Here is a 55,033-nt window from a genome sequence, read left to right as displayed (position 1 = left end):
GAGCATGACCGTGTCGGGCAGCCGCGTCGACCGCGCGCTGCCGGCCGGCCCGGTCGACGAGGTGGTGGACGGCGATCCCACGGTGATCCGCGTCGACGGGGTGGAGCTGGCCCTGGTCCGCCGGCCCGCCCCGGCCGACACGCAGGCGGCGGGCCGGCTCACCGGCGCGTGGCCGGGCCGGGACGCGCCGGTGCTGCTGGCCTACGCCCGCTGACTCCCGGCCGTTGCGGGCCCGCGGTTCGCGGCCGGGCGCCGAGTGCCGGCGTTCCGGCCCGCTTCGACGTGCGGTGCTCGACGGTGTGGCGCTCGACGATCGATCGCTCCGGAGTGATATGACGAGGAGTCATAACTATGACTCTGCGGTATGTCGGTTACTCGGCGACGCTTCCCCCGCTGGCGTCACGGAGTGTGACGAAATTCCGGTACACCCGGTGACGAACGGGCCCGCCCGTGCCGGGAAGGTGACAGGATTCGGCGATGGCAGTCAGCACGCGGCCGCTCGGCCGTAGCGGCATCGAGGTGAGCGCGCTCGGCATGGGGTGCTGGGCGATCGGCGGCCCGTGGGCCGAGGGCGCCCGCCCGTTGGGCTGGGGAGCGGTCGACGACGACGAGTCGGTCCGGGCCGTCCGCCGTGCGCTCGACCTCGGGGTGACGCTCTTCGACACCGCCGACACGTACGGGGCCGGGCACGGCGAGCGGGTCCTCGGGCGGGCCCTCGCCGGCCGGCGCGACGAGGCGGTGATCGCCACCAAGTGGGGCTACACGTTCGACGAGCGCACCCGGCAGGCCACCGGCGAGAACGCCTCGCCGCAGTACCTGCGCCGGGCGGTGGTCGACTCGCTGCGCCGGCTGGACACCGACCGGATCGACCTCTACCAGCTCCACCTCGGCGACCTGCCACTGCCCCGGGCCGAGGCGCTGGTCGGCACGCTGGACGAGCTGGTCGCCGCCGGCCTGATCCGGGCGTACGGCTGGAGCACCGACCGGGCCGACCGGGCCGGCGCCTTCGCCCAGGTGGCGCACGGTGCCGCCGCCGTGCAGCACGCGCTGTCGGTGCTGCGGGACGCCCCCGCCATGCTGGCCGCCTGCGACAAGCACGACCTGGCCAGCCTGGCCCGGGGGCCGCTCGGGATGGGACTGCTCACCGGCAAGTACACGCCGGAGTCCACGCTGCCCCGCGACGACGTGCGCGGCCTCGGGCCGACCTGGCTGGAGTGGTTCCGCAGCGGCCGGCCGGCCCCGGAGTGGCTGCGCCGGGTGGCCGCGGTCCGGGACGCGCTCACCGCCGACGGCCGCACCCTGGCCCAGGGCGCGCTCGGCTGGATCTGGGCGCGCAGCGACCGGGCGGTGCCGATCCCCGGCGCCCGTACGGTCGCCCAGGTGGAGGAGAACGCCGCCGCGCTGGCCCGGGGCCCGCTCGCCCCGGACCAGTTCGCCGAGGTCGAGCGCCGACTCGCGGCGGTCAGGTCGGCCGCCCGCCGCGACGCCGACCGCCCGCACTGGCCGATGCCCCCCGTCCCCACCGTCCGCCCCTGACACCTTCCCCCGCTGACCACCCCGGGAGGGGGGTGGGGGATTTAGGGGTGGGGGGTGGACTCCTTGACGGCCTGGTCGGCCAGGTGTGGGGGCATGGGGTCGTGGCGGGCGAACTCGCGGCGGAACGTGCCGGTGCCGGCGGTCATCGCGCGCAGCTCGACCGCGTACCGCAGCAGTTCGGTGGCGGGCACCTCGGCGCGCACCAGCGTCCGGCCCTCGGCGTCCGGGTCGGGCTCGGTGCCCAGCACCCGGCCGCGCCGGCCGGACAGGTCGCCCATGACCGCGCCGACCGAGGAGTCGGGCACCCGGACGACGACCTCGTCGACCGGTTCGAGCAGCGTCGGCCGGCCCTTCTCGGCGGCGTCGCGCAGCGCCAGCGCGCCCGCGGTCTGGAACGCGGCGTCGGACGAGTCGACGCTGTGCGCCTTGCCGTCGACGAGCGTCACCCGCAGGTCCACCACCGGGAAGCCGGCGACCAGGCCGCGTTCCATCTGCGCCCGGACGCCCTTCTCCACCGACGGGATGTAGTTGTGCGGGACCGCGCCGCCGACCACCCGGTCGACGAACTCGAAGCCGGCGCCCCGGGGCAGCGGCTCCACCTCGAGGTCGCAGACCGCGTACTGGCCGTGGCCGCCGGACTGCTTGACGTGCCGGCCGTGCCCCCGGGAGGCCGCGGTGAACGTCTCCCGCAGCGACACCCGGACCGGCTCGGTGTCCAGCTCGACGCCACCGCCGCGCAGCCGGTCGAGCACCACGTCGGCGTGCGCCTCGCCCATGCACCAGAGCACCAACTGGTGGGTCTCCGGGTTGCGCTCCAGACGCAGCGTCGGGTCACCGGCGACCAGCCGGGACAGGTTGCGGGCCAGCGCGTCCTCGTCGGCCCGGCTGCGCGCCACGATCGCCACCGGCAGCAGCGGCTCGGGCATCTCCCAGGGCGCGATCAGCAGCGGCTCGTCCTTGGCGGACACCGTGTCGCCGGTCTCCGCGCTGCCCGACTTGGTGATCGCGCAGAGGTCACCGGCGACGCACACCGGCACCTCGCGCAGCGTCGCGCCGAGCGGGCTGTAGACGTGCCCGACCCGCTCGTCGGCGTCGTGGTCCGGGTGGCCGCGCTCGGCCAGGCCGTGCCCGGACACGTGGACCACCTGGTCGGGGCGGAGCGTGCCGGAGAAGACCCGGACCAGCGAGACGCGCCCGACGTGCCGGTCCACCGTCGTCTTGACCACCTCGGCGACCAGCGGGCCGTCCGGGTCGCAGGTCAGCGGCGGGCGGGGCGAGCCGTCCAGCCCGGTGACCGCCGGCAGGTCGTGCTCCAGCGGCGACGGGAACGCCGAGACCAGGCCGTCGAGCAGCGCGTCCAGCCCGACGCCGGTCTCCGCGCAGACCGGCACCACCGGGTAGAAGTGGCCGCGGGCGACCGCCGTCTCCAGGTCGGCGATGAGCACCTCGGGGTCGATCTGCTCGCCGCCGAGGTAGCGGTCCATCAGGGTCTCGTCCTCGCTCTCCGCGATGATCCCCTCGATCAGCTCGTCGCGGGCCTCCTGGATGGCCGGCAGGTGCTCCGGGTCCGGCTCGCGCACCGCCGGCGGCAGCCCGCCGGAGTAGTCGAACACCCGGCGGGTGATCAGGCCCATCAGCCCGGCCACCGACTCGCCGTCGTCGCCCAGCATCGGCAGGTAGAGCGGGAGCACGTTGTCGCCGAAGACGCGCTGGCAGAGCGCCACCGCCTCGTCGAAGTCGGCACGCGGGTGGTCCAGCCGGGAGACCGCCACCGCGCGCGGCATGTCCACCGCGGCGCACTCCTCCCAGAGCGCGGCGGTGGCGGCGTCCATCCCGTCGACCGCGGAGACCACGAACAGCGCCGCGTCGGCGGCGCGCAGCCCGGCGCGCAGCTCGCCGACGAAGTCGCCGTAGCCGGGCGTGTCCAGCAGGTTGACCTTGACGTCGCGGTGGACCAGCGGGGCGCAGGCCAGGCTCACCGAGCGTTGCTGGCGGACCGCGGCCGGGTCGTGGTCGCAGACCGTGGTGCCCTCGGTGACGGCGCCGGCCCGGCCGATCGTGCCGCTGGCCGCGAGCAGCGCCTCGACCAGCGTGGTCTTGCCCGCGCCGGAGTGCCCGACGAGCACCACGTTGCGAACCCCGCCGGGCTCGGTCACCACCGGCGCGCCGCCGGTGACACCCTTCTCGTGACTCTTCTGCGCCATCGCGGCGCACCTCCCTCAACCGGTGGTGGTGGCGACCGCCGCGGGCGACGGGAGCGGACCCCCGGGGTGGGCGCCGCGGCGATATCTTCCGGTGGACTCCTGCGGGACGGGAACGCCGACCGTGATCCGGTGAACTGGCTCACCTCCCACGCTCGATCTCACACCCGCGCCGGTGCCGGCACAAGGTCCGCCGGGCGGGTCGTCCGCCCGGCTGTGTCCCCGGTCCCGGCCGGCCGTTATCGTGGGACCGCCATGGCGAAGATCTTCCAAGTGACGGCCCGAGCGGGCATGACCCGCGTCGTGGAGCCGATCGCGCGCGGACTGCTCCGCGCGGGCGTGTCCCCCAACGCGGTCACCGTGACCGGCACCGTCGGCGTGCTCGTCGGCGCGCTCGGCTTCGGCGCGCGCGGCCACCTGGTCGCCGGCGCGCTGATCGTCACGGTCTTCGCCCTCACCGACCTGCTCGACGGCACGATGGCGCGGATGAGCGGCGGCTCCACCCGGTTCGGGGCGTTCCTCGACTCGAGCATGGACCGGGTCGCCGACAGCGCGGTGTTCGGCGCGGTCGCCTACTGGCTGGCCACCCAGCAGCAGTATTCCGGCGTGGCCGCCGCGCTGGTCTGCCTGGCCGCCGGCGGCCTGGTCTCCTACGTCAAGGCCCGCGCCGAAGGGCTCGGCATGACCTGCAACGTGGGCATCGCCGAGCGCACCGAACGGCTGCTCATCGTGGGCGTCGGCGGCGTGCTCACCGGCGTCGGGCTGGACCGGGCCCTGGAGGTCGCGCTCTGGCTGCTCGCCGCCGTCTCGATCTTCACGGTGGGGCAGCGGATGGCGCACGTGTACCGGCAGGCCCAGCGGGTCGGCGCCGAGTGAACCTCACCGAGGCGGGCTACATCGCGGGCTGGCGCCTGGTCCGCGCGCTGCCCCGGCCCGTCGCGGCCGCGGCCTTCCGGGCGGGCGCCGACCGCGCCCACCGCGGCAACGGCGGCGGTACGCGTCGACTGCGCGCCAACCTGCGCCGGGTGGTCGGCCCGGAGCTGCCCGACGCCGAGCTGGACGCGCTGGTCCGCGCCGGCCTGCGCTCGTACGCCCGCTACTGGCTGGAGGCGTTCCGGCTGCCCGGCCTGAGCCGGGCGGAGATCCTCGCCGGGTTCCGCCTCGACGGCGCGGAGAAGCTCGCCGTGGACGTGGCGGCCGGGCGGGGCGCGGTGGTGGCGCTGCCGCACGCCGGCAACTGGGACGCGGCCGGCGCCTGGGTGGCGGCCACCGGCTGGCCGATGACCACGGTGGCCGAGCGGCTCAAGCCGGAGGGCGTCTACGAGCGGTTCGTCGCGTTCCGGGAAGGGCTGGGGATGGAGATCCTGCCCACCCACGGCGGCCCGCGTCCGCCGTTCGACATCCTGGCCGACCGGCTGCGGGCCGGCGCGGTGGTGCCGCTGCTCGCCGACCGGGACCTCTCCGCCCGGGGCGTCGAGGTGGACTTCTTCGGCGGCCGGACCCGGATGCCGGCCGGCCCGGCGCTGCTGGCGCTGCGCACCGGCGCGCCGCTCTACGTCGCCTCGATGTGGTACGAGCCGGACGCCGCCTGCGCCTCGATCGAGGGCCCGCTGGCGCTGCCGGAGCCGGACAGCGCCCCGCTGGACGCCCGGGTCAAGCTGGTGACCCAGCGGATAGCCGACGGTCTGGCGGCGGGCATCGCCCGGCATCCGCAAGACTGGCACATGTTGCAACGGATGTGGCTGGACCAGGGACCGGCCGGGGCGCCGACGTCGGCGCAGCCGCCGGCCACCACCGGGACGGTCTAGGGGGACGCCATGCGGATCGGCATCGTCTGCCCGTACTCCTTCGACGTTCCGGGCGGCGTGCAGAACCACGTCATGGACCTGGCCGAGGCGCTGCTCGGGCTGGGCCACGAGGTGAGCGTGCTGGCCCCGGCCGACGAGGACGCGACGCTGCCGCCGTACGTGGTGTCGGCGGGGCGGGCGGTGCCGCTGCCGTACAACGGGTCGGTGGCCCGGATCGCGTTCGGCCCGGTCTCCACCGCCCGGGTACGCCGCTGGATCAATCGCGGCGACTTCGACGTGCTGCACGTGCACGAGCCGCTCACGCCGAGCCTGTCGATGCTGGCGGTGCTCTGCGCCCGGGGCCCGGTGGTGGCCACGTTCCACACCGCGATGACCCGGTCCCGGGTGCTCTCCGCGGCGCAGGGCGTGCTCCAGATCCTCCTCGAACGGATCACCGCCCGGATCGCGGTCAGCGCGCTCGCCCGCAAGGTGCAGGTCGAGCACATGGACGGCGGCGCGGTGGAGATCCCGAACGGCGTGGCGGTGGCGAAGTTCGCCGGCGTCGAGCCGCTGCCCGGCTGGCCGGGGGAGTGCGCGCCGGGCGCCGGCGGCACGCTCGGCTTCCTGGGCCGGTTCACCGAGCCGCGCAAGGGTTTCCCGATCCTGCGGGACGCGTTCGTGGCGCTCGCCCCGGACCGTCCGGGGCTGCGCCTGCTGGTGGCCGGCCCGGGTGACGCCGACGAGCTGTACGGCCGGTTCCCGGCCGAGCTGCGTGACCGGGTCACGTTCCTCGGTCTGGTCTCCGAGGCGGACAAGGCGCGCATGCTGCGCAGCGTGCACCTCTACGTCGCACCGAACACCGGCGGGGAGTCATTCGGGATGATCCTCACCGAGGCGCTCGCCGCCGGGACCACGGTGGTCGCCAGCGACCTGGACGCGTTCCGCCGGGTGCTGGACGGCGGGCGGGCCGGGCGGCTCTTCCCGACCGGGGACGCGGCCGGCCTGCGGGCCGCGCTGACCGAGCTGCTCGACGACGCCGGTGGGCGCGCCGCGCTGACCGGCCGGGGCGACCTGGTGGTGGCGAATTTCGACTGGCCCGTGGTTGCCCGCCGCGTTCTGGAGGTATACGCAGCGGCGATCGAGGCCACCGACGGTCGGGTCATGGACCAGGAGTGGGCGGGGCTGGGCTGACCAGGGTGGCCGGTGGGGCCGCTGTGACGAGCGCGTCGACCGGTGCCCACGCCGGCCGGCCGGGATGAGGGGCAGCACTACGATGCCGGGCATGTGGTGGGTGGTGGGCACGGCACTGGTGCTCGGGCTGGTCTCGGCGTACCTGATCTGGACCGCCGGCCGGGTGCAGCGGCTCCAGGTCCGCGCGGAGTCGGCGGCCCGCGCGCTGGACGCGCACCTGCTGCGCCGCGCGGCTGCCGCCGCGGTCCTGGCCGAGCAGCGGTACGGCGTGGAGCTGTACGCCGCCGCCCGGATCGCGCTGGACGCGCTCCCGGAGGAGCGTGAGGCCGCCGAGAACGACCTGACCCGGCAGTTGCGCGCGGTGCGGCTGGACCCGGACGACCCGGCCTGCGGCGCGGTGATCGCGGCGAGCCGGCGGCTGGCGCTGGCCCGGCAGGTGCACACCGACCTGGTCCGGGACGCCCGCTCGGCGCGGGGCCGTCCGGTGGTGCGCCTGTTCCGGATGGGGCGGGGGCGCGAGTGGCCCCGCTACTTCGACATCGACGACCCGACGCTGGTCCCGCGCGCGGACGTCACCACCGGCTGAGGCGGTGCCGGGCGAGGCCGTGACGGCGACCACAGGGCAGGCCACCAGGGGTGCGATTGGCTGTCGGAGCGGCGTCGTGGCGGCCGTAGCATTTCCGCGCAGCCACCCCGACCGCCTGCCGAGGAGCGATGACGTGTCCGAACCCACCGCACCGACCACCGACCCCACCGTCGGCACCGCCCGCGTGAAGCGGGGCATGGCCGAGATGCTCAAGGGCGGCGTGATCATGGACGTGGTCACCCCCGAGCAGGCGAAGATCGCCGAGGACGCCGGCGCGGTGGCCGTGATGGCGCTGGAGCGGGTGCCGGCGGACATCCGCGCCCAGGGCGGCGTGTCCCGGATGAGCGACCCGGACATGATCGACGGCATCATCTCCGCCGTCTCGATTCCGGTGATGGCCAAGGCCCGGATCGGCCACTTCGTCGAGGCGCAGGTCCTCCAGGCGCTCGGCGTGGACTACGTCGACGAGTCCGAGGTGCTGACCCCGGCCGACTACGCCAACCACATCGACAAGTGGGCGTTCACGGTGCCGTTCGTGTGCGGCGCGACCAACCTGGGTGAGGCGTTGCGCCGGATCACCGAGGGCGCCGCCATGATCCGCTCGAAGGGTGAGGCGGGCACCGGGGACGTCTCCAACGCCACCACCCACATGCGGAAGATCCGGCAGGAGATCCGCCGGCTCCAGAACCTGCCGGCCGACGAGCTGTTCGTCGCGGCGAAGGAGCTCCAGGCCCCGTACGAGCTGGTCAAGGAGGTCGCCGAGCGCGGCAAGCTGCCGGTCGTGCTGTTCACCGCCGGCGGCATCGCCACTCCGGCGGACGCGGCCATGATGATGCAGCTCGGCGCCGAGGGCGTCTTCGTCGGCTCGGGCATCTTCAAGTCGGGCAACCCGGCCCAGCGGGCCGCCGCCATCGTCAAGGCGACCACGTTCCACGACGACCCGGACGTGCTGGCGAAGGTGTCCCGGGGCCTGGGCGAGGCGATGGTCGGCATCAACGTCGACGACATCCCCGTCCCGCACCGCCTCGCCGACCGCGGCTGGTGAGCTCGTAAGGAGGGGCCCCTTCTTAACGCATGCGGTAGAGAAGGGGACCCCTTCAACGCCTGTGAGAGGAGCGACCGGGTGCGCGTACCCGTGATCGGGGTGCTGGCCCTCCAGGGCGACGTGCGTGAGCATGTCGCGGCGCTGGCCGGCGCGGGCGCCGACGCCCGGCCGGTCCGCCGGCCGGGCGAGCTGGACGCGGTCGACGGCCTGGTGGTGCCCGGCGGCGAGTCCACCACGATCAGCAAGCTGGTGGACATCTTCGAGATGCGCGAGCCGATCGACAAGCGGATCGCCGGCGGCATGCCGGTCTACGGCTCCTGCGCCGGCATGATCATGCTGGCTGCCGAGGTGCTGGACGGCCGCCCCGACCAGCGCGGCTTCGCCGGTATCGAGATGACCGTGCGGCGCAACGCGTTCGGCCGCCAGGTCGACTCGTTCGAGGCCCCGGTGACGATCACCGGGGTCGACGGCGAGCCGTTCCACGCGGTGTTCATCCGCGCGCCCTGGGTGGAGCGGGTCGGCGCGGGCGTGGAGGTGCTCGGCCGGGTCACCGACGGCCCGGCCGCCGACCGGATCGTCGCGGTCCGGCAGGGAAACCTGCTGGCCACCTCGTTCCATCCCGAGCTGACCGGCGACCTGCGCCTGCACCGCCTCTTCGTGGACCTCGTCCGGGCGGCGTCCTGACGCGTCCACCCGACGTCGGTCAGTGGTGTCGCGGATTGGGTGCGGCCCACTCCCGGAGCACCGGGTCGGTGAGGTGGTTGAAGCGTTGAATCCGGGTCGGCTGCTCGCTCTTGAAGGCGACCACCTGCTCACCGGGGGACAACTGCAACAGCTCGCCCACGTTGACGCCGAGCCGTCGGGACAGCTCGGCGGCGGCGCCGAAGTTCGCCGGGCTGAACACCTGGAGCACGCCGGAGTTGTTGATCATCGTTTCGCCGACACCCCGGTAGATGCTGGTGAGCTGCGCCAGGTCCTGCCAGAACGTCCAGGTGCGCAGCCCGTATCCGCGCAACAGGGTGATCGCGTCCTGGAGCAGGGAGAACCGGCCCAGTTGCGCCGCCTCGTCGATGAGGAACAGCAGGCGCGACTGGTTGATCGTCCGGCTGTTCATGACGTAGTAGAGCAGGCAACCGATCCAGGCCCGGAGCAGGCGCTGGTGGGTACGGAGCTTGTGCGGCGGTACGACCACGTAGATCGAGATCCGGCGGTCCGGGTCCACCAGGTGGGCGAGCGGAAAGCTCGTGCGGTCGGTGGCCTCCACCGTCCGCCGCGAGCTGAACGGCGCGAGCTGCTGGGCCGCCGTGACCACGATGCTGGGGAAGGTCTTCTGCTGATCGACACCGAGCAGCATCTGGAACTCCTGCCGGGTGCCGGCCGGCATCCGCCCGTCCCGGTCGTTGTCCAACGCCTCGGCCAGATACATCACCAGGTCACTCTGGAACAGCCGACTGCGCAGCTTCTGGAGGGTCAGCGAGGAGGAGCCCGTCGGTTCGGCCCCCGCCTCCGCGGTGATCAGGTGGGTGGTCAGGCCCGCGATCAGGAGCTGGGCCATCTCGTCCCAGAACGGCTCGACCGTCGACTTCTCGCCCCCCATCAGCAGGTCGGACAGGAGCCGCCCGAAGTCCTCCGGCTCCTCGGCGTCCTCGTTGTCCCGACCCAGTTCGGCGAACACGTCGAAGGGGTTCAGGGCACCGCGGTCGGCTCGGCTGCCGTTGCTGGCCCCGAACGGGTCGAGCAGCACGATCTCGTGACCCAGCGCGTCGCGCCGGTGGGCGTGGGTGACGTCGTAGTTCTCCCCCTTCGGATCGAGCACCACCACCGAGCCCTCGTAGCTGAGCAGGTTCGGGATGATCACGTCGCGGCCCTTGCCGGCGCCGGTGGGCGCGATGGTCATGAGATGGCTGTCGTCGTCCGAGGCGACGACCGGGCCCAGCGCGTCGTCCGCGATGATGTGTTCCTCGCGCAGGCCGAGCCGGATCCGGGCGTCGGTGACGCTCGCTCGACGCGGCGCGAACTGGCTCCTCGACTTCGACTCCGGATCGAGGTGGCGGGCCAGGAAGCGTCCGATGATCAGCTTGGACACCGGGATCCCCTCACGCTCGACGACGGGTGATGTGGGCGGGCGTGAAACCGGTCATCGTGCCGCTGCCGGACCCGGCTGAGATGCGGAGGTTGAGGGGCTTGTCGTGTTCGTTGCCGAGCACGTCGAAGTAGCGGATCCGGAGCACCAGCGAGCCCAGCTCGGGGATGTGCGGCGGGTCGCTGAACCGCAGCCGCTGTTCGATGTCCGTCATGGGTTGCACCGCGTCCGCCTTCGGCTCGCCCAACGGCACGAACTCCAGCGCCGACTGGTCCAGCGTGATCTGTTCGATCCGCAGGCCGAGCAGCGGGCCGGCGCCGACGTTGCGCAGCCGGACGGAGAGCACCACCAGCTCCTGCCCGCGCCAGGTGAGCCGGGAGTCCTGAATCATGGCGACCGGCACCACCGACGCCTCCAACTGTTCGCCGGCGATCCGCGCCTCCCGGGCCGTGGCGCGGTTGTTCTGCCAGGACAGGATCAGGGCGATGACACTCAGGGTGAGCGTGACGGCCAACCCGACGACCTGGAGCGTGTTGAGCGATTCCTGACTCATGGCATCGTGCCGACGGCGCAGGAGAAGTTCCACTCCCGGAAGAAATCCGCCATGAAACCCTTCACCACCCGGTCGCGGAAGAAGTCGCGGTACGGCACCTCGTAGTTCTCCAGCAGGAAATCCGGACGGGGCGCGATGCGGGCACCCGGCTCCGCATTGTCCGAGCCGATCGTCTCGGCGATGGAGTGGAAGTCCAGCCAGATGCCCCGGTAACCCTGATTGGCGGGCGCCTGGATGTCGTAGACCTCGCGCAGGTGCACGCCGGGGGCGGCCTCCCGGAAATTGGAGATCTTGATGTCGAGCCGACCGGTGCGCAGTGAGCTGGCCGCGTCCTGACCGGTCGGCACCGGCCGGAACCGGCCGTCCTCGTCGGGCCGACGGGACAGCAGCGGTCCGATCAGTTCATGGCTGCTGACCGGTTTCTGCCGGTGCACCGGAATGAAGTCGTAGACGATCATCGAGAAGCGGTAGGCGGCGCGCAGCGGTTGCAGATCGAAGTCCGAGTGCAGCACCTCGGACAGGTCGATCGCGATTCGGGAGACGAGCCCCCGGAGGTACGGCATCAGAAGCCGGTACCAGTTGTGGAACAACCGCAGCGACGAGCCCGAACGGCTCAGGGTGATCCGCAGGTCCCGCCGGATGTCGATGCGGAAACCGAACGAGGGCTCCTTGTAGACCACGCCGACGTCCCCGTCGCTCCAGTCCAGCCGCAGCGTGTCCACCTCGTGCAGCTCGCTGGCCTCCAGCACCTCCGCCACCGCCCGGTAGAGTCGCGCGCCCAGTTCGCGCCGCAACGCGTCCAGTCCTTGGAGGTCCCGCGCCGCGGGCAGTTCGACGATGAGGGAGAAACCATTCAGGGCGTCCACACCCTGCGGCCCCAGCATGTCGATTCCGGCGGAGAATTCGTCGAACGTCTCGAGCACGCTTCCTCCGCTCATCGCTTTCGGGGATTTGCAGGCTAGCCGGGATGCCAATCAGCTCCGTAGGACCGGACAAGGCAGGAGAGACTGACCCGTCGTTGGGCCCGGATGGCTGTTCGGTTGAGCGTGTGCCGTAGGTCGACCCAAAGACGCAGGTCGACGCGAATACGCGAGCCGACCGCCATCCGGCGCGGGGCGTGACGCCGGTCGGGCGCGGCGGCCCGAGGCGTACCCGAATGATTGTCGGATCTCCGTCATCAGCCCGGCGCGGCGGCCACTCCGGCCCGGTTGCCGCGTCCGGCCGGCGGGTGTGCGACGCCCGGGGTGCGACCTCGGTAGGATTGCCGACGGTTCGGCAGGGCCGTCACCGCCCCAGCCCGTCACGCGGAGCCGTCGGGGGTGCTGCGGCTCGCGGCGCCCGGGCGGTGGGGTGCCGGCGCGAGCAGTCGACGCAGGCGTGGGTCAACAGACGGAGGTATCAGATGTCCGGCCACTCAAAGTGGGCGACCACCAAGCACAAGAAGGCCGTGATCGACGCCAAGCGCGGCAAGATGTTCGCCAAGCTGATCAAGAACGTCGAGGTGGCGGCCCGCACCGGCGGCGGCGACCCGGCCGGCAACCCGACGCTCTTCGACGCCATCCAGAAGGCCAAGAAGAACTCCGTCCCGAACGACAACATCGACCGCGCGGTCAAGCGGGGCTCCGGCCTGGAGGCCGGCGGCGCCGACTGGCAGACGATCATGTACGAGGGGTACGGCCCGAACGGCGTGGCGATGCTGATCGAGTGCCTGACCGACAACCGCAACCGCGCCGCCACCGAGGTCCGCACCGCGCTGACCCGCAACGGCGGCTCGCTGGCCGACGCCGGCTCGGTGTCCTACATGTTCTCCCGCAAGGGCGTGGTGATCGTGCCGAAGACCGGCACCTCCGAGGACGACGTGATGATGGCGGTCCTCGACGCCGGCGCCGAGGAGGTCAACGACCTCGACGAGGCGTTCGAGGTGATCTCCGAGCCGGGTGACCTGATCGCGGTCCGGACCGCGTTGCAGGACGCCGGCATCGAGTACGAGTCGGCCGAGTCCTCCCTGATCCCCAGCGTGAACGTGCCGCTGGACGAGGACGGCGCCCGCAAGATCTTCAAGCTGATCGACGTGCTGGAGGACTGCGACGACGTGCAGAACGTCTACGCCAACTTCGACGTCTCCGACGAGGTCATGGCCGCGGTCGGCTGACCCCCTTCCAAATCGACACCGGCTCGGCGTAGTGGCGGTATCCCAGACCCGGGATGCCGCCACTACGCCGTACCGGTGCGTCGCCGCGTCGGTGGGTGCGCTGGTGGGTGTGCCGGCGACAGCCGTCGCAGGCCCGCCGGCTGGACGAAGACGGTCCGGCGGGCGACGGCGTCGCCGGCGGCGTCCAGTTCGTAACCCTCCAGCCAGGCCCACCCGTCGTACGTGGTCCAGTCCAGCGTCCTGATGACGCGGAACATGATGGGCCGGACGAACTGGACCGAGGCCGCCCGGCTGATCTCCAGCAGCTCCCCGGCGCGCGGCGTCACCCGCGCTTCCGGTCCCGCCACGCCCGCAGCGTCTCCCCGGCTCGGGCGAGCCGTTCACAGCCGCCGTCCGGCCGGCATCGGGAGCATGCGTCCCGATGGTGCAGGTCGACGACGTAGCCGGCCAGGACGACGGCGAACGGCGGCTCGGGCAGCCGCTGCTCCGCCCCCGTCACGACGCGCTCCGGGTATGCCCGGTGCCGTGGCCGGCTCGTCCGTCCCCGGGCCGGTCCGTCGGCCGGTCGTTGGTCGACGCCTGCGGACCGTGCGTGCCGTAGGCGCCGCCCCGGTGCGCGTACGCCGGGCGCTGCACCACGTCGACCGGCTCGTCCTGCCGCTGGAACCACTTCCACCGAACCATGTCCACCTCTTGTCTCGTTGCCGCTCCAGAGCGTCACGATCGGGGACTGTCGGTGCCTCCTGCAACACTCTCCGTGAGATGGTCACCGCAGGGCGCGACTGACAGTTGTTGATGCGGAGGGCGTCTCGCGGCAGGCCGGATGAGGCGTCAGGGTGAGACAGCGAGGACGGGTCGATGAACGAAGCGGGATCGACGGTGCCGAGGCGGGAGTTGGGCCGTCTGCTGCGGCAGACCCGGGAGGAGGCGGGCATCGGGCTTGAGGCTGCCGCCGCCGAGCTTGAGTGGTCGCGCGCCAAGATGTACCGCATCGAGGCCGGGCAGACGCCCATGCGGGCCTTGGACGTGGACCAGATGTGCCGGCTCTACCAGGCACCTCCGGACATGACGGAGGTTCTCGTCAGTCTCGCCCGGGAGTCCAAGAGCAAGGGGTGGTACCACGCCTACGGGGATGTGATCCCCCGCTGGTTCGAGCTGTACGTCGGCCTGGAGTCGGCGGCCAGCCGGCTACGCACCTACGAACACGCGCTGGTGCCGGGACTGCTGCAAACGCCGGAGTACGCGGCTCAGGTGGCCAGAACGCGGCCGAACGTCTCCGACGACGAGGCGGCGAAAGTGGTGGATTTGCGCATCGAGCGTCAGCGGCTGCTTACCCGGAAGCGACCGGTAGCGCCCGTGCTGGACGCGATCATCGAGGAGGCGCTTCTCCACAAGAACGTGCCGGGAATGCGGGCCCAGATCGACAAACTCGTGCAGGCCAGCGACGCGCCAAACGTGTCCGTCCGCGTGCTCCCGCTCGGCGGCGCGATCACCTATATAGTGGTTTCCGGCGGTTTTGTCATCCTCGATTTCCCGACGAAGGGCGCGAGGTCGGCCGAGCCGACGACGGTCTACAACGAAGGTCTCTCGGGTGCGCTCTACCTCGACCGGACCGACGAGGTGAGGACGTACGCGGAAGTCTGGAAGGCGCTCGCCGCTCAGGCGTTGGGCGTGGCGGAATCCCGGAAGCTGATGCAGGAGATCAAGGAGAGACACCGTGATTGATCTGACGGGAGCGACCTGGCGCACGAGCGCCAGGAGCAGTGCCCAGGGCAATTGCGTCGAGGTCGCCGACAACCTCCCCGGTGTGGTCGCCGTTCGGGACAGCAAGGATCGGCAGGGCCCGGTTCTGGTCTTCTCACCGATGGCATGGTCGGCGTTCCTCGCCTTCACAGAAGGGCAGTAACCCTCTGAATGCCACAGAACCGAAGAGGATGCATGGTTCCCCGAAGCTTTCATCCTGCGACGATGCAGGACACTCCGCCCTCGGGCGCCTCGACAACCAGGGGCTTCTCATGGCACCGATGACGGAAGCGGCACTGACATGGACCTGACCAACGCCCGGTGGCGTACGTCGACGAAGTCCGGGACGAACGGCGGGAACTGCGTCGAGGTCGCCGACAACCTCCCCGGTGTGGTCGCCGTTCGGGACAGCAAGGATCAGCAGGGCCCGGTCCTGGCCTTCACGCCACGCTCCTGGCAGGCGTTCGTCTCCCACACGAAGTCGGTCGCCTGACCCGCCCGGGGGGACGCCCGCCGAAACCGGGCTGACCGGGTCGCTGGCAGCCCGTAGCCTGCCGGGGTGCTCGTACCCGATCTGCCGTTGCGCACCGCGCGCCTGGTGCTGCGTGCCTTCACCGCCGACGACCTCGCCGTGGTCCGGGACTACCGGGGCCGCCCGGAGGTCACCCGCTTCCTCTACCACCAGCCGTACGACGACGCAGCCGCCCGGGCGGCGATCGACCGGCTGGTCCGGCGCACCGCGTTGCGCGCGCCGGGCGACGTGCTCAACCTGGCCGTGACGGTGGCGGACACCGGCGTGTTCGTCGGTGACGTGCTGCTGACCTGGACCAGCGCGGAGCACCGGCAGGGCGAGATCGGGTACGTGGCCCATCCCGACCACACCGGGCACGGCTACGTGACGGAGGCGGCCCGGGAGTTGCTGCGGCTGGGCTTCGAGGGCTTGGGCCTGCACCGGATCGTCGGCCGGCTGGACGCCCGCAACACCGCCTCGGCCCGGGTGCTGGAACGGTTGGGCATGCGCCGCGAGGCGCACCTGCGGGAGAACGAGTTCGTCAAGGGGGAGTGGACCGACGAGGCGGTCTACGCCCTGCTGGCGCGGGAGTGGCGGGCGGCGGGCTGACGGCCGGCGTACCCGATGGCCCGGCGCGCCCTCGACGGGCGGCGCCGGGCCGGCGGAGGTCTCAGCGGGCGGCGCGCCGGGCCTTGACCATGCTGTCGATCACGTCCCACAATGCGATGACCACGGTGACCACGGCGGCGACGCGGGCCACGTCGTCCGCCCCGCCTTCGCGCAGCCAGGTGAACCGGTCGACCAGCTCCGGGTTGAGCAGCCGGTCGGTGAGCAGCAGCCAGACCACCGGACCCGCGAACGCCAGGTTGAGCAGCGCGTTGACCGCCACCAGCGGCCAGGTCCAGCGCCCGGCCCGGTACTTCGCGACCTCCAGGCCGACGGTGGCCAGCAGCACCACGATCAGGGCGGGGAGCCAGAAGGTCCACAGTGCCGGGTCGAGCACCGGCAACCGGGAGCCGTCGTCGCTGGTCCACCGCTGGAAGTGCTGCCCGACCAGGACCGCGACGGTGCCGAGCAGGAAGACGACCGAGGCCACGCTGTCCGGCTGGCTGATCTGCCGGTCGCGGGTGTCCTCCGGGAGCTGGTCGACGGTCCACTCGGGCAGGCCGAGCGGAGCCCGGGTGCGCTCCAGGACGGCGAAGCTCAGCGTCACCCAGAACGCGACCTGCACCGCGGTCTGGAACGCGACCGAGATCGCCGCGCCGATGGCCCGGCCCGGCTCGTCGCCGACGGTGGCCGTGACGAGACCGGTGATCACGCCGACCGCCGCCGGGATCCAGGTGAGCAGGGTGCGCAGCACCCGCCACCAGAGCAGGTAGTAGCGCGGGCCGATGAGCTGGAGCGTCCGGTCGCTGTAGCGGGCGGCGAGCTGCTCGGGGCGGCCCATCTCGGTGAGCACCTCGCGCTCGGCGGCGGCGTTGTCCTGGCCGCCGGCGATCCGGTCGTCGATCATGTCGGCGATGGAGGCGCGCAGCTCCTCGGCCAGCTCGGCCCGGCGGGGGGCGGGCACGGTCCGCAGGGTCGCCGCCACGTAACGGTCGGTCAGGGAACTCATCGTCCCGCTCCTTCGATCAACTGGGTTACGGACGTCCGCACCGCGGTCAGGTCGTCGAGCAGGCGCTCCAGCACCGCCTGGCCGTCGTCGCTGGTGCGATAGAACTTGCGTGGCCGGCTTTCCTCGGTGTTCCACTCGCTGGTCAGCAGGCCCTGTTCCTCGAGCCGGCGCAGCAGCGGGTAGAGCGTGTTGGCGTCGACCGCGAAGCCGTGCGCGGCCAACCGTTGCAGCAGGGCGTAGCCGTAGTCGGGGCGGCGCAGGGCGACCAGGCTGGCCACCACGACCGTGCCGCGTCGCAGCTCCTGGAGATGGGTCCGGAGGACCTCGTCGCTGACCATGCTTCACACCATAGTGTGTGGCACACACTATTGCAACGCACTGACATACCGTGTGGGGGACAACAATGGGCGAGGTGCCGGGCTCCCCGGCGCCCCGCCCATCGCGTACCCCGGTTCAGCTCGTCGCGTCGGTCTCCGGAGCCGGGTCCACCTGGAATGCCTGGTCGTCCGAGTCCGCGCACGGCTCGGCCAGCGCGGCCTCGCCCGGGCCGGTGGTGTCGTCGCGGATGCCGAGGCACAACGATCCCCGGGCCGAGCGGATCCGGTACGCCCCGTCCGCCCGCGCCTCGAACCGGAACACCTGCTCCAGTCGCTGGGCCTGGCAGTCCTCCCACGGCTCCAGCAGGAAGCGCCCCGGGTCGTCGCCGCGGATGGTCAGGCAACCGTCGCCTTTGACCGGATGCCGCCACATGATGAAGGCGCCGTCGCCCACCGGCTCCAGGTCGGTCTCCGGCGGGGTGGCGCCCGCGCAGGCCCGCTGGACGAGGATCTCGTGGCGGTAGCCCCCCGGGCGGTCCCAGCCCTCGCCGAGACAGAGCCCGGGGGTTCGCGCCGGCCGGATCCGGACCCGGCCGGCCGGCGCCGTGGATGTCGCGCCCGTCGCGGTTCGCGCGGCCGGAAGGTTGTCGCCGACCTCCGTCATCGACGTGTCCCGCTGCTGCTCCCCGGCGAGCCGGACGCCGGCTCCCACGGCGGCGGCCAGGGCCGTGGCGGCGAGCGCCAGCAGGGCCAGGAGGCGCTTGCGCTGCCCCGTGCCCGGCGTGGCGGCTACCGGAGCGCCGGAAACCACCCCGTCAGCCGGGTCGGTCCCGGTGGGCGCCTCCCCGCGATCGTCAGCGCCGGCCGCCGCCGGACCGGGGTCGCCGGCGGGAGCGGGCCCGGTGGCCTCCGGCGCCGGGACGAGCGCCGCGAGCGCGAGTCGCTCACGGGCCCGTAGCCACGCGGCGACGAGGTCACCCTGCCCGCAGGCGCGCACGAAGGCGGCCAGCACCTCCGGGCGGGGCAGCGCGTCGCGGCTCAGGACGTCGGCGAGGGTGCTGCGGGCCAGGACGTCCCCGTTGTCGGCGGCTCGCTGCGCCAACTGTCGGAAGGTCAGGCCGGATCGTTCCTTGAGCGCGCGCAGCGCCACCAGGAATCCGGCCCGATCGGTGATCTGGTCGATCTGGTGCTCCCCGTGGTCCATCCCCTGATTCTGCGGCAGTCGCCGGCCGGCCGGCGCATCCCGCTGTCCGACGATCCGGACAGAAACCCGGACACACGGGGCTGACCTGCGTGGACGGGCGTGCCTGCCGGACGGGGCATTGCCGGTCGCCGCCGGCCTACCTAACGTGATGGCCCCGCAGGCCGCGACGCCGGCCGCGGACGGGTCAGTATCACGGGGAGGTACCTATGACCGAGGTCGTTCCGGCGTGCCCGCCCGGCGCGGCGACGCCGGCAGAGTACGTGGCGGTGCTGCGCCGGCTGCGGGAGCGTTCCGGGCTCACCTACCGGGAGACGGCCCGGCGCGCCACCGCGGCCGGGCACTGGTTGCCGCCCAGCACCCTGGCCGCCGCGCTGGCCCGCGTCACGCTGCCCCAGGAACGCGTGGTGCTGGCGCTGCTCGCGGCCTGCGGGACACCGGACGCGGAGGTGCGGAGCTGGCTGGCGGCGCGCAACGAGATCGAGATGCGCCTGGCCGAGGCGGTCCGGCCGCACGGGCCGCCGCCGGCGTCACACCGACCCGAAGGGCCGGTGGCGGCACGGCGCGCCGGGAGTCGGCCGCTCGGTGGGACCGCCGGTGTCCTGGTGGCCTGCGCGGTCGGCGCGTTGGCCGGCGCGGCGGGCGCGCTGGCCCTGCGGCGGCGCGGCGGACCCGGTGGACCGGCCTGCGTCGCCGGCTGCCACGGCCACGGGTGAGACGCGGGGACGCCCCGCCCGGTGGTGCGGCCGAGCGGGGCGTCGTTCCTGGCCCGCGCTCAGGGGCGCAGCCGGTTGGCGAAGCCGTCGAACCCGAGCCGGTAGCGCTGCCCGGCGGTCACCCCGAACTCGAAGTGCCCGACGAGGTCGTCCCAGGTGTGCGGGGCCACCGTCGGCCCGGCGGTGCGGATGGTGAGCCGGCCCGCTCGACCGTGGTGCGGGTCGCGGCCAACCGGGTCCACCACGGCTCGGTGCTGCCGTTGTCGAACGTACCGTTGATGATCAGGTCGCCGGTCGCGGCGGCCGTCGGGACCGGCCGGAGCGCGGCGGGGAGGGTGAGGGCGAGCGCGGCGGCGAGCGCGGCGGCGAGCACCGCGCCGGACAGCCGGCGCAGCCATCGGCGGCGTCCGCCACGGGGTGCGCCCGGGGGTGAGCTCATGGAGACCCTTCCGGCTGGTGGGTGACCCGGGCAGGCCGTCCGGGACCGGCTGACCGTAGGGGTGTCCGCCCTGTTCGCCGCCGTGGAACAGGCGTGCGGAACGGTGCCGGACGCGTCCGTTCCAGGGAGATCCACACCACCTGCGGCGGGTCGCCGCGCGCGGCTGCTGGAGGTCGCCTCACGGGCGGCGCTAGGGTGGGTCGACCGACCCATGACCATGACCGGGGGGCCCCACGCATGGGCGATTCGTTCGCGCATCTGCACGTACACACCGAGTACTCGATGCTCGACGGTGCGGCCCGCCTCAAGGACCTGTTCGCCGAGGCGGCGCGGCTCGGCATGCCGGCCGTGGCGATCACCGACCACGGCAACATGCACGGCGCGAACGACTTCTACAAGCAGGCCATGGCCGCCGGCGTCAAGCCCATCCTCGGCGTCGAGGCGTACGTGGCGCCGGAGTCGCGCTTCCACAAGGCGCGGGTCAAGTGGGGGCGTCCCGAGCAGAAGAGCGACGACGTCTCCGGCAACGGTGCCATCACCCACATGACCATGTGGGCGGCGAACCGCACCGGCCTGCACAACATGTTCCGACTCAACTCTCGCGCCTCGATGGAGGGCCACTACGTCAAGTGGCCCCGGATGGACATGGAGCTGATCGCCGAGCACGCCGAGGGCATCATGGCCACCACCGGCTGCCCCTCCGGCGCGGTGCAGACCCGGCTGCGGCTCGGCCAGTTCGACGAGGCGCTCAAGGTCGCCGCCGCGTACCAGGACATCTTCGGCAAGGAGAACTACTTCCTGGAGATCATGGACCACGGCCTCGACATCGAGCGCCGGGTCCGCGACGGGCTCACCGAGATCGCGCACAAGCTCGACATCCCGCCGGTGGTCACCAACGACTCGCACTACACCCACGAGGCGCAGGCCGAGGCGCACGACGTGCTGCTCTGCGTGCAGACCGGCAGCAACGTCGCCGACCCCAACCGGTTCCGCTTCGAGGGCGGCGGCTACTTCGTCAAGTCCGCCGACCAGATGCGCGCGGTCGACTCGTCCGAGCTGTGGCAGCAGGGCTGCCGCAACACGCTGCTGGTGGCCGAGAAGGTCGACCCGACCGGCATGTTCACGTTCCACAACCTGATGCCGCGGTTCCCGATCCCGGACGGCGAGACCGAGGAGTCCTGGTTCCGCAAGGAGACGTTCGCCGGGCTCAAGCGCCGCTTCCCGAACGGCATCCCGGAGGGCCACGTCGTCCAGGCCGAGTACGAGCTGGGCGTCATCATCCAGATGGGCTTCCCGTCCTACTTCCTCGTGGTCGCCGACTTCATCCAGTGGGCGAAGAGCCAGGGCATCGCGGTCGGCCCCGGCCGTGGCTCGGCGGCCGGCTCACTCGTCGCGTACGCGCTGGGCATCACCGACCTGGACCCGATCCCGCACGGCCTGATCTTCGAGCGGTTCCTCAACCCCGAGCGCGTCTCGATGCCGGATGTCGACATCGACTTCGACGAGCGTCGGCGCGGCGAGGTGATCAAGTACGTGACCGACAAGTGGGGCGAGGACAAGGTCGCGCAGATCGCCACGTTCGGCACGATCAAGGCGAAGGCCGCGATCAAGGACTCGGCCCGGGTCCTCGGCTTCCCGTACGCGGTCGGCGACCGGATCACCAAGGCGATGCCCCCGGCGGTGATGGGCAAGGACATCCCGCTCTCCGGCATCTTCGACCCGAAGCACCCGCGCTACGCCGAGGCCGGCGAGATCCGCGGCCTCTACGAGACCGACCCGGACGTCAAGAAGGTCATCGAGACCGCGAAGGGCATCGAGGGCCTGATCCGGCAGACCGGTGTGCACGCGGCCGGCGTCATCATGTCCGCCGAGCCGATCATCGAGCACATCCCGCTGATGCGGCGCGACGCCGACGGCGTCATCATCACGCAGTTCGACTACCCGACCTGCGAGTCGCTCGGGCTGCTGAAGATGGACTTCCTCGGCCTGCGCAACCTGACCATCATCGACGACGCGGTGAAGAACATCCAGCTCAACCACGGCAAGGAGCTGGACCTGCTCGGCCTGCCGCTGGACGACAAGCCGGCGTACGAGCTGCTCGCGCGCGGCGACACGCTGGGCGTGTTCCAGCTCGACGGCGGGCCGATGCGCTCGCTGCTGCGGATGATGAAGCCGGACAACTTCGAGGACATCTCCGCCGTGCTGGCGCTCTACCGGCCCGGCCCGATGGGCGTCGACTCGCACACCAACTACGCGCTGCGCAAGAACGGCCTCCAGGAGATCACCCCGATCCACCCGGCGCTGGAGGAGCCGCTACGCGAGATCCTCGCCCCCACCTACGGCCTGATCGTCTACCAGGAGCAGGTGCAGCGCGCCGCGCAGATCCTCGCCGGCTACACGCTCGGCCAGGCCGACCTGCTGCGCCGCGCGATGGGCAAGAAGAAGAAGGAGATCCTGGACAAGGAGTTCGTCCCGTTCCGGGACGGCTGCCGCGAGCGCGGCTACCCCGACGACGCCATCCAGGCGGTGTGGGACGTCCTGGTGCCGTTCGCCGGCTACGCGTTCAACAAGGCCCACTCCGCCGCGTACGGCCTGGTGTCGTACTGGACCGCCTACCTCAAGGCGCACTACCCGGCGGAATACATGGCGGCGCTGCTCACCTCCGTCGGCGACGACAAGGACAAGATGGCGCTCTACCTGTCCGAGTGCCGCCGGATGCGGATCCAGGTCCTGCCACCGGACGTGAACACCTCCGCCGGACCGTTCACCCCGGTCGGCAAGGAGATCCGCTTCGGCCTCGGCGCGGTCCGCAACGTCGGCGCGAACGTGGTCGCCTCGATCATGCGCTGCCGGGAGGAGAAGGGCGAGTACGCCGACTTCTACGACTTCCTGTCCAAGGTCGACGCGGTGGCCTGCAACAAGAAGACCATCGAATCGCTGATCAAGGCCGGCGCGTTCGACTCGCTGAAGCACCCGCGCAAGGCCCTGCTCGCCGTGCACGCCGACGCCATCGACGCGTACGCCGACGTCAAGCGCAAGGAGGCGGTCGGCCAGTACGACCTGTTCGGCGCCGGGTTCGGCGACGCGGACGCCGGCAGCACCACCGTCATGCCGGTCATCGCGGACAGCGAGTGGGACAAGCGCGACAAGCTGGCGTTCGAGCGCGAGATGCTCGGCCTGTACGTCTCCGACCACCCGCTGTTCGGCCTGGAACACGTGCTCGGCGCGGCGGCCGACACCACCATCGCCGCACTGTCCGAGGAGGGCACCGTGCCCGACGGCGCGGTGGTCACCCTCGCCGGCATCCTCTCCGGCGTGCAGCGCCGGGTCACCAAGCAGGGCCGGGCCTGGGCCTCGGCCACGCTCGAAGACCTCGCCGGCGGCGTCGAGACGCTGTTCTTCCCCAACACCTACGAGGTGATCGGGCAGTACATCGCCGAGGACGCGATCGTGGTGGTCAAGGGCCGGGTGGACCGCCGCGACGACACCCCCCGGATCATGGCGATGGACATGTCCATGCCGGACGTCACCAGCAACCCGGCGAACAAACCGGTCACCCTGACCATCCCGGTGCACCGCTGCACGCCGCCGCTCGTCGAGCGGCTCAAGGAGACGCTGGTGCTGCACCCCGGCGACACCGAGGTGCACGTCAAGCTGCTCAACGGCGGCAAGGTCACCACGCTGCGTCTCGGGCCGTTCCGGGTCGCCGCGACCACCGCGCTGATGGGTGACCTGAAGAGCGTCCTGGGCCCGGCCAACGTGAGCTGACCGAGCGGCCCGGGCGGTGATCGGGCAGCATCGACGGGATGCCGTCCAATCATTTGCTGCACGTACGTGACCTCGTGCCCGACGCGCTGGCCTGCCTGCGCGAATGCCGGTCGGCGCCGGCCGACCGCTGGCCGCAGCACTGGCGGTCCGGCTACCTGGACCGGCACCCGGACGTGTTCCGGGTGCTCGACCGGGACGGTGACTGGTCCGAACCGGCGTCCGTGACCGCCGCCGTGGCCGGGCTCCGCGACCGGGTCGCCGACCTGGCCGCCCGCGCCGAGGCGGTACGCGGACTGCTGCCCGCCGGCGTCGCGGACGCGGCCGGGGCGTTGGGCTGGTCCGGTCAGGGCGGACCGGTCGAGTGCGTGGTGCTGGTCGGGCTGCACCAGGCCAACGGCTGGGCTGACGACCTGGGCGGTCGCTACGCGCTCTTCCTCGCCGTCGAGCGCCTCGGCCCACCGGACGACGACGGGCTGCTGGTGCGGCACGAGGCCGCGCACGTCGTGCACGACCGCCGGGCCGGGATCCGCGGCTGGCCCGAGCACGGGGTGGCGACCCATCTCTTCGCCGAGGGGCTGGCCACCCAGGCCACCGCCGAACTCGACCCGGGCCGGCCGCCGGAGGCGTACCTCTGGTTCGGTCGTCCCGGCCACCGGGCCTGGCTGGACGAGTGTCGCCACCGCTGGCCGGAGATCCTGGGCCGGGTCCGGGCCGACCTGGACGCCACCGACCCGGACCACCACGCCGCCTACTTTCTCAAGCGGGACTCGCCGCTGCGCGGCGACCTGCCCGCGCGCTGCGGCTACCTGGTCGGCCTGGCGGCGGTGCGGCGACTGCGGGCGCGGCACGGCCTGCCCGAACTGGCCGCCTGGCCGCTGGACCGGGTCCGGGCGGAGCTGGCGACCGCGCTCGCGGACCTGCCCGCTCCTCGTGCGGTTCACTGAGACCTGCCTCACAGTATGGGCATGGACACCACCACCTCCGCCCCCGAGGACGTCCGGCCCGCCCGCCGGGACCGGACCCGGTACCTCTACCTGGCGGTCATCGCCGCCGTCGTCGCCGGCATCGTGGTCGGCCTGGTCGCACCGGACGTCGGCAAGGCGCTGAAACCGCTCGGCACCGGCTTCGTGAACCTGATCAAGATGATGATCAGTCCGGTCATCTTCTGCACCATCGTGCTCGGCGTCGGTTCGGTCCGGCAGGCGGCCAAGGTCGGCAAGGTCGGCGGTCTCGCGCTCGGCTACTTCCTGGTCATGTCCACCGTGGCGCTGGCGATCGGCCTGGTGGTCGGCAACGTCATCCACCCCGGTGCCGGCCTGGACCTGGGGCCGGACGTGGCCGACGCGGGCCGGTCCGCGGCCGGTGAGGAGGGCGGCGGCACCGTCGACTTCCTGCTCGGCATCATCCCGACCACGCTGGTCTCCGCGCTGACCGAGGGCGAGGTGTTGCAGACCCTGCTGGTGGCGCTGCTGGTCGGCTTCGCGGTGCAGGGCATGGGCCGCCGGGGCGAGCCGGTGCTGCGGGCGATCGGCGTGCTCCAGCGCCTGGTCTTCAAGGTGCTGGCGATGATCATGTGGCTGGCGCCGATCGGCGCGTTCGGCGCGATGGCGGCGGTGGTCGGCGCCACCGGCGTGGACGCGCTGAAGAGCCTGGCGCAGATCATGCTCGGCTTCTACGCCACCTGCCTGATCTTCGTGATCGTGGTGCTCGGCCTGCTGCTGCGCCTGATCGCCCGGATCTCGATCTTCTCGCTGCTGCGCTACCTGGGCCGCGAGTTCCTGCTGATCCTGTCCACCTCGTCGTCGGAGTCGGCGCTGCCCAGGCTGATCGCGAAGATGGAGCACGTCGGCGTCAGCCGGCCGGTCGTCGGCATCACGGTCCCCACCGGGTACTCGTTCAACCTCGACGGCACCGCGATCTACCTGACCATGGCCGCGCTCTTCGTGGCCGACGCGCTGGGCAAGCCGCTCGCGGTCGGGGAGCAGATCTCGCTGCTGGTGTTCATGGTGATCGCGTCCAAGGGCGCGGCCGGCGTGACCGGCGCCGGGCTGGCCACGCTGGCCGGCGGCCTCCAGTCGCACCGGCCGGACCTGGTCGACGGCGTCGGTCTGATCGTCGGCATCGACCGGTTCATGTCCGAGGCCCGGGCGCTGACCAACTTCGCCGGCAACGCGGTGGCGACCGTGCTGGTCGGCACCTGGACCGGGGAGTTCGACCGGGAGCAGGCCCGCGCCGTGCTCTCCGGCGACCGCCCGTTCGACGAGACCAGCATGCTCGACGACGACGAGCGCCCCGCCGAGACCGCAACCCCACCCGCCCCCGACCGCCCCCTCGCCACCTCCACCACCCCCTGACAGCCCCACCCCGCCCCACCCCGCCCCCTCACGCGATCTTGCACTTTGTGCCCCGGCGAAACGGACGAAGCGCCCACCGAAGGGGCCGAAACCGCAAGATCGGCGAGGGGGTGGGGGGGACGGGGGAGGGCCGGGGGTGGGGGTGGGGTGGGCCACGGGGGTGGGATTGGCGGTGTCGGGTGGGGGTGGGGGTGGTTAGCGTCGGTGGCATGGAGCTGGAGCAGGCACGGAAGTTGTGGCAACCGGAGCCGGGCTGGTTGAACACGGCGACCTACGGGTTGCCGCCCGATCCGGTGTGGACGGCGGTGCAGCAGGTGCTCGCCGAGTGGCGGAGCGGCCGGGTGTCGTTCGAGGTGTGGGACGAGTCGGTCGGGCGCTCTCGGGCCGCGTTCGCCCGGCTGGTCGGCGTGGACGCGGCCGACGTGAGCATCGGCGCGGCCGTCTCCCAGTTGGCGGCACCGATCGCGGCGGCGCTGCCGCCGGGGGCCACGGTGGTGGTGCCCGAGGTCGAGTTCACCTCGATCCTGTTCCCCTGGTTGGTGCAGGAGGAGCGCGGTGTGCGGGTGCGCACCGTCCCGCTCGACGGCTTGGTCGACGCCATCGACGCCGGGACCGACCTGGTGGCGTTCAGCCTGGTGCAGTCCGCCGACGGCACGGTCGCCCCGTACGACGAGATCGTCGCGGCGGCCCGGGCACACGACGCGCTCGTGGTGGTCGACGCCACCCAGGCCTGCGGGTGGCTGCCGTTCGCGGCGGACCGAGCGGACGCGGTGCTGGTGGGGGCGTACAAGTGGTTGATGGCGCCGCGTGGTGCGGCCTTCGCCTACCTGGCGCCGGCGCTGCGCGAGCGGATGCGTGCCGACGCCGCCGGTTGGTACGCCGGCCGCGACCCGAGCGCCTCGTTCTACGGCCTGCCGCTGCGGCTGGCCGACGACGCCCGCCGGTTCGACATCTCCCCGTCCTGGCTCTGCTACGCCGGCGCGGCCCCGGTGCTGGAGCTGCTCGCCGAACTCGACCCGGTGGCGGTACGCGACCACGACGTGGCGCTGGCCAACCGGTTCCTGGCCGGGCTGGGCCGCCCGCCCGGCGACAGCGCGATCGTCACCGTCGAGGTGCCGGACGCGCAGGAGAAGCTGGCCCGGGCCGGGGTGCGGGCGGCGGTGCGGGCCGGCCGGGTGCGCGCCTCGTTCCACCTCTACACCACCGAGGCGGACGTCGACCTGGCACTGGAGGCGCTGACGGGTTGAGCCCCGGCTCAGGCCAGGTGGCCACGATCCTCGGGTCGGCGTCGGCTCCAAGCCGGTCGGGGGTAGCGTCGAGGACCCACAGTCGATCTCCGCCCTCGAAGGACGCCATGGATCCCGTCGCCACACCGCCCGTCCCGCGCCCGCTGCCGGCGGTCCGGCGATGAGGGCGCTCGTGGTACGCGGCCGGGGCGCGACCCCGGCCGTCGAGGAGGTGCGCCTGCCCGCCCCGGGCCCGGGTGAGCTGCGGGTCCGGATCCGCGCCGCCGGCCTGTGCCACTCCGATCTGGCCATGGTGCACGGCACGTTGACGCCCGGGTACCCGCTGGTGCTGGGGCACGAGGCGACCGGCGTGGTGGTCGAGATCGGGCCGGGCACCGCGTTGCCCGTGGGCACGCCGGTGGTGCTCAACTGGGCGCCCGCCTGCCGCGACTGCTGGCACTGCCGGCACGGTGAGCCCTGGCTCTGCGTCGCGAACGGCGCCGCCTCGGTGCCGCGCGGCGAGACCGCCGACGGGGAGCCGGTGCAGGTCACGCTCGGGCTCGGCGCGCTCGCCGAGGAGGTGGTGGTGCCGGAACGGGCGGCCGTGCCGGTGCCGGCCGGGCTGCCGCCGGCGCAGGCGGCGCTGCTGGGCTGCGCGGTGCTCACCGGCACCGGCGCGGTCCGCAACACCGCCCGGGTCGCCGCCGGCGAGTCGGTCGCGGTGATCGGGCTGGGCGGTGTCGGGCTGGCCGTGCTCACCGCCGCTCGCCGGGCCGGCGCGGCACCGATCCTCGCCGTCGACGTGGTGGCGGCCAAACGGGAGCTGGCCCTGGCCGCCGGCGCGACCGACTTCCTGCCCGCCGACGACGCGCTGAGCCGGGAGATCCGGGCCCGCACCGACGGGCGCGGGGTGGACCACGCGTTCGAGTGCGTGGGCCGGGCCGCCACCATCCGCGCCGCCTGGCGGGCGACCCGGCGCGGAGGCGCGGTCACCGTGGTCGGCATGGGCGGCCGGGACGACCTGCTCAGCCTCTCCGCGATGGAGATCTTCCACTCGGCGCGTACGCTGCGCTCCTCGGTCTACGGCTCGACCGATCCGGACCGGGAGGTGCCGGAGCTGGCCGCCGCGCTCGCCGCCGGTGACCTCGACCTGGCGCCGCTGGTCAGCGGCACGGTGTCGCTGGCCGAGGCGCCCGCCGCGCTGGACCGGTTGGCGCGGGGCGAGGGCGCCCGCTGGGTGGTCACGTTCCCGGACTGAGCCCGCCGTCGACCAGGACCGTCACGCCGTCGAGCAGCCGGCGCAGGCCGAAGTCGAAGACGGTCTCCAGGTCCAGGTCGACGCCGCCCGCGGTCAGCGCGTCCATGGTGGCCAGCCGGCCGCCGGCCATCAGCCGGTGCAACGTGTCCCGCTGCCGGTCCACCCACTCCTCGTCGGTGCGCCCGGTGTCCTGCACCGCCTGCGCGCCGGCCTCCAGGTTGACCGCGACGCCCTTCACGTACGCCATCAGCGTGATCGCCACGTGCCAGCGCGCGTCCCAGCCGATGCGCGGGCTCGCCACCCGGCTGTTCCTCGGCCACGCCGACGGGCTCGACCTGCCGGAGTACGCCGTCGACCGGTGAGCCCCCTACCCGGTCGCCGGGCCGGGTCCGCTACCCGGTCGCGGGAGCCGGCCCGGTCACGGTGCCGGGACACATGTCGACGGCCGCCGATGGGGCGGGAGCGCCCGGCGCCTGTGGAGGTCCACACCGTGCCGGGCGGGGGGAATGTGTGGCGCATCGACATGGTTCGACCCGTTCGACGCCCCGTAGGTTTCCTGCACGCGACGGCCCTGTGACCCCGGTCACCGACCCGGCTGTGGCGGACGGACCTGCGGAGGGTGAGGCGATGGCCGGGCAAGCGATCCTGTCGGCCCGTGGGCTGACCCGGGACTTCCGGGGTTTCCGGGCCGTCGATCGCGTCGACCTGGACGTGGCGGCGGGCACCGTGCACGCCCTGGTGGGCCCGAACGGCGCCGGCAAGACCACGCTGTTCAACCTGCTCACCGGCTTCCTGCCGCCCAGTGGTGGCCGGATCGAGCTGGACGGCCGGGACGTCACCGGGCTGCCCCCGGAGCGGGTGGCGCGGCTCGGCGTGGCCCGGTCGTTCCAGATCACCAGCCTCTTCCCGCAGCTCGGCGCGCGCGAGCACGTCGAGTTGGCGCTCCAGTCGCCCAGCGGGCTGGGCTGGCGGTTCTGGCGGTCGGCGAAGTTGATGCGCCGCTACCGGGACCGGGCCGACGAACTGCTGGCCATGGTCGGTCTCGCCGACCTCGCCGAGGCCCCGGCCGAGGCGCTCGCGTACGGGCGCAAGCGGGCCCTGGAGCTGGCCATCGCGCTCGCCCTCGACCCGAAGGTGCTGCTGCTCGACGAGCCGACCGCCGGGATGGGCCTGGAGGACGTCGACCGCACCGTCGAGCTGATCGCCACCGTCCGCACCGGACGGACCGTGGTCATGGTCGAGCACAACATGAGCGTGGTGGGCCGGCTCGCCGACACGGTCACCGTCCTCCAGGCCGGCACCGTGCTGGTCGAGGGGCCGTACGAGCAGGTCCGCGCCGACGAGCGGGTCATCACCGCCTACCTGGGAGCCAGCGATGCTGCGCATTGAGAACCTGTCCGCCTGGTACGGCGAGGCCCAGGTGCTGCGCGAGGTGAGCCTGGAGGTGGCCGCCGGCGAGGTGGTCACGCTTGTCGGACGCAACGGCGCCGGCAAGTCCACCCTGCTGCGGTCCGTGATGGGGCTGCACCCCGGCCAGCGTGGCACGGTGCACCTCGACGGGCGGGACATCTCCCGGCTGCCGGCGTACAAGCGGGCGCGGGCCGGGCTCGGCTGGGTCCCCGACGACCGGGGCGCGTACGCCACGCTCACGGTCACCGAGAACCTGACGCTGCCGCCCCGGGTCGGCCCGGACCCGTGGCCGCTGGCGCGGGTGTACGAGGCGTTCCCCGCGCTGCACGCCCGGCGCGACTCGGCCGCGACCATGCTCTCCGGCGGCGAGCAGCAGATGCTCGCGCTGGCCCGGGTGCTGCGCATGGGCGCCCGGCTGCTGCTCTGCGACGAGCCCACCGAGGGGCTGTCGCCGTTGCTCGTGCAGCAGGTCGGCGACCTGCTGCGGGAGGCCAAGCGGCACGGCGTGACCGTGCTGCTGGTGGAACAGAACCTGCACTTCGCCACCGGCGTCGCCGACCGGCACTACCTGCTGGCCGAGGGCCGGATCGCGGAGGCGATGGAGAACACGGAGGTGCGCTCGCGGGAACGCGAGCTGCTGGCGTACCTCGGGATCTGACAAGTCGACGGCCGAACCCGCGCGGACCGCGCGGCGACGAAGGGGATGACCATGCGTAGGAGCGTGGGTGTGGCCGCCGCCTCGGCGGCGGCGCTGCTGGTGGCCGGCTGCGGCGGCGGTGGCCCGCAGTCCGGCGGTGACTCGAAGCTGACCGGCGACAAGATCGTGCTGGGCGTGCTCAACGACCAGTCGGGGGCCTACTCGGAGCTGTCCGGGCGGAACTCGGTCAAGGCCGTGGAGATGGCCATCGCCGACTTCAAGGCCAAGCACGGCGACGACGCGGTCACGAAGAACATCAGCGTGGAGACCGCCGACCACCAGAACAAGCCGGACGTGGCCAACAGCAAGGCCCAGGAGATGGTCGACCGCAAGGGCGTCGACGCGATCCTGGACGTGCCGACCTCGTCGGCCGCGCTGAAGGTAGCCGACGTGGCCAAGGAGAAGAAGAAGCTCTACTTCAACATCGGCGCGGCGACCACGGACCTGACCGGCAAGAGCTGCAACAAGTACACGTTCCACTACGCGTACGACACCTACATGCTGGCGCACGGCACCGGCACGGTGACCACCGAGCAGGTCGGCAAGAACTGGTACATCCTCTACCCGAACTACGCGTTCGGACAGGACATGGAGAAGAGCTTCACGGCCGCCATCGGCGCGGCCGGCGGGCAGGTCGTGGGTAAGGACGGCGCGCCGTTCCCGAACACCAGCGGCGACTACTCGTCGTTCCTGCTCAAGGCGCCGACGCTGAACCCGAAGCCGCAGGTGCTCGGCACCATGCAGGCCGGCGCGGAGCTGGTCAACGTGGTCAAGCAGTACAACGAGTTCAAGCTGCGGGAGAAGGGCGTCGGGCTGGCCGTCGGCCTGATGTTCATCACCGACATCCACTCGCTCACCCCGGCCGCGCTGGCCGGCACCACCTACACCGACGCCTGGTACTGGAACTTCGACAAGCAGAACCGGGAGTGGGCGGACCGGTTCCAGTCCGAGACCGGCACCCGGCCGTCGTTCGCGCACGCGGCCAACTACTCCGCCGCCATGCAGTACCTGGAGGCGGTGCAGGCCGCCGGCACCGACGACGCCGACGCCGTGGTCAAGGAGCTGGAGGGCAAGGAGATCAACGACCTGTTCCTGCGCAACGGCAAGATCCGCGCGGAGGACCACCGGGTCGTGCACGACGCCTACCTGGCGCAGGTGAAGCCGCAGGCCGAGGTCAAGGAACCGTGGGACTACGTGAAGATCCTCAAGACCATCCCGGCGGCCGAGGCGTTCCGCACCCCGTCGGCCGACTGCAAGCTCTGACATGTCCGGCTTCCTGCAGAACACGTTCAACGGGCTGGTGGGCGGGGCGTTCTACGCCCTGCTCGCCCTCGGGCTCGCGGTCATCTTCGGCATGCTCCGGGTGGTGAACTTCGCCCACGGCGCGTTCTACATGCTCGGCGCGTTCGGGGCGTACGTGCTGCTGGCCGAGGCGGGCGTGCCGTTCTGGGCCGCGTTGGTGATCATGCCGCTGGCGCTGGGCCTGCTCGGCATGGCGCTGGAACGGGCGGTGATCCACCGGCTCACCCGGCTCGACCCGCTCTACAACTTCCTGCTCACCTTCGGCCTGACGCTGATCCTGCAGGACCTGGTCAAGTCCCGGTACGGCGTGCAGTCCAGCCCGTACGCCACGCCCGCCGAGCTGAGCGGGACCGTCGACTTCGGGCTCTTCGACTTCCCGACGTACCGGGTGTTCATCCTCGGCTTCACCGTGCTGCTCTGCGTAGCGGTCTGGTGGGTGCTCGGGCGGACCCGGATCGGCATGGTGGTCCGGGCCGCCACCGAGCGGCCGGAGCTGACCCGGGCGTTCGGCATCGACGTGGGGAGATGGGTCACCCCGGTCTTCGGCTTCGGCATCGCGCTCGCCGGGCTGGCCGGGGTGCTCGCCGCCCCGATGCGGGCGGTCAACCCGCTGATGGGCGCCGACCTGATCATCGTGGTCTTCGCGGTGGTGGTGATCGGCGGGCTCGGCTCGATCTTCGGCTCGGTCGCCGCCGGCTTCGGCATCGGCCTGATCCAGGCGTGGGGCGAGGCGTACCTGTCCGACTACCCGCTCGTGTCGCAGACCGTCGTGTTCGTGGTGATGGCCGCCGTGCTGCTGTGGCGCCCGGCCGGCCTGTTCGGCCGAGAGGAGGCTCCCGCGTGACCAGCACTGTCGACACCAGCCCCGTGGAGAAACCGGCCCCACGGTCCGGCCTGCTCGCCGTCGCGCGGGCACCCGGCTGGGCCCGGTACGCGCTGCTGGCCGCCGGCCTGCTGGTGGCGCTCTGGCTGCCCAACGGGCTCTACCCGGCGGTCGCGGTGGACATCCTGTGCTGGGCGCTGTTCGCCGTCTCGGTGGACCTGCTGCTCGGCTTCACCGGGCTGATGTCGTTCGGGCACGCCGCGTTCTGGGGCACCTCGGCGTACGTCACCGGGCTGGTCGCGATCCACGCCGGCCTGCCGTTCCCGGCCGCGGTGCTGGCCGGGGCGCTGGCCGCGGCGCTGCTCGCGCTGCCGATCGGCTACCTGGCGGTGAAGCGCACCGGGATCTACTTCGCGATGGTCACGCTGGCGTTCGCGCAGATGGTCTACTACGTGGCCAACGAGTGGCGCTCGGTGACCCAGGGCGAGAACGGCCTCCAGGGCGTGCCGCGCGCGTTCTTCGGCGCCGACCTCACCGACGACTACTACTTCTACTACGCGATCCTGCCGATCGTGCTCCTCGGGCTGCTCGCGGCGTGGCGGATCGTGCACTCGCCGTTCGGCCGGGTGCTGGTCGGCATCCGGGACAACCCGGCGCGGGCCCGCGCGCTGGGCTACCCGGTGCACCGCTACAAGCTGACCGCGTTCGTGCTCTCCGGGTTCCTCGCCGGGCTCGGCGGCGGGCTGTTCGCCGTCGGTCACCGGTTCGTCTCGCTGGACGTGCTGCACTGGACCACGTCCGGCAAGGCGGTCATCGTGGTGGTGCTCGGCGGCATCGGCACGCTGTGGGGCGGCGTGCTCGGCGCGGCGCTGGTGGTCCGGCTGGAGGACTGGTTGTCGTTCTCCGGGTTCGAGGCCATCGGGCTGGTCACCGGCGGCATCTTCGTGCTGGTCGTGCTGCTGTTCCGGCGCGGCGTCTGGGGCACTGTCGCGCACCTGGCCCGGCGTCGGGGAGCCGCCCGGCGCGAATGAACCTCCCGGTGGCGCATCCGGATCGGGCCGCCCGGACGAACCCCCAGGTAGAAGAGCTACCCGGGGGTACGTCCGTTGCTGACCGAGAACATGCCGGCCGGGGCCGCCGAGTCGGCCCGTAAACGGCTCACCACCGCCGCCGAGGACCTGGACGACAACCAGGTCGCCGGGCTGGTGCTCGACCTCGCCGCCGAGGTCGGGGTCGCGCCCTTCTGGGAGCAGGTCTGCCTGCCGCTGCTGGGCGCGCTGCGCGGGCACAGCGCCGCCGAGATCGCGGTCGAGCACGCCCTGTCCGAGGGCGTGCGGGTCGGGCTGGACGTGTTCCGCCGGGAACCGACCCGACCGCTGCCGGTCGAGGGGGTGCTGCTCGCCGGCGCCGAGCACGAGACGCACTGCCTGGGGCTGCACGCCCTGGCGGCGGCGCTGCGTGAGCGCGGTCGGGGCTGCCTGCATCTCGGCCCGGCCCTGCCCTGGTCCGCGCTGGCCAGCGCCGTGGCCCGGGTCCGGCCCCGGGTGGTGGTGGTCTGGTCGCAGACCCCGGTGACCGGTCGGGCGTACCGCCTGGTCCGGCTCCGGCGGGACGTCCCGGACGTCCGTCTGCTCGCCGCCGGGCCGGGCTGGATCGAGCCGTTCCCGCCCGGCCCCACCGCCCCCCACCGCCTGACCAGCCTCGCCGAGGCCACCGCCGCCTGCCTGGAAGGCGGGGCCCCCGCTTAACGCCTCCGGTAGAGATGGGCGCCCCGCTTGGCGGGCGCATCGTCGGTGGGTGCGCCGTCGGCGGGCGCTCAGCCGGCGCGGAAGCCGTGCAGCAGGGCGGCCACCGCCGACTCCGGATCGAACGCCTCCTCGGGGGCGGCGAGCTGGTTGCCGAGGAGCCCGTCGACGAGCGCGAGCAGGCTCCGGAAATGGGTCGGCGGATCGGTGGAGCCGAGCGCGGCGACCAGCGGCACCCCCCACTCGGCCAGCCGTGCCCGCCCGGCCTCGATGGCGGGACGCAGTTCGGGCCGCACGGCCGCCTCCACGAACAGCGCGTACCGGGCCAGCGTGACCACCCGCTCCTCCTCGGTGAACCGGCGGATCAGCCGGCCGAGCACGCGGGTGAAGCCGGCGAGGTCCCCGGGCGGCAGATCGACGGCGAGCCGCTGCCAGGCCAGCGTCTCCACCTCGACCAGCCGGGCGAAGACGCCGTCGACGAGCGCCTCCCGGGTGCGGAACCGGTTGGACGCGGAGCCCTCGGGCAGGCCCGCCTCGGCGTCCACGGCCCGGTGGGTGAGCTGTCGCGGACCCCGGGTGCCGAGCACCCGGATGGCGGCGTCGAGCAGGAGCTGCCGGCGATCGGTCACCGGGCCAGACTACAGACGTAGTGAAAGCGACTACATCTGTAGTACGGTGGCCGGCATGGCGGGTCGGGCGGTGGTGGTCGGTGGCGGCATCGGGGGGCTGGCGGCGGGCATCGGGTTGCACGGCGCCGGCTGGGAGGTCACGGTCCTGGAGCGGTCCGCCGGGCTGCCGGCCACCGGGACCGGCCTCGGCATCTGGCCCACCGCGATGCGCGCGTTGGACACGCTCGGCGTGGGCGACGAGGTGCGTCGGCGGGCCCGCCGGCAGGCCGGCGGATCGATCCGGCGACCGGACGGACGCCGGATCGCCACCATCGACGTCGACCGGCTGGAACGCCGCCACGGCGAGCCGGTCCACCTCATCACCCGGCCGGCGCTGCTCGCGGTGCTGGCCGGCGCGCTGCCCGGACCGGCGCTGCGGTTCGCCGCGCCGGTCGTCGACCCGGGCGCGCTCGTCGACGCGTACGACCTGGTGGTCGGCGCGGACGGGATCAACAGCGTGGTCCGCGTCGCGCTGCACGGGCAGCGCTGTCCGCTGCGCTACGCCGGCGCGGTGGCCTGGCGCGGGGTGGTCGACGTGGAACTGTCCGAGGGGGGTGAGACCTGGGGGCGGGGCCGCCGGTTCGGCCTCACGCCGATCGGCGACGGGCGGACCAACTGGTACGCCTCGGTGCGCCTCCCGCAAGGGCATCCCGCGCCGGTGGACGACGTCGCCGAGTTGCGCCGCCTCTTCGGGGACTGGCATCCGCCGGTGCGCCGGGTGCTGGACGCCCTCACCCCGGCCGGCGTGCTGCGGCACGAGATCCGCGACCTGACGCCGCTGCCGTCCTACGTGGCCGGCCGGGTGGCGCTGCTCGGCGACGCCGCGCACGCCATGACCCCCGACCTCGGGCAGGGCGCCTGTCAGGCGCTGATCGACGCGGTCGCGTTGGCCGACTGCGTCCGCGATGCCGACGACCTGCCGGCGGCACTGCGGGCGTACGACAGGCGCCGCCGCCGGCCCACCCAGCGGATCGCGGCCGGCGCGCGGTGGGCGGGGCGGCTCGCCCAGGCCGGGCGGCTGCTGCCGGTGCGGGACGCGGTGCTCCGGCTGGCGCTGGCCGCTGGCCCACCGGCCTGAGGTCCCGGTGCGGGCCCGCGCACGGGGGTGGGCCCGCACCGGCGTGACCTGGCACACATTCGATACGGACCTGTTCCGTATCGAAACTCGCTCACCTACGCTCGGCAGCGTTACGAGTCTGCCCCGTATCGTATTCGGACGCGGGTGAGCCGGGGGGGAGAACCCAGATGGAAGCGCACGAGAACACCGGACACCCGAGGAGGTGGGCGATCCTGGGCGTGCTGGTGATCAGCCTGCTCGTGGTCGTCCTCGACAACACCATCCTCAACGTCGCCCTGCGCACGCTCGCCGACCCGGTGCACGGTCTCGGCGCCAGCCAGGGCGACCTGGAGTGGGCGATCAACTCCTACACCCTCGTCTTCGCTGGCCTGCTCTTCACGTTCGGTGTGCTCGGCGACCGGTTCGGCCGCCGGCGCTTCCTGATCCTCGGGCTGGTGCTGTTCGGGCTGGCCTCGCTGCTCTCCGCGTACGCGCAGGACCCGGCGCAGCTCATCGGCGCGCGGGCCCTGATGGGCGTCGGCGGCGCCGCCATCATGCCGGTGACGCTCTCGATCATCTCCAACGTCTTCGACCCGCGCGAGCGCGCCCGCGCGATCGGCGTCTGGGCCGGCGCGGTCGGTCTCGCCGTGGCCATCGGCCCGGTGCTCGGCGGCGCCCTGCTGGAGCACTTCTGGTGGGGCTCGGTCTTCCTGATCAACGTGCCGGTGGTGGTGGTCGGCGTGGCGCTGGTGGCGATGCTGGTCCCCGAGTCCCGGGATCCCGCCCCCGGCCGGGTGGACGTGCTCGGCGTGCTGCTCTCCGTGGTCGGCCTGGTCGCCCTCACCTACGGCATCATCGACGGTGGCGAGCACGGCTTCGGCCGGCCGCAGGTCTGGGCCGCGATCGTCGGCGGGCTCGCGGTGCTCGGCTGGTTCGTCGCCCACGAGCTGCGCAGCGACCACCCGTCGCTGGACGTGCGGCTGTTCCGGGTGCCCCGGTTCGCCGCCCCGGTGGCGCTGGTCGGGCTGGTCTTCTTCGCCGCCATGGGCGTGATGTTCTTCGGCGCGTTCTACCTCCAGCTCGTGCGCGGCTACAGCCCGCTGGAGAGCGGCCTGCTCTTCCTGCCCTTCGCGGCCGCCCAGCTGATCTTCGCGCCGCGCAGCGCCGCGATGGTCCGTCGCTACGGCGGCCGGGCGGTCGCCGCGGTCGGGCTGCTGCTGACCACGATCGCGCTCGCCGCGTTCGTGTTCATCGACGCGGACACGCCCATCTGGATCTTCTCGGCGGTGGGCTTCGTGCAGGGCGCCGGAATGGCCAACATCATGCCGCCGGCCACCGAGTCGATCATGTCGGCGCTGCCCCGGGAGAAGGCCGGCGTGGGCTCGGCGGTCAGCAACACGGTCCGCCAGGTGGCCGGCGCGCTCGGCGTGGCGGTGCTCGGCTCGGTGCTCTCCGCGGTCTACCGCGACCAGGTCGGCCCCGCGGTGGCCGCGCTGCCCGCCCCGGTCCGCGACGCGGCCCGGGAGTCGGTCTCCGGCGCGTACGCGGTCGCCGACCGCCTCGGCCCGGCCGCACCGCGACTGATCGACGCCGCCAACGACTCCTTCGTCTCCGCGATGCACTGGGCCGCCGGCATCTCCGCGCTGGTGGCGGCGCTGGGCGTCGTGATCGTGGTGCGGTGGATGCCGGGGCGGGCGGTCGTCGCGCCCACCGCCGCCCCGGCCACCGAGCCGGAGTTGGCCGGGACCGCGTAGGTTCGTGGACAATGTCTGACATGACGTCCACGACGGGTGCTCCGCGATCGCCGGGTCGACCGCGGAGCACCCGCGCCGACGAGGCGATCGTGGAGGCCACCCTCGACCTGCTCGCCGAGGGCAGCACGATCGAGGCGCTCTCCATCGAGGCGATCGCGGCCCGGGCCGGGGTCGGCAAGGCCACCATCTACCGCCGCTGGTCGGGCAAGGAGGCGCTGCTGCTGGACGCGCTGCGCCGGCTCAAGGGCGTCCCGCCGCGCCCCGGCGGGCGTTCCGTCCGGGACGACCTGGTGCTGCTGGTCGGTGCCGTGGGCCAACACACCGACCCCCGGGCCCGCAAGATCATGCCCTGCCTGGTGCCCGAGGTGAGCCGCAGCTCCGCCCACCGGCAGGCCTACGAGGCGATCATCGAGCCCCGGCGGCAGGCCATGCGCGAGGTGCTGCGCCGCGCGACGGACAGCGGTGAGCTGCGCGCCGACCTCGACATCGAGGTGGCCATGGCGCTGCTCACCGCGCCGATGCTCGCCCAGCGCATGCTGCACTGGCACCCCGAGCTGGACGAACGCATCCTGCCCGAGCGGATCGTGGACGCCGTCCTGGACGGCCTGCGCGCCCGCTGACGCCCGGCCCGCGCGCCCGCCGGCCGGGCTACGCGGCGACGTCAGCCGGCCGGGTGCGCGCCGCCGTCAGCCGGCCGGGGTGCGCAGCCGGTGCAGGCGCAGCGCGAGCTGCACCTCCAGCGCCCGCTCCGGCTTCTGCCAGTCGGCGCCGAGCAACTGCCCGACCCGCTCCAGCCGCTGGGTCACGGTGTTGACGTGCACGTGCAACTGCTCGGCCGCCCGGGCCAGGCTGCCGCCCACCCCGAAGTACGCCTCCAGCGTCCGCACCAGCGCGGTGCCCCGCCGGGCGTCGTAGTCGACCACCGGCCCCACGGTGGCGGTGAGGAACCGGGCCACGTCCCGGTCGCCCGCGTCGCCGACCGCCCCGAGCAGCAGCCCGACGAAGCCCAGCTCCGCGGTGCTCGCGCCCTGCCCGGCCCGGCCCAACGCGCCGAGCGCGGTCAGGCAGCGCTCCGCCTCGGCGAACGTCACCGCCAGCGACGCCGGACCGGTCGACGGCCCGCTCGCCCCGGCGGTCACCGGCCGGCCGGTCACCCGGGACAGGTCCCGGGCCACCGCGCGGGCCGCGCCGCCGGCGTCCCGGCCGGGCAGCATCAGCACCACCCGCCCGTCCCGCGCCGCGGCCAGCCCGCCCCGCGTCGAGGCGTACGTGGTGGCCCAGGAGAGCACCCGCTGCCGGGCCGATCCGGTCTCGGCGAATGCGTCGTCACCGACCGCCACCAGCACGTGCGGGGCGTCCAGGTTCACCCCGATCCGGCGGGCCCGGCCGCGCAGCGCGTCGGCGTCCCGCAACGGGCGGGCGATCAGGTCGTCCAGCAGCTCGCCCCGGACCCGCCCCTCCGCCTCGGCCACCGTGCGGCGGAACAGCAGCAGCAGCGCGGTCACCAGGGCGGCCCGCTCCAGGATGCGTTGGTCGGCGTCGACCAGCTCGTCGTCCGGGCGCAGCACCAGCGCGCCCAGGTTCTCGGCGCCGGCCACCACCGCGGCGTACCAGAGCGGGCCCCGGCGTACGCTGCGCCCCTCGGTGCGTGACGCGGCGACCGCCTCCACGATGTCCGCCCGGTCCGGCTCGTCGATCTCGCCGACCCGGGCCAGCCGCCGCCCCTCGGCGTCCAACGCCAGCAGCGCGCCGCCGAGCACCTCGGTCACCGCGGCCGCCACGTCCTCCATCCCGCCGCCGCGCACCACCAGCGCGGTCATCCGGTCGTGCGCGGCGGCGGCCCGCTCCACCGAGCTGCTGTGCGCCCGGATCGTGCCGTTCGCCGCCGACAACTCCGCCAGCGCGGCCCGCGTCTCGGCCAGTAGCCGGGCGGTGTCGATCGCCACCGCGGCGTGCGCCCCCAGCGAGACCAGCAGCGACACCTCCTCCCGGGCGAACGGGCGCGCCGAGCGGTTGGCCGCGTACAGCACGCCGATCACGCTGGAGCCCAGCCGCAGCGGCACCCCCAGGATGGCCACCAGGCCCTCCTCGCCCACCCCGCCGTCGATCTCCCCGGTGTGCCGGAACCGCTCGTCCTCCTGGTAGTTCGAGGTGACGTACGGGGTGCCGGTCTGCGCGACCAGACCGCCCAGCCCGTCGCCCATCTCCAGCCGTAGCCGCTGGAACCGGGCCGAGATCGACCCGTCGGTGACCCGCATGTACGTGTCGCCGCGCTCGTCGTCGTTGAGCGTCATGTACGCCACGTCGGTGCCGAGCAGGATCCGGGCCCGGTGCACGATCGCGCGCAGCACGTCGTCCAGGTCCCGCAGGCCGGCCAGGTCGCTGGCGGTGTCGTACAGGCCGGACAGCTCGGTCTCCCGACGACGCCGACGCTCCAGCAGCGCCCGGACCCGCAGCGCCACCACCTTCGCCTGCTCCAGCTCGGCCAGCCGGTCGGCGGGCAGGCCGGCGGCGCGCGCGGCGACCAGCGGACCCTCGAACTCGACCGCGGCGGCCTCACGGGCCAGCAGCTCCAGGAACTCCACCGGCGACGACATGACCGACATTGTGCGCGGCGCCACTAGTTGGCCGTCCAGCCCCCGTCGAGGGCGATCGAGGCGCCGGTGAGGAACGCGGCCGGCGGCGCGCACAGGTACGCCACCAACTCCGCCACCTCCTCCGGCTCGATCAGCCGCTTGATCGCCGCCCGCGCCAGCATGATCTTCTCGACCACCTCGTCCTCGCCGATGCCGTGACTGGCCGCCTGGTCGGCGATCTGGCTCTCCACCAGCGCGGTCCGCACGTACGCCGGGTTGATGCAGTTGGCCGTCACGCCGTGCGCGGCGCCCTCCAGCGCGACCACCTTGGACAGCCCTTCGAGGGCGTGCTTCGCCGAGACGTACGCCGCCTTGAACGGCGAGGCGCGCAGCCCGTGCACCGAGGAGATGTTGACGATCCGGCCCCAGCCGTTCGCGTACATCCGGGGCAGCGCCCGGCGGATCAACAGGAACGGCGCCTCGACCATCACCCGCTGGATGTACTCGAACCGCTCGACCGGGAACTCCTGCACCGGCGCGACGTGCTGCAGGCCGGCGTTGTTCACCACGATGTCGGCGTCCACCTCCAGCCGGCCCACCGCCTCCGGGTCGGCCAGGTCGACGCCCTCGGCCCGGCCCCCGGCCTCGGCGGCGACCGCCTTGGCCGCCTCCACGTTGCGGTCCAGCACCACGACCGAGGCGCCGGCCGCCGCCAGCCGCAGGGCGCAGGCCCGTCCGATGCCGCTGCCACCACCGGTCACCAGCGCGTTGCGACCGGAGAGGTCGACGTGTACGACGTGGGGGACCGCCACCGGTTCTGCCGTCATGGCGCAAGAAGTTACGAGGCGTGTGGCCCCGGGCACATGGGGCGGCGACACATACTCGACCGCTTCGGTGTGTGGTGCGTTCCGCCCCCTTCCGCCCCCGGCGTGTCCGCCCGTCCGCTGGTCGGACCCGACCAGTAGGGTGTGTCGAACACACGTACTGCTGACGGCTCGGGGAGGAGGCGGCGTGCGCGTGCTGGGCGTCGACCCGGGGCTGACCCGGTGCGGGGTCGGCGTGGTCGAGGGCTTCCCCGGGCGCGCCTGCACGCTTGTCGCCTACTACGTCGTCCACACCGATCCCGAGGACGACCTGCCGCTGCGCCTGCTGCACCTGGACCGGTCGCTCACCGACCTGGTCGCCGAGCACCGGCCGGACGCGGTCGCCGTGGAACGCGTGTTCAGCCAGCACAACGTGCGCACCGTGATGGGCACCGCCCAGGCGAGCGGCATCGCGGTGCTCGCCGGCGCGCGCGCCGGGCTGCCGGTGACGACGTACACCCCGAGCGAGGTGAAGGCGGCGGTGACCGGTTCCGGTCAGGCCGACAAGAAGCAGATGACCACCATGGTCACCCGCCTGCTGCGGCTGGCCGAGCCGCCGAAACCGGCCGACGCCGCCGACGCGCTGGCGCTGGCCATCTGTCACGTCTGGCGGGGCGGCACCCGGTCCAAGCTGGCCGCAGCCGCCGACCAGGCCCGACGAGGAGGGGTGCGACGATGATCGCGAGTGTGCGCGGCACCGTGACCGCGACCGGACCGGATCACGCGGTGGTGGAGGTGGGCGGCATCGGCCTGGCCGTGCAGTGCGCCCCCGGCACGCTCGCCGACCTGCGGGTCGGCCAGCCGGCCCGGCTGGCCACCAGCCTGGTGGTCCGGGAGGACTCGCTCACCCTCTACGGCTTCGCCGACGACGACGCCAAGCAGTTGTTCGAGCTGCTCCAGACCGCCAGCGGGGTCGGCCCGCGGCTGGCGCAGGCGGTGCTCGCCGTGCACACCCCGGACGCGGTCCGCAAGGCCATCGCCAACGCCGACACCGCGGCGCTGACCCGGGTGCCGGGGATCGGCAAGAAGGGCGCCGAGCGGCTCGTGCTGGAGCTGCGCGACCGGATCGGCCCGGTGGCGATCGGCCCGGACGGCGCGGCCGGGGTGACCGCCGGCGCCTGGCCGGAGCAGGTGCGTCAGGCACTGGTCGGGCTCGGCTGGTCGGCGGCCCAGGCCGAGCAGGCGGTCGCCGCGGTCGCGGAGACCGTCGACGGTGCGACCCCGCCGGTGCCGGTCCTGCTCAAGCAGGCCATCCGCCTGCTGGGCCGCACCCGATGAGGTCGGTCGGCCGGCCGTCGGGGGGAGCGCGCGGATGAGCAACGAGAACCTGGTCTCGGCGTACGTCAGCGACGCGGAGCTGGACGCGGAGGCCAGCGTCCGGCCGAAGCGGCTCGCCGAGTTCATCGCCCAGGACCGGGTCCGCGACCAGCTCGACCTGCTGTTGCAGGGCGCGATGCGGCGCGGTTCCCCGCCGGACCACATCCTGCTCTCCGGCCCGCCCGGGCTCGGGAAGACCAGCCTGGCCAACATCGTGGCGGCCGAACTGGGCGCCGGCATCCGGGTGACAAGCGGTCCGGCGATCGAGCGGTCCGGTGACCTGGCCGCGATCCTGACCAGCCTCGCCGAGGGCGACGTGCTGTTCATCGACGAGATCCACCGGATCGCCAAGCCGGCCGAGGAGCTGCTCTACAGCGCCATGGAGGACTTCCGGGTCGACGTGGTGGTGGGCAAGGGGCCCGGCGCGACCGCCATCCCGCTGGACGTGGAGCCGTTCACGCTGGTCGGCGCCACCACCCGGTCGGGCCTGCTGACCGGCCCGATGCGCGACCGGTTCGGCTTCGTCGCGCACCTGGACTTCTACTCCCCGGCCGACCTCAAGACGCTGTTGCACCGGTCCGCCCGGATCCTCGGCGTGCCGATCACGCCGGAGGGCGCGGCGGAGATCGCCGGCCGGTCCCGGGGCACGCCGCGGATCGCCAACCGGCTGCTGCGCCGGGTCCGGGACTACGCCGAGGTCCGCGCCGACGGCGTGGTCACGGTGGAGACCGCCCGGTCCGCGCTGACCGTCTACGACGTGGACGCGCTCGGCCTGGACCGGCTCGACCGGGCGGTGCTCAAGGCGCTGGTGGACTCGTTCCGGGGCGGCCCGGTCGGGGTCTCCACCCTCGCGGTGGCGGTGGGGGAGCAGCCGGACACGGTCGAGGAGGTCTGCGAGCCGTTCCTGGTGCGGGCCGGGCTGCTGGCCCGGACGCCCCGGGGCCGGGTGGCGACCGAGGCCGCCTGGCGGCACCTGGGGCGCAACCCCCCGAATGGTACATTTGGCATGGAAGCCCCTCCGGGGCCCGATCTGTTCTCGACGCAGACCGATCGGCCGTGATCCTAACGTGATCTGTGCCGCATTCGGTCTTCTCAGGAGCAGGGACTAGACTTCGCCGCGGTCTGTACAGGACGTGAGAATCCGCCTCCGCTGCGGTGCCCCCCGGGGCCGGCGGGGGCCAACCGGAAGGTCGACACCGTGCTTTACGCAGCAGCGAGTGGCGGGGGAGCCGGCGGTCTGACGCCGATCCTCATGATCGCTCTGCTCTTCGTCGTCATGTACTTCATGATGATCCGTCCGCAGCAGAAGCGCCGCCGGGAGGCGGAGCAGATGCAGTCCGCTCTCGCCCCGGGCGACGAGGTGGTCACCATCGGCGGCCTGCACGGCACGGTCACCGTGGTCGAGGACGAGACGGTCCTGCTCGAGGTCGCCCCCGGCGTGCAGACCCGGTACGCGCGTCCCGCGGTGGCCCGGGTGGTCAAGCGGGCCGAGGCGCCCGAGGCCGAGACCATCAGCGAGGAAGCCGAGTCGGTCAAGGAGTGACCGGTCGCCCCGGACGGGGCAGCGGAACCAACCCCACAAGTGGATAGTTGGGTCGGCGTCCGTCGTCGGCACGCGGCCGGACCCGCGCGACGCCCCCGCGTCGTGCCCGGGTCCGCGTGCCGGTCGCCGGTGCCGGCCAGCCGGAGCAGTCGGGCGGACACCCCCGGCCCGACAGTTGTCGCCGCCGTGGAAGCGGCGCGACCGTACAGGGAGACAGGACAGCCGTGGCACCACCTCAGGGACAGATGCGCCCCGGACGGCAACTCGCCGTGCTCGGGTTCATCTTCGTCGTCCTCTATCTTTTGGTGTTCTTCTCGGGTGGCGCCAGCGGTGGCTGGAAGGACCGGCTGGAGCCCCGGCTCGGCCTGGACCTCATCGGCGGCACCCGGCTGACGCTCGAGGCCACCAACACGGTGGACGGCAAGCCGCCGACCGCCGAGAACCTCGAAGAGGCGCGCCAGATCATCGAGAGCCGGGTCAACGCCTACGGCGTGGCCGAGGCGGAGGTGGTCACCGAGGGCAACCGGAACATCGTCATCTCCCTGCCCGGCGAGAACCGTGACCTGACCGACGTGGGCAGCGCCGCCGAGCTGCGTTTCCGCAAGGTGCTCAAGGCCACCGACGGCAGCGGCGCGGCCGCCGCCCCGGCGCCGAGCCCCAGCGCCTCGGCGGCCCCGTCCGGCAGCGCCAAGCCCTCGGGCAGCGCCTCGCCGAAGCCGTCCGGCAGCGCGTCGCCGAAGCCGAGCGCCAGCGCCAAGGTCACCGCGTCGCCGAGCGCCGGCGGGCAGGGCGGCATGGCCCTCGCGCCGAGCGCCAGCGCCACGCCGACGCCGTCGGCCCCGGCGAGCGCCGCGCCGAGTCCGAGCGCCAGCGCCGCGCCGGTGCCGCAGAGCATCGAGCAGCAGCGCAAGGCCGTCGAGCAGAAGGTGGGCGCGGCCGCCTGGGCCGCCGCCTCCGGGCTCCAGGCCCCGGCCGATCCGGCGCAGGCCGCCGCGTTCAAGCCGTTCGGCACGCTCTCCCCGCAGGAGATCGCGGTGCTCCCGGTCGAGATGCAGTTCAACGTCCCGACCATCACCTGTGCCCAGCTCGACAAGCGGCCGGCCGGCTCGATCAACGACCCGAAGCAGAAGGCGGTGGCGTGCGAGTCCGGCGCCAAGTACCTGCTCGACGTGGCCAAGGTGGAGGGCACCGACGTCAAGAACGCCTCCGCCCAGCTCGACCAGACCAGTGCCTGGGTGGTCAGCCTCACCTTCAAGGGTGACGGTCAGGAGAAGTGGACCGCGCTGACCCGCGAGGCGTTCAACAACGAGGGCCAGGCCTGCGACCAGACCGCGCTCGGCCAGGACGGCAAGTGCCGGGTCGCCGTGGTGCTGGACAACGAGATCGTCTCCTCGCCGGAGATCCAGGGCGTGCTCACCGGCGACTCGCAGATCACCGGCAGCTTCGACAACAAGTCGGCGAACGCGCTGGCCAGCCAGCTCCGCTACGGCGCGCTGCCGGTCACGTTCGAGCCGCAGGAGAGCCAGAACGTCACCGCGACGCTCGGTGACAGCCACCTGCGGGCCGGCCTGCTGGCCGCCGGCATCGGCATGCTGCTGGTCATCATCTACTCGTTCTTCTACTACCGGCTGCTGGGCTCGGTCATCTTCCTCAGCCTGGTGCTCTCCGCGCTGCTGGTCTTCGGCGCGCTGGTGGTGCTGGGTCGGTCGATCGGCTTCACGCTCACGCTCGCCGGCATCGCCGGCATGATCGTCTCACTAGGTGTGGCGGCGGACTCGTTCGTCATCTACTTCGAACGCCTCAAGGACGAGATCCGCGAGGGCCGCAGCCCGCGTAGCGCGGTGCCCCGCGCCTGGATCCGGGCCCGCCGGACGATCATCTCGGCGAACGCCATCACGCTGATGTCGGCCGTGGTGCTCTACATCGTGTCGGTCGGCGCGGTGAAGGGCTTCGCCTTCGCGCTCGGCCTGGCGACCGTGCTCGACCTGGTCGTCGTGTTCCTCTTCCGTCACCCGATCATGACGATGTTCGCCCGCACCCGGGCGTTCCTGTCCCCGCGGGTCAGCGGTCTGGGCCGGGCGCTGCCGGCCCGGTCGGCCGAGCCGGGCACCGCCCGCAACCCGCGCGTCAAGGAGGCCTGAGATGGCTAAGAGTGGTCTGGCCGCCCGGCTCTACCGGGGCGAGGCCGATCTCAACATCGTCGGCAAGCGCAAGCTGTGGTTCGGCGTGGCCGGCGCGCTGGTGCTGATCGCGGTGCTGAGCTTCGCGATCAACGGGTTCAAGCTCGGCATCGAGTTCGCCGGCGGCAACTCGTTCCAGGTGCCGGCCAGCGTCGGCACGCTCGACCAGGCCGAGCGCACCATCGACGACGTGCTGGCCAAGGAGGCCCCCGGCGTCGAGGTGGTCACCGCGCAGAAGGTCGGCGGGGCCGGCGGCGAGACCTACGAGATGCGTACCGGGCAGCTCAGCCAGGAGCAGGCCAACGCGGCCAAGACCGCGATGGCGCAGGAGTTCGGCATCCCGGCCGACCAGATCAGCGGCAGCCAGGTCTCCGAGGCCTGGGGCAGCCAGGTCACCTCCCGCGCGTTCCTCGGCCTGCTGATCTTCCTCGCCGTGGTGTCGATCTACCTGGTGCTGCGCTTCGAGTGGCGGATGGCGGTCGCCGCGATCATCTCGCTGCTCACCAACCTGGTCCTCACCTCCGGCATCTACTCGCTTGTCGGCTTCGAGGTCACCCCGTCGACGATCATCGGCTTCCTCACCATCCTGGGCTTCGCGCTCTACGACGTGGTGGTGGTCTTCGACAAGGTGCAGGAGAACACGCGGGGCATCACCGCCAACAACAACCTCACCTACGGCGAGGCGTCGAACCTGGCGCTCAACCAGAGCCTCATGCGTTCGCTGAACACGTCGGTGGTGGCGCTGCTCCCCGTCGGCGGCCTGCTGTTCATCGGCGCCGGCCTGCTCGGCGCCGGCACCCTGAAGGACCTGGGTCTGGTGCTCTTCGTCGGTATGGCGGTGGCGTTCCTGACCTCGATCCTGCTGGCCACCCCGCTGCTGGTGCTGCTGAAGAACCAGGACCCGCGGATCAGCGCGCACAACAAGCGGGTGCTCTCCCGCCGGGCGGCCATCGCCCGCGGAGAGGTCACGCCGAAGGGCGCCCCGCGTCCCGCGTCGACCGGTGACCAGCCGATCGAGGCGGACGCGGCGCTGGCCGGCGCCGCCCCCAAGGTCGGCTCCCGGCCGACCGGCAAGCGCCCCAGCGGCGCCCGGGGCGGTCGGCCCAGCGGCGGCGGGGGCAACCGGCCGGGCGGCGCGAAGCGCCGCTGACCGCAGGACCCGAGAAGATCGACCGGACGGCGTCCGTCATGCTGTTACCACGGCATGACGGACGCCGTCGTCGTTTCGAGAGGACATGGGACGCATCGTGACGGAGACGCACACCACCGGCGTACGGGGAGACAGCGGTCCCGAGGCTGCCCGGCTGGTCGCCAGCCGGCTGCTGGACGTGCCGGACTTCCCCAAGCCGGGGGTCATGTTCAAGGATCTGATGCCGCTCTTCGCCGACGGTGTGGCGTTCCGTGAGGTGATCGACCGGATCATCGCGTACCACGGTCCGGAGTCCTTCGACGTGGTCGCCGGCATCGAGGCGCGCGGGTTCGTGCTGGCCGCCGCCGTCGCGTACGCCACCGGCGTCGGCGTGGTGCCGGTACGCAAGGCCGGCAAGCTGCCCCGCGCCACCCACTCCGCCTCGTACGCGCTGGAGTACGGCGAGGCGACGCTGGAGGTGCACCAGGACGCGTTCACCGCCGGGCACCGGGTGCTGGTGCTGGACGACGTGCTGGCCACCGGCGGCACCGCCGAGGCCACGCTCGACCTGGTGGAGCGGGCCGGCGGCACGGTCGCCGGCTTCACCGTCCTGCTGGAGTTGGGCTTCCTCCAGGGGCGGGAGCGCCTCGCTCCGCGCCCGGTCCATGCCCTGCTGACCGTTTGACGCTGCTCGTCCCGCGCAGCCCGCCGGCACCGACCGTCCGGGGGAGCGGCGGTGTGCCCTGCCTACGGGTAGCATTGCCCTTTGCCTGACCGGGCGGGCGACCAGTCCGCAGGCGGCGGAGCCGCCGGGGCCGAGCCCCGGTGACCGGCGTGGAACAACACCGGCCCCCGGGTCGGTTGGATCAGACGTCGGCCGGACGGCCGGCGCATCCCGGCGAACGGTGAGGAGGCCGGTGTCCCACGATGTCGTCCCTCCGGTGGAGGGCACGGTGCACCCGACAGGCGACGCGGACGGCTCGGTGACCGAGCGCGACGGCAACCCACCGGCCGGGGCGATCGACGCCACCGACGGCACGCCGGACGCACCGGCCGACGGCGGTGGGGTCGTGGTGCCGTTCCCGACCGACGGCCCCGATGACCCCGGGTCCGGCGGCGGCTTCGCGCTGTCCAACGCGCCGACCGGCCGGCGGGTCCGCGCCCGGCTGGCCCGGTTCAACGCGCCCTGGCAGACCTCCCAGGTCAGCGAGGTGCTGGAGCCGCTGATCGCCAGCCACCGGGACGCCCATCCCAAGGCCGACGCCAAGCTGCTGCAACGCGCCTTCGACACCGCCGCCCGGTGGCACTCGGGGCAGTACCGCAAGTCCGGCGACCCGTACATCACGCACCCGCTCGCGGTGGCGACGATCCTCGGCAACCTGGGCATGGACACCACGACGCTGGTGGCGGCGCTGCTGCACGACACGATCGAGGACACCGAGTACACCCTCGATGCGATGCGCGCCGACTTCGGCGGCGAGGTCGCGCTGCTCGTCGACGGCGTCACCAAGCTCGACAAGGTCAAGCTGGGCGACGCGGCCAAGGCGGAGACGATCCGCAAGATGGTCGTGGCGATGGCCAAGGACCCGCGGGTCCTGGTGATCAAGCTGGCCGACCGGCTGCACAACATGCGGACGCTGACCTTCCTGCCCCGCCCCAAGCAGGAGCAGAAGGCCAAGGAGACGCTGGAGATCCTCGCCCCGCTGGCGCACCGCCTCGGTATGAACACCATCAAGTGGGAGCTGGAGGACCTGGCCTTCGGGACGCTGTTCCCGAAGCGGTTCGAGGAGATCAACCGGCTGATCGGGGAGCACCAGCCGCAGCGCGAGACACTGCTGCGTCAGGTGACCCAGAAGGTCGGCACCGACCTGAAGGCCGCCAAGATCAAGGCGGAGACCACCGGCCGGCCGAAGCACCTCTACTCGATCTACCAGAAAATGATCGTGCGGGGGCGCGACTTCAACGACATCTACGACCTGGTGGGTGTGCGGATCCTGGTCGACACGGTGCGCGACTGCTACGCGGCGCTGGGCGTCATCCACGCCAACTGGCAGCCGGTGCCGGGCCGGTTCAAGGACTACATCGCCATGCCCAAGTTCAACATGTACCAGTCGTTGCACACGACTGTCATCGGGCCCACCGGCAAGCCGGTGGAGATGCAGATCCGCACCTACGCGATGCACCGCACGGCCGAGTTCGGCATCGCCGCGCACTGGAAGTACAAGGAGCACAAGGGCACCCAGGTGGTCGGCCCGCCGGCGCACATCGACGAGATGACCTGGCTGCGGCAGCTCCTGGACTGGCAACGGGAGGCGGCCGACCCCAGCGAGTTCCTGGACGCGCTGCGGTTCGACCTGTCCAGCCAGGAGGTGTACGTCTTCACGCCGAAGGGCGACGTCATCCCGCTGCCCACCGGGTCGACGCCTGTCGACTTCGCGTACGCGGTGCACACCGAGGTCGGGCACAAGTGCATCGGCGCGCGGGTCAACGGCAAGCTGGTGCCGCTGGAGTCGACGCTCTCCAACGGCGACGTGATCGAGATCTTCACGTCGAAGTCCGACACGGCCGGCCCGACGCAGGACTGGCTCGGCTTCGTCAAGAGCCCGCGCGCCCGCACGAAGATCCGCCAGTACTTCAACAAGGAGCGGCGCGAGGAGGCGATCGAGGCCGGCAAGGACTCGATCGTCAAGGCGATGCGCAAGCAGGGCATGCCGTTGCAGCGGATGCTCACCTCGGACGCGCTGATGGCGATCGCCCGGGACCTGCACCTCGCGGACGTGGCCTCGCTCTACGCGGCGGTCGGCGACAGTCAGGTCTCCGCGCAGTCGGTGGTGCAGAAGCTGATGGCGTCCTACGGCGGCGAGGAGGGCGCGGCGGAGGACATCGCCGAGACCGCCGTCGCCACCCGGCCGCCGCGCAGCCGGCAGAGCAGCGCCGACCCGGGCGTGGTGGTGCGCGGCGTCAGCGACGTCTGGATCAAGCTGGCCCGCTGCTGCACGCCGGTGCCGCCGGACTCGGTCTTCGGTTTCGTCACCCGCTCCGGCGGGGTCAGCGTGCACCGCGACGACTGTGCCAACGCCGAGGACCTGCGGGCCCAGCCCGAGCGGGTGGTCGAGGTGAGCTGGAAGCTCACCTCGGCGTCCACGTTCCTGGTCGCCATCCAGGTGGAGGCGCTGGACCGGCACAAGCTGCTCGCCGACGTCACCCGGGTGCTCTCCGAGGAGCGGGTGAACATCCTCTCCGCGACGGTCACCACCACCCGGGACCGGGTGGCGGTCAGCCGGTTCAGCTTCGAGATGGCCGACCCGAAGCACCTCGGGCACCTGCTGGCCGCGGTGCGCAAGGTCGACGGCGTGTTCGACGCGTACCGGGTCACGTCCGGGGCCTGAGCAGGCACGTACGAGAAACGCCCGCCGGTCGAGCCGGCGGGCGTTTTGTCGGTGACGCGGTCAGCCCTGGATGTCGCTCAGGCTCACCTTGGTCATGACGATCTCCTTCTTCGGGTGACCGCCGCCGGCCTGCTTCGCGAACGCGCCGTCGTCACCGGCCGCGGCGACCTGCTTCACCACGTCCATGCCGCCGGTGATGGTGCCCAGCACCGTGTAGTTCGGGTCGAGCGGCGAGTCGCCGTACACGATGAAGAACTGGCTGCCGGTGCTGCCCGGCTGGCCGGAGTTGGCCATCGCGATGACGCCCTCCGGGTACGGCGGGCGCTTGTTGGTGGGCAGGTTCTCCTCGGCCAGGTTGTAGCTCGGCCCGCCGGTGCCGTCGGTGTCCCGCCAGCCCTTCCCGGTCGCGCTCGGGTCGCCGCACTGGAGCACCTTGATGCCCTCGGTGACCAGGCGGTGGCACTTGGTGTTGTCGAAGAAGCCCTTGCTGGCCAGGTGCGTGAAGCTGCCGGCGGTGCAGGGCACCAGGCTCCGGTCCAGCGTCGCGGTGATCGGCCCCAGGTTGGTGTCGATCGTCATCGTCTGGGTGCCCTTGTTGGCCTGCTGCGTCGGCGGCATCCCGACGTCCTTGATCTGCGCCGGCCGGCCCTCCTTGGGCACCTCGTTGTAGGTGCACTGGGCGAAGCCGGCCGCGGTGCCGGCCTGCTCCTTGTCGTCGTCGTCGCCGAGCGACGTGGCCAGCCAGACGGTGCCGGCCACCACGAGCACCAGCACGGCCGCGGCGCCGGCGATCGCCTGCGTCTGCCGGCGCTTGCGGGCCTTGCCGGTCCGCTCGGCCATCTCCCGCTCGAGCCGGGCCCGCGCCGCCGCTCGCTGGCGGTCTCTGGTGGACGTCACGGTCACTCCTCACCTGCTGTGCATCGGGGGACGGCGTCGCGCGCCGTCGAGTCAGGGTGGGTCGGGGCCGACCCGGGATGGATCAACCGGCGCTGGGGCTGCTCGCCGGCGCGGCGTTCGGCTCGCCGACGGTGAGGCTCTGGATCACCACGTCCGTCTTCGGCTTGACCTTCGCCCCGCTGCCATTGTCCACGGTCGGGAGCTTGCCGATCTTCTCCACCACGTCCAGCCCGCCGGTGACCCGGCCGACGACGCTGTAGGCCGGCTTCGCCGGGTTGAAGTCCTTGAAGAAGATCAGGAACTGGCTGCCGTTGGTGCCCGGCGGGTTGCCGACCAGGGCGACCGTGCCCTTCGGGTAGGCCGGCGGCTGCCCCGGCGTGGGGGAGGCCGACGGGCTCGCCTCGGGCGCGGTGGGGACGTTCTCGTCGTAGAACGAGTAGGTCGGCCCGCCGATCCCGGTGCCGCTCGGGTCACCGCAGCGCAACGCGCCCTCGGTGGTGATCTCGTGGCACTTGGTGGTGTCGTAGAACTTCCGGCTCGCCAGGTGGGCGAGGCTCGCGCCGCCGCAGGGCGCGGCGGCCAGGTCCAGGTCGACGGTGATCGGCCCGCCCTGGTTGGTGGTCACCGTCATCGGCCGCGTGCCCGAGGTGGGCAGGCCCTTGGTGGCCGGCGTGCCGGCGTCCTTGAGGTTGGCGTTCGCGGCGGCGTCCTGCGGGGTCCAGAGGCAGGTGTCCTCGGCGGCCTGCTTCTTCGGCTCCGAGTCGAACGCGCCGAGCGCCCAGGCCGAGCCGGCCACGATCAGCACGAGCACCACCGCGGCGCCCACGCCGGCCTGGATCTGCCGGCGGCGCTTCGCGACCGCGGCCCGCCGGGCGAGTTGCCGGTCGAGCTTGGCCCGCGCCAGTTTGCGCTGCCGGTCCCTGCTGGAAGCCACAGGTGCTCCCCTTCCTCTGCCTGATCGTCGCCGGCGTCCGGGCGCCGCCCGCCGTCCTCGGTAGGGGTGCGCCACGCCACACGCCCGCCAGAGTGTACGGCTACCGACTGGGAAAGTGGTGTACGAGGTCCGGCCTCGCCTTATCGGGCGTTGTCACTGGGGCCGGTGGGGCGTACGACACGATGGCGGGCGAAACCTGTTCGCCGGTACGACTAGGCTGCTGAACGAGGACGACGACCGGACGGAGAGGGGACGGACGTGCTCGTGGCCGGCTTTCCCGCGGACGCCTTCGGCACCAACTGCTACGTGGTGGCGACCGCGCCGGGGGAGCAGTGCGTGGTGGTCGATCCCGGCATCGGGGTGATCGACCGGCTCGACGCCGTGCTCGCCGAGCACCGCCTGCACCCGGCCGCCGTGCTGCTCACCCACGGCCACCTCGACCACACCTTCTCGGTGGCGCCGGTCTGCGGCGCGCGCGGCATCGCCGCCTACGTCCACCCCGAGGACCGCGAGTTGCTGGCCGACCCGTCCAAGGCGCTGTCCATGGACCTCACCGCGCTCTTCGGCGGGCGCCTGCCGTACGCCGAGCCGGACGACGTGGCCGAGCTGACCGACGGCGCGACGCTGGCGCTGGCCGGGCTGGAGATCACCGTCGACCACGCCCCGGGCCATACCGGCGGGTCGGTGCTGTTCCGGATGCCCGGCGCCGGCTCGCCCTGGGAGGCCGACGAGATCTGCCTCTCCGGTGACGTGCTCTTCGCCGGCTCGATCGGCCGCACCGACCTGCCGGGCGGCAGCATGCCCCGCATGCTGGCCAGCCTCCGGGAGAAGGTTCTCCCGCTGGCCGACGACACCGTCGTCCTGCCCGGCCACGGCCCCGCGACCACCATCGGCCGCGAGCGCGCGAGCAACCCGTACCTCGTCGAGGTGTCGGGGTCCGCGCGCCCGGCCGCGCCCACCCGAGGCCTCTAGACCTCACCCGCGCCCCGCGCGGGTTCCGCAAGGAGTACGCCATGAGCAAGCCCACGCCCATCTCCGGCTTCCCCGAGTGGACGCCGGCACAGCGGATGGTCGAGCAGTTCGTGCTGGACCGGATCCGCGCCACGTTCGAGTTGTACGGCTTCGCGCCGCTGGAGACCCGGTCGGTCGAGCCGCTGGACCAGTTGCTGCGCAAGGGGGAGACCTCGAAGGAGGTCTACCTGCTGCGCCGGTTGCAGGCCGACGTCGACGGCCCGGCCGGCGACGACGCGCTCGGCCTGCACTTCGACCTGACCGTGCCGTTCGCCCGCTACGTGCTGGAGAACGCCGGTAAGCTCCAGTTCCCGTTCCGCCGCTACCAGATCCAGAAGGTGTGGCGGGGCGAGCGCCCGCAGGAGGGCCGCTACCGCGAGTTCCTCCAGGCCGACATCGACATCGTCGACCGGGACACGCTGCCGGCGCACTACGAGGCCGAGATGCCGCTGGTCATCGGCGACGCGCTGCGGTCGCTGCCCATCCCGCCGGTGCGCATCCAGGTCAACAACCGCAAGATCTGCGAGGGCTTCTACCGGGGCGTCGGGCTGACCGACCCGGAGGCGGCGCTGCGCGCGGTGGACAAGCTCGACAAGATCGGTCCGGCGCGGGTGGCCGAGCTGCTGGCCGAGACCGCCGGGGCGAGCGAGGCGCAGGCCAAGGCGGCCCTGGCGCTGGCCGAGATCTCCGCGCCGGACGCCTCGTTCGCCGACGCGGTGCGAGCCCTCGGCGTCGACGACCCGCTGCTCGACGAGGGCATCGCGGAGCTGACCGCCGTGGTGGAGACCGCCGCCGCGCACGCGCCCGGCCTCTGCGTCGCCGACCTGCGCATCGCCCGCGGGCTCGACTACTACACCGGCACCGTCTACGAGACCCAGATGATCGGGTACGAACGGTTCGGCTCGATCTGCTCCGGCGGCCGGTACGACAACCTGGCCAGCGCCGGCAACGTCCGGTTCCCCGGGGTGGGCATCTCGATCGGGGTGACCCGGCTGCTCGGCCTGCTCTTCGGCGCCGAGGCGCTGACCGCGTCCCGATCGGTGCCGACGTGCGTGCTGGTCGCGGTCACCGCCGAGGAGGACCGGGCGGCCAGCGACGCGGTCGCGGCGGCGCTGCGCTCCCGGGGCGTCCCCACCGAGGTGTCGCCGTCCGCGGCGAAGTTCGGCAAGCAGATCCGGTACGCCGAGCGGCGCGGCATCCCGTACGTCTGGTTCCCCGGGGCGGACGGCGACGAGGTGAAGGACATCCGGTCCGGCGACCAGGTGGCCGCGACGGCGGGCGAGTGGACGCCGCCCCGGGCGGACCTGAAGCCGCTGGTCGGTGGCGCTGGCGTCTGACGGCGATTCGACCTACGGTGGCGTAAGTTACGCCACCGTAGGGAGAACGTCGTGTCCGTGCTCAGTCAGACCGCTCTGCTCACCGAACTCGAACCGGTCGTGGAGAAGAACCTCGACCG

At 72.8% G+C, this 55,033-nt stretch carries 56 protein-coding genes (2 of these 56 cut by a window edge); 39 read left to right on the top strand and 17 right to left on the bottom strand.

Annotated elements, in window-relative coordinates; all coding sequences use genetic code 11:
* Positions 1 to 214 carry the final stretch of a hypothetical protein gene (locus tag AB0B02_RS14320; RefSeq protein WP_281939586.1) on the top strand. It extends 407 nt beyond the left edge of the window, so only the last 214 of its 621 coding nucleotides appear in the window; the start codon falls outside the window, past its left edge; it ends in the stop codon at positions 212 to 214.
* Between the two features lie 263 nt (positions 215 to 477).
* Positions 478 to 1,536: an aldo/keto reductase gene (locus AB0B02_RS14315; RefSeq protein WP_357300434.1), complete on the top strand. Its 1,059-nt coding sequence runs from the start codon at positions 478 to 480 to the stop codon at positions 1,534 to 1,536.
* A gap of 41 nt (positions 1,537 to 1,577) precedes the next feature.
* Here the strand turns inward: AB0B02_RS14315 and AB0B02_RS14310 are convergent, their stop codons facing one another.
* Positions 1,578 to 3,740 (bottom strand): elongation factor G-like protein EF-G2, encoded by a 2,163-nt coding sequence (locus tag AB0B02_RS14310; protein ID WP_357300432.1) that lies wholly within the window; start codon positions 3,738 to 3,740, stop codon positions 1,578 to 1,580.
* 252 nt (positions 3,741 to 3,992) lie between these two features.
* Between AB0B02_RS14310 and pgsA the strand changes: the two genes are divergently transcribed.
* The 6 genes from pgsA to pdxT all read left to right on the top strand — a co-directional run bounded on the left by pgsA (position 3,993) and on the right by pdxT (position 9,030).
* The gene (gene pgsA, locus AB0B02_RS14305; RefSeq protein WP_281939590.1) at positions 3,993 to 4,613 is read left to right on the top strand and encodes a phosphatidylinositol phosphate synthase; all 621 of its coding nucleotides are present in this window, start codon (positions 3,993 to 3,995) and stop codon (positions 4,611 to 4,613) included.
* Positions 4,610 to 5,545, top strand: coding sequence for a phosphatidylinositol mannoside acyltransferase (locus AB0B02_RS14300; RefSeq protein ID WP_357300430.1), 936 nt, complete (start codon positions 4,610 to 4,612; stop codon positions 5,543 to 5,545). Before pgsA ends, AB0B02_RS14300 begins: the two co-directional genes overlap by 4 nt.
* 9 nt (positions 5,546 to 5,554) lie before the next feature.
* The gene (locus AB0B02_RS14295; RefSeq protein ID WP_357300427.1) at positions 5,555 to 6,715 is read left to right on the top strand and encodes a glycosyltransferase family 4 protein; all 1,161 of its coding nucleotides are present in this window, start codon (positions 5,555 to 5,557) and stop codon (positions 6,713 to 6,715) included.
* 82 nt (positions 6,716 to 6,797) lie between these two features.
* Positions 6,798 to 7,301, top strand: coding sequence for a hypothetical protein (locus AB0B02_RS14290; RefSeq protein WP_281939596.1), 504 nt, complete (start codon positions 6,798 to 6,800; stop codon positions 7,299 to 7,301).
* A 133-nt stretch (positions 7,302 to 7,434) separates the two neighbouring features.
* Positions 7,435 to 8,346: a pyridoxal 5'-phosphate synthase lyase subunit PdxS gene (gene pdxS / locus AB0B02_RS14285; protein ID WP_281939598.1), complete on the top strand. Its 912-nt coding sequence runs from the start codon at positions 7,435 to 7,437 to the stop codon at positions 8,344 to 8,346.
* Positions 8,347 to 8,424: 78 nt separating this feature from the next.
* Positions 8,425 to 9,030 (top strand): pyridoxal 5'-phosphate synthase glutaminase subunit PdxT, encoded by a 606-nt coding sequence (gene pdxT, locus AB0B02_RS14280; protein WP_281939600.1) that lies wholly within the window; start codon positions 8,425 to 8,427, stop codon positions 9,028 to 9,030.
* A gap of 19 nt (positions 9,031 to 9,049) precedes the next feature.
* Here pdxT and AB0B02_RS14275 read toward each other — a convergent pair whose 3' ends face one another.
* From AB0B02_RS14275 to AB0B02_RS14265, 3 genes are read right to left on the bottom strand one after another with little or no spacing between them, the layout of a single operon-like run.
* Complete coding sequence (locus AB0B02_RS14275; RefSeq protein WP_281939602.1) at positions 9,050 to 10,432, bottom strand: type IV secretory system conjugative DNA transfer family protein; 1,383 nt, start codon at positions 10,430 to 10,432, stop codon at positions 9,050 to 9,052.
* Between the two features lie 10 nt (positions 10,433 to 10,442).
* The gene (locus tag AB0B02_RS14270) at positions 10,443 to 10,982 is read right to left on the bottom strand and encodes a hypothetical protein (RefSeq protein ID WP_357300423.1); all 540 of its coding nucleotides are present in this window, start codon (positions 10,980 to 10,982) and stop codon (positions 10,443 to 10,445) included.
* Entirely contained in the window at positions 10,979 to 11,905 is a 927-nt protein-coding gene (locus AB0B02_RS14265; protein WP_281939605.1) for a hypothetical protein, read from the bottom strand. The genes AB0B02_RS14270 and AB0B02_RS14265 overlap by 4 nt, the downstream gene beginning before the upstream one ends.
* 479 nt (positions 11,906 to 12,384) lie before the next feature.
* Between AB0B02_RS14265 and AB0B02_RS14260 the strand changes: the two genes are divergently transcribed.
* Positions 12,385 to 13,134 carry a YebC/PmpR family DNA-binding transcriptional regulator gene (locus tag AB0B02_RS14260; RefSeq protein ID WP_107161195.1) on the top strand — a complete coding sequence of 250 codons (750 nt, stop codon included), beginning with the start codon at positions 12,385 to 12,387 and terminating at the stop codon, positions 13,132 to 13,134.
* A 62-nt stretch (positions 13,135 to 13,196) separates the two neighbouring features.
* Here the strand turns inward: AB0B02_RS14260 and AB0B02_RS14255 are convergent, their stop codons facing one another.
* From AB0B02_RS14255 to AB0B02_RS14245, 3 genes are read right to left on the bottom strand one after another with little or no spacing between them, the layout of a single operon-like run.
* Entirely contained in the window at positions 13,197 to 13,460 is a 264-nt protein-coding gene (locus AB0B02_RS14255; protein ID WP_357300604.1) for a hypothetical protein, read from the bottom strand.
* Complete coding sequence (locus tag AB0B02_RS14250) at positions 13,457 to 13,633, bottom strand: hypothetical protein (protein ID WP_158273891.1); 177 nt, start codon at positions 13,631 to 13,633, stop codon at positions 13,457 to 13,459. The genes AB0B02_RS14255 and AB0B02_RS14250 overlap by 4 nt, the downstream gene beginning before the upstream one ends.
* On the bottom strand, positions 13,630 to 13,824 hold the full coding sequence (locus AB0B02_RS14245; protein ID WP_357300420.1) for a hypothetical protein: 195 nt from the start codon (positions 13,822 to 13,824) through the stop codon (positions 13,630 to 13,632). The genes AB0B02_RS14250 and AB0B02_RS14245 overlap by 4 nt, the downstream gene beginning before the upstream one ends.
* 168 nt (positions 13,825 to 13,992) lie before the next feature.
* Between AB0B02_RS14245 and AB0B02_RS14240 the strand changes: the two genes are divergently transcribed.
* The 4 genes from AB0B02_RS14240 (at position 13,993) to AB0B02_RS14225 (ending at position 15,997) form a co-directional block, all read left to right on the top strand.
* Positions 13,993 to 14,859 carry a helix-turn-helix transcriptional regulator gene (locus tag AB0B02_RS14240; RefSeq protein WP_357300418.1) on the top strand — a complete coding sequence of 289 codons (867 nt, stop codon included), beginning with the start codon at positions 13,993 to 13,995 and terminating at the stop codon, positions 14,857 to 14,859.
* Entirely contained in the window at positions 14,855 to 15,040 is a 186-nt protein-coding gene (locus AB0B02_RS14235) for a DUF397 domain-containing protein (RefSeq protein ID WP_357300602.1), read from the top strand. The genes AB0B02_RS14240 and AB0B02_RS14235 overlap by 5 nt, the downstream gene beginning before the upstream one ends.
* Positions 15,041 to 15,178: 138 nt before the next feature.
* Positions 15,179 to 15,370, top strand: coding sequence for a DUF397 domain-containing protein (locus AB0B02_RS14230; protein WP_281939613.1), 192 nt, complete (start codon positions 15,179 to 15,181; stop codon positions 15,368 to 15,370).
* A 66-nt stretch (positions 15,371 to 15,436) separates the two neighbouring features.
* Positions 15,437 to 15,997 carry a GNAT family protein gene (locus AB0B02_RS14225; protein ID WP_357300416.1) on the top strand — a complete coding sequence of 187 codons (561 nt, stop codon included), beginning with the start codon at positions 15,437 to 15,439 and terminating at the stop codon, positions 15,995 to 15,997.
* Positions 15,998 to 16,058: 61 nt separating this feature from the next.
* Here the strand turns inward: AB0B02_RS14225 and AB0B02_RS14220 are convergent, their stop codons facing one another.
* The 3 genes from AB0B02_RS14220 to AB0B02_RS14210 form a co-directional block, all read right to left on the bottom strand.
* On the bottom strand, positions 16,059 to 17,003 hold the full coding sequence (locus AB0B02_RS14220) for a permease prefix domain 1-containing protein (protein ID WP_357300413.1): 945 nt from the start codon (positions 17,001 to 17,003) through the stop codon (positions 16,059 to 16,061).
* A complete protein-coding gene (locus AB0B02_RS14215; protein ID WP_281939617.1) occupies positions 17,000 to 17,341 on the bottom strand; it encodes a PadR family transcriptional regulator in 342 nt (113 codons plus the stop codon). Before AB0B02_RS14215 ends, AB0B02_RS14220 begins: the two co-directional genes overlap by 4 nt.
* A 115-nt stretch (positions 17,342 to 17,456) precedes the next feature.
* The gene (locus tag AB0B02_RS14210) at positions 17,457 to 18,524 is read right to left on the bottom strand and encodes a helix-turn-helix domain-containing protein (RefSeq protein ID WP_357300411.1); all 1,068 of its coding nucleotides are present in this window, start codon (positions 18,522 to 18,524) and stop codon (positions 17,457 to 17,459) included.
* A 206-nt stretch (positions 18,525 to 18,730) separates the two neighbouring features.
* On the opposite strand from AB0B02_RS14210, the gene AB0B02_RS14205 reads away from it, so the two are divergent.
* On the top strand, positions 18,731 to 19,237 hold the full coding sequence (locus AB0B02_RS14205) for a helix-turn-helix transcriptional regulator (RefSeq protein WP_281939621.1): 507 nt from the start codon (positions 18,731 to 18,733) through the stop codon (positions 19,235 to 19,237).
* Between the two features lie 59 nt (positions 19,238 to 19,296).
* Here AB0B02_RS14205 and AB0B02_RS14200 read toward each other — a convergent pair whose 3' ends face one another.
* Positions 19,297 to 19,482 (bottom strand): hypothetical protein, encoded by a 186-nt coding sequence (locus AB0B02_RS14200; protein WP_357300409.1) that lies wholly within the window; start codon positions 19,480 to 19,482, stop codon positions 19,297 to 19,299.
* A 431-nt stretch (positions 19,483 to 19,913) separates the two neighbouring features.
* On the opposite strand from AB0B02_RS14200, the gene dnaE reads away from it, so the two are divergent.
* The 5 genes from dnaE to AB0B02_RS14175 all read left to right on the top strand — a co-directional run bounded on the left by dnaE (position 19,914) and on the right by AB0B02_RS14175 (position 28,282).
* Positions 19,914 to 23,444 carry a DNA polymerase III subunit alpha gene (dnaE, locus tag AB0B02_RS14195; RefSeq protein WP_281939625.1) on the top strand — a complete coding sequence of 1,177 codons (3,531 nt, stop codon included), beginning with the start codon at positions 19,914 to 19,916 and terminating at the stop codon, positions 23,442 to 23,444.
* A 38-nt stretch (positions 23,445 to 23,482) separates the two neighbouring features.
* Complete coding sequence (locus tag AB0B02_RS14190) at positions 23,483 to 24,388, top strand: hypothetical protein (RefSeq protein ID WP_281939627.1); 906 nt, start codon at positions 23,483 to 23,485, stop codon at positions 24,386 to 24,388.
* Between the two features lie 21 nt (positions 24,389 to 24,409).
* Positions 24,410 to 25,798 carry a cation:dicarboxylase symporter family transporter gene (locus tag AB0B02_RS14185; protein WP_357300406.1) on the top strand — a complete coding sequence of 463 codons (1,389 nt, stop codon included), beginning with the start codon at positions 24,410 to 24,412 and terminating at the stop codon, positions 25,796 to 25,798.
* Between the two features lie 209 nt (positions 25,799 to 26,007).
* Complete coding sequence (locus AB0B02_RS14180) at positions 26,008 to 27,045, top strand: aminotransferase class V-fold PLP-dependent enzyme (protein ID WP_281939630.1); 1,038 nt, start codon at positions 26,008 to 26,010, stop codon at positions 27,043 to 27,045.
* A 160-nt stretch (positions 27,046 to 27,205) separates the two neighbouring features.
* The gene (locus tag AB0B02_RS14175; protein ID WP_281939631.1) at positions 27,206 to 28,282 is read left to right on the top strand and encodes a zinc-binding dehydrogenase; all 1,077 of its coding nucleotides are present in this window, start codon (positions 27,206 to 27,208) and stop codon (positions 28,280 to 28,282) included.
* Here AB0B02_RS14175 and AB0B02_RS14170 read toward each other — a convergent pair.
* Positions 28,266 to 28,529, bottom strand: coding sequence for a TetR/AcrR family transcriptional regulator C-terminal domain-containing protein (locus AB0B02_RS14170; protein WP_281939632.1), 264 nt, complete (start codon positions 28,527 to 28,529; stop codon positions 28,266 to 28,268). The genes AB0B02_RS14175 and AB0B02_RS14170 overlap by 17 nt on opposite strands.
* A gap of 380 nt (positions 28,530 to 28,909) precedes the next feature.
* Here AB0B02_RS14170 and AB0B02_RS14165 point away from each other — a divergent pair, with 380 nt between their 5' ends.
* From AB0B02_RS14165 to AB0B02_RS14140, 6 genes are all read left to right on the top strand, one after another.
* Positions 28,910 to 29,671, top strand: a complete 762-nt coding sequence (locus tag AB0B02_RS14165) for an ABC transporter ATP-binding protein (protein WP_281939634.1) — start codon at positions 28,910 to 28,912, stop codon at positions 29,669 to 29,671.
* Complete coding sequence (locus AB0B02_RS14160; protein ID WP_107161231.1) at positions 29,658 to 30,350, top strand: ABC transporter ATP-binding protein; 693 nt, start codon at positions 29,658 to 29,660, stop codon at positions 30,348 to 30,350. The genes AB0B02_RS14165 and AB0B02_RS14160 overlap by 14 nt, the downstream gene beginning before the upstream one ends.
* A 45-nt stretch (positions 30,351 to 30,395) precedes the next feature.
* On the top strand, positions 30,396 to 31,652 hold the full coding sequence (locus AB0B02_RS14155) for an ABC transporter substrate-binding protein (protein ID WP_281939638.1): 1,257 nt from the start codon (positions 30,396 to 30,398) through the stop codon (positions 31,650 to 31,652).
* A gap of 1 nt (position 31,653) precedes the next feature.
* Positions 31,654 to 32,535: a branched-chain amino acid ABC transporter permease gene (locus AB0B02_RS14150; RefSeq protein ID WP_281939640.1), complete on the top strand. Its 882-nt coding sequence runs from the start codon at positions 31,654 to 31,656 to the stop codon at positions 32,533 to 32,535.
* Positions 32,532 to 33,545, top strand: a complete 1,014-nt coding sequence (locus AB0B02_RS14145) for a branched-chain amino acid ABC transporter permease (RefSeq protein ID WP_357300400.1) — start codon at positions 32,532 to 32,534, stop codon at positions 33,543 to 33,545. Before AB0B02_RS14150 ends, AB0B02_RS14145 begins: the two co-directional genes overlap by 4 nt.
* Positions 33,546 to 33,620: 75 nt before the next feature.
* Positions 33,621 to 34,262, top strand: a complete 642-nt coding sequence (locus AB0B02_RS14140) for a transcriptional regulator (protein ID WP_357300398.1) — start codon at positions 33,621 to 33,623, stop codon at positions 34,260 to 34,262.
* Between the two features lie 68 nt (positions 34,263 to 34,330).
* Here the strand turns inward: AB0B02_RS14140 and AB0B02_RS14135 are convergent, their stop codons facing one another.
* A complete protein-coding gene (locus tag AB0B02_RS14135; protein ID WP_281939645.1) occupies positions 34,331 to 34,888 on the bottom strand; it encodes a TetR/AcrR family transcriptional regulator in 558 nt (185 codons plus the stop codon).
* A gap of 55 nt (positions 34,889 to 34,943) precedes the next feature.
* Here AB0B02_RS14135 and AB0B02_RS14130 point away from each other — a divergent pair, with 55 nt between their 5' ends.
* The 3 genes from AB0B02_RS14130 to AB0B02_RS14120 all read left to right on the top strand — a co-directional run bounded on the left by AB0B02_RS14130 (position 34,944) and on the right by AB0B02_RS14120 (position 38,358).
* Entirely contained in the window at positions 34,944 to 36,005 is a 1,062-nt protein-coding gene (locus AB0B02_RS14130; RefSeq protein ID WP_281939646.1) for an FAD-dependent monooxygenase, read from the top strand.
* Between the two features lie 167 nt (positions 36,006 to 36,172).
* Positions 36,173 to 37,738, top strand: a complete 1,566-nt coding sequence (locus tag AB0B02_RS14125) for an MFS transporter (RefSeq protein ID WP_281939648.1) — start codon at positions 36,173 to 36,175, stop codon at positions 37,736 to 37,738.
* Between the two features lie 11 nt (positions 37,739 to 37,749).
* Positions 37,750 to 38,358 (top strand): TetR/AcrR family transcriptional regulator, encoded by a 609-nt coding sequence (locus AB0B02_RS14120; RefSeq protein WP_281939650.1) that lies wholly within the window; start codon positions 37,750 to 37,752, stop codon positions 38,356 to 38,358.
* Between the two features lie 66 nt (positions 38,359 to 38,424).
* Here AB0B02_RS14120 and AB0B02_RS14115 read toward each other — a convergent pair whose 3' ends face one another.
* Together AB0B02_RS14115 and AB0B02_RS14110 are read right to left on the bottom strand one after the other, a co-directional pair.
* Positions 38,425 to 40,344, bottom strand: a complete 1,920-nt coding sequence (locus AB0B02_RS14115; RefSeq protein ID WP_357300394.1) for a helix-turn-helix domain-containing protein — start codon at positions 40,342 to 40,344, stop codon at positions 38,425 to 38,427.
* 14 nt (positions 40,345 to 40,358) lie between these two features.
* A complete protein-coding gene (locus AB0B02_RS14110) occupies positions 40,359 to 41,141 on the bottom strand; it encodes a 3-hydroxybutyrate dehydrogenase (protein WP_357300392.1) in 783 nt (260 codons plus the stop codon).
* 184 nt (positions 41,142 to 41,325) lie between these two features.
* Here AB0B02_RS14110 and ruvC point away from each other — a divergent pair, with 184 nt between their 5' ends.
* From ruvC to AB0B02_RS14070, 8 genes are all read left to right on the top strand, one after another.
* Complete coding sequence (ruvC, locus tag AB0B02_RS14105) at positions 41,326 to 41,856, top strand: crossover junction endodeoxyribonuclease RuvC (RefSeq protein ID WP_357300390.1); 531 nt, start codon at positions 41,326 to 41,328, stop codon at positions 41,854 to 41,856.
* Complete coding sequence (gene ruvA / locus AB0B02_RS14100; protein WP_357300388.1) at positions 41,853 to 42,455, top strand: Holliday junction branch migration protein RuvA; 603 nt, start codon at positions 41,853 to 41,855, stop codon at positions 42,453 to 42,455. Before ruvC ends, ruvA begins: the two co-directional genes overlap by 4 nt.
* A gap of 34 nt (positions 42,456 to 42,489) precedes the next feature.
* The gene (ruvB, locus tag AB0B02_RS14095; protein WP_281939657.1) at positions 42,490 to 43,554 is read left to right on the top strand and encodes a Holliday junction branch migration DNA helicase RuvB; all 1,065 of its coding nucleotides are present in this window, start codon (positions 42,490 to 42,492) and stop codon (positions 43,552 to 43,554) included.
* 138 nt (positions 43,555 to 43,692) lie between these two features.
* On the top strand, positions 43,693 to 44,037 hold the full coding sequence (yajC, locus tag AB0B02_RS14090) for a preprotein translocase subunit YajC (protein ID WP_278106464.1): 345 nt from the start codon (positions 43,693 to 43,695) through the stop codon (positions 44,035 to 44,037).
* 224 nt (positions 44,038 to 44,261) lie between these two features.
* Positions 44,262 to 46,178 (top strand): protein translocase subunit SecD, encoded by a 1,917-nt coding sequence (gene secD / locus AB0B02_RS14085; protein ID WP_357300384.1) that lies wholly within the window; start codon positions 44,262 to 44,264, stop codon positions 46,176 to 46,178.
* A 1-nt stretch (position 46,179) separates the two neighbouring features.
* Positions 46,180 to 47,367 (top strand): protein translocase subunit SecF, encoded by a 1,188-nt coding sequence (secF, locus tag AB0B02_RS14080; RefSeq protein WP_281939662.1) that lies wholly within the window; start codon positions 46,180 to 46,182, stop codon positions 47,365 to 47,367.
* Positions 47,368 to 47,464: 97 nt separating this feature from the next.
* A complete protein-coding gene (locus tag AB0B02_RS14075) occupies positions 47,465 to 48,031 on the top strand; it encodes an adenine phosphoribosyltransferase (RefSeq protein ID WP_107161313.1) in 567 nt (188 codons plus the stop codon).
* 256 nt (positions 48,032 to 48,287) lie between these two features.
* Positions 48,288 to 50,735, top strand: coding sequence for a bifunctional (p)ppGpp synthetase/guanosine-3',5'-bis(diphosphate) 3'-pyrophosphohydrolase (locus tag AB0B02_RS14070; RefSeq protein WP_281942609.1), 2,448 nt, complete (start codon positions 48,288 to 48,290; stop codon positions 50,733 to 50,735).
* Positions 50,736 to 50,795: 60 nt separating this feature from the next.
* On the opposite strand, the gene AB0B02_RS14065 is transcribed toward AB0B02_RS14070, so the two are convergent.
* A complete protein-coding gene (locus tag AB0B02_RS14065) occupies positions 50,796 to 51,632 on the bottom strand; it encodes a peptidylprolyl isomerase (protein WP_281939664.1) in 837 nt (278 codons plus the stop codon).
* 82 nt (positions 51,633 to 51,714) lie between these two features.
* A complete protein-coding gene (locus AB0B02_RS14060) occupies positions 51,715 to 52,566 on the bottom strand; it encodes a peptidylprolyl isomerase (RefSeq protein ID WP_357300381.1) in 852 nt (283 codons plus the stop codon).
* 258 nt (positions 52,567 to 52,824) lie between these two features.
* On the opposite strand from AB0B02_RS14060, the gene AB0B02_RS14055 reads away from it, so the two are divergent.
* The 3 genes in view from AB0B02_RS14055 to AB0B02_RS14045 are tightly spaced (at most 51 nt apart) and all read left to right on the top strand, a layout consistent with a single transcriptional unit that may run on beyond the window.
* The gene (locus AB0B02_RS14055) at positions 52,825 to 53,538 is read left to right on the top strand and encodes an MBL fold metallo-hydrolase (RefSeq protein ID WP_357300379.1); all 714 of its coding nucleotides are present in this window, start codon (positions 52,825 to 52,827) and stop codon (positions 53,536 to 53,538) included.
* Between the two features lie 41 nt (positions 53,539 to 53,579).
* A complete protein-coding gene (gene hisS / locus AB0B02_RS14050; protein WP_281939670.1) occupies positions 53,580 to 54,914 on the top strand; it encodes a histidine--tRNA ligase in 1,335 nt (444 codons plus the stop codon).
* Between the two features lie 51 nt (positions 54,915 to 54,965).
* A protein-coding gene (locus AB0B02_RS14045) for an acyl-ACP desaturase (RefSeq protein ID WP_281939672.1) crosses the window boundary here: on the top strand, positions 54,966 to 55,033 show its start. 868 nt of this gene lie beyond the right edge of the window; 68 of the gene's 936 nt are visible here — the first part of the coding sequence; it begins with the start codon at positions 54,966 to 54,968; its stop codon lies beyond the right edge, outside the window.

The organism is Micromonospora sp. NPDC049240 (assembly GCF_040647835.1).
Classification (GTDB): Bacteria; Actinomycetota; Actinomycetes; order Mycobacteriales; family Micromonosporaceae; genus Micromonospora.
The sequence above is the reverse complement of the archived record's forward strand: the minus strand, read 5'-3'. Positions and strand labels throughout refer to the sequence as shown.

What these genes read in the sequence shown, in the direction of transcription:
- AB0B02_RS14315 (WP_357300434.1), top strand. Translation starts at nt 478, where the DNA reads ATGGCAGTCAGCACGCGGCCGCTCGGCCGTAGCGGCATCGAGGTGAGC.
- AB0B02_RS14310 (WP_357300432.1), bottom strand. Translation starts at nt 3,740, where the DNA reads ATGGCGCAGAAGAGTCACGAGAAGGGTGTCACCGGCGGCGCGCCGGTG.
- pgsA (WP_281939590.1), top strand. Translation starts at nt 3,993, where the DNA reads ATGGCGAAGATCTTCCAAGTGACGGCCCGAGCGGGCATGACCCGCGTC.
- AB0B02_RS14295 (WP_357300427.1), top strand. Translation starts at nt 5,555, where the DNA reads ATGCGGATCGGCATCGTCTGCCCGTACTCCTTCGACGTTCCGGGCGGC.
- AB0B02_RS14290 (WP_281939596.1), top strand. Translation starts at nt 6,798, where the DNA reads ATGCCGGGCATGTGGTGGGTGGTGGGCACGGCACTGGTGCTCGGGCTG.
- AB0B02_RS14270 (WP_357300423.1), bottom strand. Translation starts at nt 10,982, where the DNA reads ATGAGTCAGGAATCGCTCAACACGCTCCAGGTCGTCGGGTTGGCCGTC.
- AB0B02_RS14260 (WP_107161195.1), top strand. Translation starts at nt 12,385, where the DNA reads ATGTCCGGCCACTCAAAGTGGGCGACCACCAAGCACAAGAAGGCCGTG.
- AB0B02_RS14240 (WP_357300418.1), top strand. Translation starts at nt 13,993, where the DNA reads ATGAACGAAGCGGGATCGACGGTGCCGAGGCGGGAGTTGGGCCGTCTG.
- AB0B02_RS14230 (WP_281939613.1), top strand. Translation starts at nt 15,179, where the DNA reads ATGGACCTGACCAACGCCCGGTGGCGTACGTCGACGAAGTCCGGGACG.
- AB0B02_RS14220 (WP_357300413.1), bottom strand. Translation starts at nt 17,003, where the DNA reads ATGAGTTCCCTGACCGACCGTTACGTGGCGGCGACCCTGCGGACCGTG.
- AB0B02_RS14215 (WP_281939617.1), bottom strand. Translation starts at nt 17,341, where the DNA reads ATGGTCAGCGACGAGGTCCTCCGGACCCATCTCCAGGAGCTGCGACGC.
- AB0B02_RS14210 (WP_357300411.1), bottom strand. Translation starts at nt 18,524, where the DNA reads ATGGACCACGGGGAGCACCAGATCGACCAGATCACCGATCGGGCCGGA.
- AB0B02_RS14205 (WP_281939621.1), top strand. Translation starts at nt 18,731, where the DNA reads ATGACCGAGGTCGTTCCGGCGTGCCCGCCCGGCGCGGCGACGCCGGCA.
- dnaE (WP_281939625.1), top strand. Translation starts at nt 19,914, where the DNA reads ATGGGCGATTCGTTCGCGCATCTGCACGTACACACCGAGTACTCGATG.
- AB0B02_RS14190 (WP_281939627.1), top strand. Translation starts at nt 23,483, where the DNA reads ATGCCGTCCAATCATTTGCTGCACGTACGTGACCTCGTGCCCGACGCG.
- AB0B02_RS14185 (WP_357300406.1), top strand. Translation starts at nt 24,410, where the DNA reads ATGGACACCACCACCTCCGCCCCCGAGGACGTCCGGCCCGCCCGCCGG.
- AB0B02_RS14180 (WP_281939630.1), top strand. Translation starts at nt 26,008, where the DNA reads ATGGAGCTGGAGCAGGCACGGAAGTTGTGGCAACCGGAGCCGGGCTGG.
- AB0B02_RS14175 (WP_281939631.1), top strand. Translation starts at nt 27,206, where the DNA reads ATGAGGGCGCTCGTGGTACGCGGCCGGGGCGCGACCCCGGCCGTCGAG.
- AB0B02_RS14170 (WP_281939632.1), bottom strand. Translation starts at nt 28,529, where the DNA reads ATGGCGTACGTGAAGGGCGTCGCGGTCAACCTGGAGGCCGGCGCGCAG.
- AB0B02_RS14165 (WP_281939634.1), top strand. Translation starts at nt 28,910, where the DNA reads ATGGCCGGGCAAGCGATCCTGTCGGCCCGTGGGCTGACCCGGGACTTC.
- AB0B02_RS14160 (WP_107161231.1), top strand. Translation starts at nt 29,658, where the DNA reads ATGCTGCGCATTGAGAACCTGTCCGCCTGGTACGGCGAGGCCCAGGTG.
- AB0B02_RS14155 (WP_281939638.1), top strand. Translation starts at nt 30,396, where the DNA reads ATGACCATGCGTAGGAGCGTGGGTGTGGCCGCCGCCTCGGCGGCGGCG.
- AB0B02_RS14150 (WP_281939640.1), top strand. Translation starts at nt 31,654, where the DNA reads ATGTCCGGCTTCCTGCAGAACACGTTCAACGGGCTGGTGGGCGGGGCG.
- AB0B02_RS14130 (WP_281939646.1), top strand. Translation starts at nt 34,944, where the DNA reads ATGGCGGGTCGGGCGGTGGTGGTCGGTGGCGGCATCGGGGGGCTGGCG.
- AB0B02_RS14125 (WP_281939648.1), top strand. Translation starts at nt 36,173, where the DNA reads ATGGAAGCGCACGAGAACACCGGACACCCGAGGAGGTGGGCGATCCTG.
- AB0B02_RS14120 (WP_281939650.1), top strand. Translation starts at nt 37,750, where the DNA reads ATGTCTGACATGACGTCCACGACGGGTGCTCCGCGATCGCCGGGTCGA.
- AB0B02_RS14115 (WP_357300394.1), bottom strand. Translation starts at nt 40,344, where the DNA reads ATGTCGGTCATGTCGTCGCCGGTGGAGTTCCTGGAGCTGCTGGCCCGT.
- AB0B02_RS14110 (WP_357300392.1), bottom strand. Translation starts at nt 41,141, where the DNA reads ATGACGGCAGAACCGGTGGCGGTCCCCCACGTCGTACACGTCGACCTC.
- ruvA (WP_357300388.1), top strand. Translation starts at nt 41,853, where the DNA reads ATGATCGCGAGTGTGCGCGGCACCGTGACCGCGACCGGACCGGATCAC.
- ruvB (WP_281939657.1), top strand. Translation starts at nt 42,490, where the DNA reads ATGAGCAACGAGAACCTGGTCTCGGCGTACGTCAGCGACGCGGAGCTG.
- secF (WP_281939662.1), top strand. Translation starts at nt 46,180, where the DNA reads ATGGCTAAGAGTGGTCTGGCCGCCCGGCTCTACCGGGGCGAGGCCGAT.
- hisS (WP_281939670.1), top strand. Translation starts at nt 53,580, where the DNA reads ATGAGCAAGCCCACGCCCATCTCCGGCTTCCCCGAGTGGACGCCGGCA.